Source organism: Wolbachia endosymbiont of Dactylopius coccus, from assembly GCF_977011065.1.
Window position 1 is genome coordinate 922,744 of sequence record NZ_OZ347065.1, and the last position, 57,671, is coordinate 980,414.

51 protein-coding genes, 3 tRNA genes and 2 pseudogenes (2 of these 56 only partly in view) are annotated in these 57,671 nt (G+C 35.6%); 30 read left to right on the forward strand and 26 right to left on the reverse strand.

Going from position 1 to position 57,671, the window contains the following annotated elements:
* The 3 genes from ACWHVF_RS04995 to ACWHVF_RS05005 all read left to right on the forward strand — a co-directional run.
* Positions 1 to 1,040, forward strand: partial view of a hypothetical protein gene (locus ACWHVF_RS04995; protein WP_064125174.1) — the 3' portion only. 724 nt of this gene lie to the left of the window's left edge; the window shows 1,040 of its 1,764 coding nt (coding positions 725-1,764); its start codon lies beyond the left edge, outside the window; the stop codon is at positions 1,038 to 1,040.
* Between the two features lie 240 nt (positions 1,041 to 1,280).
* A complete protein-coding gene (locus ACWHVF_RS05000) occupies positions 1,281 to 1,877 on the forward strand; it encodes a riboflavin synthase (protein WP_064125173.1) in 597 nt (198 codons plus the stop codon).
* A gap of 57 nt (positions 1,878 to 1,934) precedes the next feature.
* The gene (locus ACWHVF_RS05005) at positions 1,935 to 2,555 is read left to right on the forward strand and encodes a CvpA family protein (protein WP_064125172.1); all 621 of its coding nucleotides are present in this window, start codon (positions 1,935 to 1,937) and stop codon (positions 2,553 to 2,555) included.
* A gap of 50 nt (positions 2,556 to 2,605) precedes the next feature.
* On the opposite strand, the gene uvrC is transcribed toward ACWHVF_RS05005, so the two are convergent.
* The 10 genes from uvrC to ACWHVF_RS05055 all read right to left on the reverse strand — a co-directional run bounded on the left by uvrC (position 2,606) and on the right by ACWHVF_RS05055 (position 15,069).
* Positions 2,606 to 4,426, reverse strand: coding sequence for an excinuclease ABC subunit UvrC (gene uvrC / locus ACWHVF_RS05010; RefSeq protein ID WP_064125171.1), 1,821 nt, complete (start codon positions 4,424 to 4,426; stop codon positions 2,606 to 2,608).
* On the reverse strand, positions 4,419 to 6,527 hold the full coding sequence (gene glyS / locus ACWHVF_RS05015; protein WP_447933221.1) for a glycine--tRNA ligase subunit beta: 2,109 nt from the start codon (positions 6,525 to 6,527) through the stop codon (positions 4,419 to 4,421). Before glyS ends, uvrC begins: the two co-directional genes overlap by 8 nt.
* A 3-nt stretch (positions 6,528 to 6,530) precedes the next feature.
* A complete protein-coding gene (locus ACWHVF_RS05020; RefSeq protein WP_082860922.1) occupies positions 6,531 to 7,370 on the reverse strand; it encodes a glycine--tRNA ligase subunit alpha in 840 nt (279 codons plus the stop codon).
* 44 nt (positions 7,371 to 7,414) lie between these two features.
* Positions 7,415 to 8,173: a phosphatidylglycerophosphatase gene (locus ACWHVF_RS05025; protein WP_265035435.1), complete on the reverse strand. Its 759-nt coding sequence runs from the start codon at positions 8,171 to 8,173 to the stop codon at positions 7,415 to 7,417.
* Positions 8,174 to 8,310: 137 nt separating this feature from the next.
* The gene (gene hemB, locus ACWHVF_RS05030; protein ID WP_064125167.1) at positions 8,311 to 9,315 is read right to left on the reverse strand and encodes a porphobilinogen synthase; all 1,005 of its coding nucleotides are present in this window, start codon (positions 9,313 to 9,315) and stop codon (positions 8,311 to 8,313) included.
* Positions 9,308 to 10,333 carry an NADH-quinone oxidoreductase subunit NuoH gene (gene nuoH / locus ACWHVF_RS05035; RefSeq protein ID WP_064125166.1) on the reverse strand — a complete coding sequence of 342 codons (1,026 nt, stop codon included), beginning with the start codon at positions 10,331 to 10,333 and terminating at the stop codon, positions 9,308 to 9,310. Before nuoH ends, hemB begins: the two co-directional genes overlap by 8 nt.
* Entirely contained in the window at positions 10,317 to 12,365 is a 2,049-nt protein-coding gene (gene nuoG / locus ACWHVF_RS05040; protein WP_447933303.1) for an NADH-quinone oxidoreductase subunit NuoG, read from the reverse strand. Before nuoG ends, nuoH begins: the two co-directional genes overlap by 17 nt.
* 5 nt (positions 12,366 to 12,370) lie before the next feature.
* Positions 12,371 to 12,583: a hypothetical protein gene (locus ACWHVF_RS05045; RefSeq protein WP_006279675.1), complete on the reverse strand. Its 213-nt coding sequence runs from the start codon at positions 12,581 to 12,583 to the stop codon at positions 12,371 to 12,373.
* Positions 12,584 to 12,828: 245 nt separating this feature from the next.
* Positions 12,829 to 14,331 carry a leucyl aminopeptidase gene (locus ACWHVF_RS05050; protein WP_179945605.1) on the reverse strand — a complete coding sequence of 501 codons (1,503 nt, stop codon included), beginning with the start codon at positions 14,329 to 14,331 and terminating at the stop codon, positions 12,829 to 12,831.
* A gap of 96 nt (positions 14,332 to 14,427) precedes the next feature.
* The gene (locus tag ACWHVF_RS05055; RefSeq protein ID WP_064125569.1) at positions 14,428 to 15,069 is read right to left on the reverse strand and encodes a protocatechuate 3,4-dioxygenase; all 642 of its coding nucleotides are present in this window, start codon (positions 15,067 to 15,069) and stop codon (positions 14,428 to 14,430) included.
* A 490-nt stretch (positions 15,070 to 15,559) separates the two neighbouring features.
* On the opposite strand from ACWHVF_RS05055, the gene ACWHVF_RS05060 reads away from it, so the two are divergent.
* The gene (locus ACWHVF_RS05060) at positions 15,560 to 15,760 is read left to right on the forward strand and encodes a hypothetical protein (RefSeq protein ID WP_447933192.1); all 201 of its coding nucleotides are present in this window, start codon (positions 15,560 to 15,562) and stop codon (positions 15,758 to 15,760) included.
* A 59-nt stretch (positions 15,761 to 15,819) separates the two neighbouring features.
* Here the strand turns inward: ACWHVF_RS05060 and ACWHVF_RS05065 are convergent, their stop codons facing one another.
* Complete coding sequence (locus ACWHVF_RS05065) at positions 15,820 to 15,966, reverse strand: hypothetical protein (RefSeq protein WP_447933222.1); 147 nt, start codon at positions 15,964 to 15,966, stop codon at positions 15,820 to 15,822.
* Positions 15,967 to 15,996: 30 nt separating this feature from the next.
* On the opposite strand from ACWHVF_RS05065, the gene ACWHVF_RS05070 reads away from it, so the two are divergent.
* A protein-coding gene (locus ACWHVF_RS05070; RefSeq protein ID WP_447933063.1) for an IS630 family transposase occupies positions 15,997 to 17,008 on the forward strand; the annotation gives its coding sequence in 2 pieces (ribosomal slippage) (positions 15,997 to 16,446 and positions 16,448 to 17,008; 1,011 coding nt in all).
* A 118-nt stretch (positions 17,009 to 17,126) separates the two neighbouring features.
* Here the strand turns inward: ACWHVF_RS05070 and putA are convergent.
* From putA to secB, 4 genes are all read right to left on the reverse strand, one after another.
* Positions 17,127 to 20,267: a bifunctional proline dehydrogenase/L-glutamate gamma-semialdehyde dehydrogenase PutA gene (gene putA / locus ACWHVF_RS05075; protein WP_064124806.1), complete on the reverse strand. Its 3,141-nt coding sequence runs from the start codon at positions 20,265 to 20,267 to the stop codon at positions 17,127 to 17,129.
* Between the two features lie 134 nt (positions 20,268 to 20,401).
* On the reverse strand, positions 20,402 to 22,987 hold the full coding sequence (gene acnA / locus ACWHVF_RS05080; protein WP_447933223.1) for an aconitate hydratase AcnA: 2,586 nt from the start codon (positions 22,985 to 22,987) through the stop codon (positions 20,402 to 20,404).
* 27 nt (positions 22,988 to 23,014) lie between these two features.
* Complete coding sequence (locus ACWHVF_RS05085; RefSeq protein ID WP_447933224.1) at positions 23,015 to 23,530, reverse strand: hypothetical protein; 516 nt, start codon at positions 23,528 to 23,530, stop codon at positions 23,015 to 23,017.
* 64 nt (positions 23,531 to 23,594) lie between these two features.
* Positions 23,595 to 24,098, reverse strand: coding sequence for a protein-export chaperone SecB (secB, locus tag ACWHVF_RS05090; RefSeq protein ID WP_064124804.1), 504 nt, complete (start codon positions 24,096 to 24,098; stop codon positions 23,595 to 23,597).
* Between the two features lie 164 nt (positions 24,099 to 24,262).
* Here secB and ACWHVF_RS05095 point away from each other — a divergent pair, with 164 nt between their 5' ends.
* From ACWHVF_RS05095 to lpdA (ACWHVF_RS05115), 5 genes are all read left to right on the forward strand, one after another.
* A complete protein-coding gene (locus tag ACWHVF_RS05095; protein ID WP_064124803.1) occupies positions 24,263 to 24,913 on the forward strand; it encodes a Tim44/TimA family putative adaptor protein in 651 nt (216 codons plus the stop codon).
* A gap of 17 nt (positions 24,914 to 24,930) precedes the next feature.
* A complete protein-coding gene (gene dnaQ, locus ACWHVF_RS05100) occupies positions 24,931 to 25,626 on the forward strand; it encodes a DNA polymerase III subunit epsilon (protein WP_064124802.1) in 696 nt (231 codons plus the stop codon).
* Positions 25,627 to 25,670: 44 nt separating this feature from the next.
* Positions 25,671 to 26,279: an SCO family protein gene (locus ACWHVF_RS05105; protein WP_064124801.1), complete on the forward strand. Its 609-nt coding sequence runs from the start codon at positions 25,671 to 25,673 to the stop codon at positions 26,277 to 26,279.
* A 217-nt stretch (positions 26,280 to 26,496) separates the two neighbouring features.
* Positions 26,497 to 28,884, forward strand: a complete 2,388-nt coding sequence (gyrB, locus tag ACWHVF_RS05110; protein WP_064124800.1) for a DNA topoisomerase (ATP-hydrolyzing) subunit B — start codon at positions 26,497 to 26,499, stop codon at positions 28,882 to 28,884.
* A 703-nt stretch (positions 28,885 to 29,587) separates the two neighbouring features.
* The gene (gene lpdA / locus ACWHVF_RS05115) at positions 29,588 to 30,961 is read left to right on the forward strand and encodes a dihydrolipoyl dehydrogenase (RefSeq protein ID WP_447933225.1); all 1,374 of its coding nucleotides are present in this window, start codon (positions 29,588 to 29,590) and stop codon (positions 30,959 to 30,961) included.
* 5 nt (positions 30,962 to 30,966) lie between these two features.
* Here the strand turns inward: lpdA (ACWHVF_RS05115) and ACWHVF_RS05120 are convergent, their stop codons facing one another.
* A complete protein-coding gene (locus ACWHVF_RS05120; protein ID WP_064124798.1) occupies positions 30,967 to 31,359 on the reverse strand; it encodes a hypothetical protein in 393 nt (130 codons plus the stop codon).
* A gap of 61 nt (positions 31,360 to 31,420) precedes the next feature.
* On the opposite strand from ACWHVF_RS05120, the gene murG reads away from it, so the two are divergent.
* The gene (gene murG / locus ACWHVF_RS05125) at positions 31,421 to 32,452 is read left to right on the forward strand and encodes an undecaprenyldiphospho-muramoylpentapeptide beta-N-acetylglucosaminyltransferase (RefSeq protein ID WP_064124797.1); all 1,032 of its coding nucleotides are present in this window, start codon (positions 31,421 to 31,423) and stop codon (positions 32,450 to 32,452) included.
* On the opposite strand, the gene gshB is transcribed toward murG, so the two are convergent.
* Positions 32,437 to 33,366 carry a glutathione synthase gene (gene gshB, locus ACWHVF_RS05130; RefSeq protein ID WP_064124796.1) on the reverse strand — a complete coding sequence of 310 codons (930 nt, stop codon included), beginning with the start codon at positions 33,364 to 33,366 and terminating at the stop codon, positions 32,437 to 32,439. The two genes, murG and gshB, sit on opposite strands and share 16 nt — an antisense overlap.
* Before the next feature lie 60 nt (positions 33,367 to 33,426).
* Positions 33,427 to 34,023: a BON domain-containing protein gene (locus tag ACWHVF_RS05135; RefSeq protein ID WP_064124795.1), complete on the reverse strand. Its 597-nt coding sequence runs from the start codon at positions 34,021 to 34,023 to the stop codon at positions 33,427 to 33,429.
* Between the two features lie 140 nt (positions 34,024 to 34,163).
* On the opposite strand from ACWHVF_RS05135, the gene ACWHVF_RS05140 reads away from it, so the two are divergent.
* The 5 genes from ACWHVF_RS05140 to lon all read left to right on the forward strand — a co-directional run bounded on the left by ACWHVF_RS05140 (position 34,164) and on the right by lon (position 40,122).
* A tRNA-Leu gene (locus tag ACWHVF_RS05140) sits at positions 34,164 to 34,245 on the forward strand.
* A 158-nt stretch (positions 34,246 to 34,403) separates the two neighbouring features.
* A complete protein-coding gene (tig, locus tag ACWHVF_RS05145; RefSeq protein WP_064124794.1) occupies positions 34,404 to 35,738 on the forward strand; it encodes a trigger factor in 1,335 nt (444 codons plus the stop codon).
* Between the two features lie 11 nt (positions 35,739 to 35,749).
* Positions 35,750 to 36,376 carry an ATP-dependent Clp endopeptidase proteolytic subunit ClpP gene (gene clpP / locus ACWHVF_RS05150; protein ID WP_006280254.1) on the forward strand — a complete coding sequence of 209 codons (627 nt, stop codon included), beginning with the start codon at positions 35,750 to 35,752 and terminating at the stop codon, positions 36,374 to 36,376.
* Positions 36,376 to 37,653 (forward strand): ATP-dependent Clp protease ATP-binding subunit ClpX, encoded by a 1,278-nt coding sequence (gene clpX, locus ACWHVF_RS05155; RefSeq protein WP_064124793.1) that lies wholly within the window; start codon positions 36,376 to 36,378, stop codon positions 37,651 to 37,653. The genes clpP and clpX overlap by 1 nt, the downstream gene beginning before the upstream one ends.
* A gap of 15 nt (positions 37,654 to 37,668) precedes the next feature.
* On the forward strand, positions 37,669 to 40,122 hold the full coding sequence (lon, locus tag ACWHVF_RS05160) for an endopeptidase La (protein ID WP_064124792.1): 2,454 nt from the start codon (positions 37,669 to 37,671) through the stop codon (positions 40,120 to 40,122).
* Here the strand turns inward: lon and ACWHVF_RS05165 are convergent.
* On the reverse strand, positions 40,119 to 41,897 hold the full coding sequence (locus tag ACWHVF_RS05165; protein WP_064124791.1) for an ABC transporter ATP-binding protein: 1,779 nt from the start codon (positions 41,895 to 41,897) through the stop codon (positions 40,119 to 40,121). The two genes, lon and ACWHVF_RS05165, sit on opposite strands and share 4 nt — an antisense overlap.
* 224 nt (positions 41,898 to 42,121) lie before the next feature.
* Here ACWHVF_RS05165 and ACWHVF_RS05170 point away from each other — a divergent pair, with 224 nt between their 5' ends.
* Both ACWHVF_RS05170 and ACWHVF_RS05175 read left to right on the forward strand, forming a co-directional pair.
* Positions 42,122 to 43,414 carry a cbb3-type cytochrome c oxidase subunit I gene (locus ACWHVF_RS05170; protein WP_064124790.1) on the forward strand — a complete coding sequence of 431 codons (1,293 nt, stop codon included), beginning with the start codon at positions 42,122 to 42,124 and terminating at the stop codon, positions 43,412 to 43,414.
* Between the two features lie 440 nt (positions 43,415 to 43,854).
* The gene (locus tag ACWHVF_RS05175) at positions 43,855 to 44,055 is read left to right on the forward strand and encodes a hypothetical protein (protein ID WP_447933192.1); all 201 of its coding nucleotides are present in this window, start codon (positions 43,855 to 43,857) and stop codon (positions 44,053 to 44,055) included.
* A gap of 28 nt (positions 44,056 to 44,083) precedes the next feature.
* Here the strand turns inward: ACWHVF_RS05175 and ACWHVF_RS05180 are convergent, their stop codons facing one another.
* Entirely contained in the window at positions 44,084 to 44,239 is a 156-nt protein-coding gene (locus ACWHVF_RS05180) for a hypothetical protein (RefSeq protein WP_179945540.1), read from the reverse strand.
* 165 nt (positions 44,240 to 44,404) lie between these two features.
* Positions 44,405 to 44,584: a hypothetical protein gene (locus ACWHVF_RS05185; protein ID WP_179945539.1), complete on the reverse strand. Its 180-nt coding sequence runs from the start codon at positions 44,582 to 44,584 to the stop codon at positions 44,405 to 44,407.
* A gap of 174 nt (positions 44,585 to 44,758) precedes the next feature.
* Between ACWHVF_RS05185 and ACWHVF_RS05190 the strand changes: the two genes are divergently transcribed.
* The 3 genes from ACWHVF_RS05190 to ACWHVF_RS05200 are packed head-to-tail and all read left to right on the forward strand — an operon-like array spanning position 44,759 to position 48,325.
* Complete coding sequence (locus tag ACWHVF_RS05190) at positions 44,759 to 45,868, forward strand: outer membrane protein assembly factor BamB family protein (protein ID WP_064124685.1); 1,110 nt, start codon at positions 44,759 to 44,761, stop codon at positions 45,866 to 45,868.
* The gene (gene lpdA, locus ACWHVF_RS05195; protein WP_447933226.1) at positions 45,861 to 47,249 is read left to right on the forward strand and encodes a dihydrolipoyl dehydrogenase; all 1,389 of its coding nucleotides are present in this window, start codon (positions 45,861 to 45,863) and stop codon (positions 47,247 to 47,249) included. The genes ACWHVF_RS05190 and lpdA (ACWHVF_RS05195) overlap by 8 nt, the downstream gene beginning before the upstream one ends.
* A 2-nt stretch (positions 47,250 to 47,251) precedes the next feature.
* Complete coding sequence (locus ACWHVF_RS05200) at positions 47,252 to 48,325, forward strand: tyrosine-type recombinase/integrase (RefSeq protein WP_064124746.1); 1,074 nt, start codon at positions 47,252 to 47,254, stop codon at positions 48,323 to 48,325.
* A 43-nt stretch (positions 48,326 to 48,368) separates the two neighbouring features.
* Here ACWHVF_RS05200 and ACWHVF_RS05205 read toward each other — a convergent pair.
* Positions 48,369 to 48,923: pseudogene (locus ACWHVF_RS05205) on the reverse strand (IS66 family transposase); the annotation flags it as partial.
* 56 nt (positions 48,924 to 48,979) lie between these two features.
* Between ACWHVF_RS05205 and ACWHVF_RS05210 the strand changes: the two are divergent.
* A pseudogene (locus tag ACWHVF_RS05210) lies at positions 48,980 to 49,531 on the forward strand (transposase); the annotation flags it as partial.
* A 221-nt stretch (positions 49,532 to 49,752) separates the two neighbouring features.
* Here the strand turns inward: ACWHVF_RS05210 and ACWHVF_RS05215 are convergent.
* The 3 genes from ACWHVF_RS05215 to ACWHVF_RS05225 form a co-directional block, all read right to left on the reverse strand.
* Positions 49,753 to 50,490, reverse strand: a complete 738-nt coding sequence (locus ACWHVF_RS05215) for a WD_0702 family putative metalloprotease (protein WP_064085726.1) — start codon at positions 50,488 to 50,490, stop codon at positions 49,753 to 49,755.
* Between the two features lie 353 nt (positions 50,491 to 50,843).
* Positions 50,844 to 51,044, reverse strand: coding sequence for a hypothetical protein (locus ACWHVF_RS05220; RefSeq protein ID WP_447933192.1), 201 nt, complete (start codon positions 51,042 to 51,044; stop codon positions 50,844 to 50,846).
* Positions 51,045 to 51,511: 467 nt separating this feature from the next.
* A tRNA-Gly gene (locus tag ACWHVF_RS05225) sits at positions 51,512 to 51,584 on the reverse strand.
* Positions 51,585 to 51,764: 180 nt separating this feature from the next.
* On the opposite strand from ACWHVF_RS05225, the gene ACWHVF_RS05230 reads away from it, so the two are divergent.
* The 8 genes from ACWHVF_RS05230 (at position 51,765) to ACWHVF_RS05265 (ending at position 56,636) form a co-directional block, all read left to right on the forward strand.
* Entirely contained in the window at positions 51,765 to 52,385 is a 621-nt protein-coding gene (locus ACWHVF_RS05230; RefSeq protein ID WP_064125103.1) for a ribonuclease D, read from the forward strand.
* 123 nt (positions 52,386 to 52,508) lie between these two features.
* Positions 52,509 to 52,832 (forward strand): thioredoxin, encoded by a 324-nt coding sequence (trxA, locus tag ACWHVF_RS05235; RefSeq protein WP_064125104.1) that lies wholly within the window; start codon positions 52,509 to 52,511, stop codon positions 52,830 to 52,832.
* Positions 52,833 to 52,874: 42 nt separating this feature from the next.
* Positions 52,875 to 52,951 (forward strand) — tRNA-Ile (locus tag ACWHVF_RS05240).
* 78 nt (positions 52,952 to 53,029) lie between these two features.
* Positions 53,030 to 53,686 carry a CADD family putative folate metabolism protein gene (locus tag ACWHVF_RS05245; RefSeq protein ID WP_064125105.1) on the forward strand — a complete coding sequence of 219 codons (657 nt, stop codon included), beginning with the start codon at positions 53,030 to 53,032 and terminating at the stop codon, positions 53,684 to 53,686.
* A gap of 47 nt (positions 53,687 to 53,733) precedes the next feature.
* The gene (locus ACWHVF_RS05250) at positions 53,734 to 54,132 is read left to right on the forward strand and encodes a dihydroneopterin aldolase (protein WP_064125106.1); all 399 of its coding nucleotides are present in this window, start codon (positions 53,734 to 53,736) and stop codon (positions 54,130 to 54,132) included.
* Positions 54,132 to 55,430, forward strand: coding sequence for a dihydropteroate synthase (gene folP / locus ACWHVF_RS05255; RefSeq protein ID WP_064125107.1), 1,299 nt, complete (start codon positions 54,132 to 54,134; stop codon positions 55,428 to 55,430). Before ACWHVF_RS05250 ends, folP begins: the two co-directional genes overlap by 1 nt.
* The gene (locus ACWHVF_RS05260) at positions 55,427 to 55,906 is read left to right on the forward strand and encodes a dihydrofolate reductase (RefSeq protein ID WP_064125108.1); all 480 of its coding nucleotides are present in this window, start codon (positions 55,427 to 55,429) and stop codon (positions 55,904 to 55,906) included. Before folP ends, ACWHVF_RS05260 begins: the two co-directional genes overlap by 4 nt.
* Before the next feature lies 1 nt (position 55,907).
* Positions 55,908 to 56,636, forward strand: a complete 729-nt coding sequence (locus ACWHVF_RS05265) for a putative folate metabolism gamma-glutamate ligase (protein WP_064125109.1) — start codon at positions 55,908 to 55,910, stop codon at positions 56,634 to 56,636.
* A 418-nt stretch (positions 56,637 to 57,054) separates the two neighbouring features.
* Here the strand turns inward: ACWHVF_RS05265 and trmB are convergent, their stop codons facing one another.
* A protein-coding gene (gene trmB / locus ACWHVF_RS05270; protein WP_064125110.1) for a tRNA (guanosine(46)-N7)-methyltransferase TrmB crosses the window boundary here: on the reverse strand, positions 57,055 to 57,671 show its 3' portion. The gene runs 31 nt beyond the window's last position; only the last 617 of its 648 coding nucleotides appear in the window; the start codon falls outside the window, past its right edge; the stop codon is at positions 57,055 to 57,057.

Below are 57,671 nucleotides of genomic sequence, written 5' to 3' on the forward strand. Positions count from 1 at the left end.
ATTTTTTTGATGATGTAATAAGGTTATCCCTTTTAAGAACACCAAAACCTTCTATACAGAGCAACAATATACCATTTGGTATCATTCCAGCGCTTGACCAGGAAAAAAGAAACATGGATCCAAGTAGTCAAGCTACTCGGATAACAGAGGGTAATATAGGAAATCCAATGCCTCAAGAAGTGGAACGGGATATAGGTCAAACTACTTCGCACACAGATTATTTTAAGGCTAACAGAAAAAAGAAGTCAAAAAAGCAAGCTCAAGAACTATCAGAAGAAGAAAAACAATCTATCATAAAACAAGCTCAAAATGATGCTAGAGTAGCTATGATAGATAACCAGATTGAGCGCAGGGGAAAAAAACTCGATGAAATATTTATTGAAGTGATAAATGGATACAAAAATCAAGATCCAGAAACATTTCGCAATGTTTTTAACTCAATATTCAATATTGTTTATTTTCAAGATAAACAATTACATGAAATATTAGAGTCAGGTGAGATATCAGAAGTATTAGAAATACTAGAAATACCACAACCAGCTGGCAAGTCTTTTTTTCCAAAAGAGTATTTACAAAAGCAAGTATATAGAAAAAAAGAGCAATTAGTTTCAGGTGTTTATATACAACAACCTCCTACGCAACATAAAAATACTTTTCATAAATCTACAAACCCTTTACCAATTAAAGATCCCTCACCAGCAACAAATGAAGCTAAAACTCTACCACCTACTAACATTACACTCAAATCACCGTTAAAAACTGTATTTTCCTCAAAAAAGGCTTATTTTTGTCTATTTATAATAGTAGCATCTGCATCAACACTTTGCTTATGGCATTTTCCATTAGGAAAAGTGTCAATGTTAAAAGGATTAGTGCCACCAGAAAAAAGAGAAAATATTGGGTTAGCATTGAACATAGGGTTACCAACATTGATTACATTATGTGTTTTGAGTTTAGCTTACTTTATATATTCTGAATATTCTATAGAACCTGTTAAGCAAGTAAGTAAAAACGATCCCCTTTCTCACACCTATAGCTAGTGCAGGCTCAGTTTTCCTACATCATATCGCCGCGGATAGATCCCGCTAACAAGCAGCGGGATGACAGCAGTCCTACGTCATACCGTCATGGTATCTCACATAGATCCTACTAATAAGCGGCGGAATGACGAATTTGTCGTTTTTTAAATCGTCGGTAAACCAGAATTACTTTAGCTATAACAAAATAGAAGTAAGTTGTTGTAAAAAATTTTTCATGGTAAAATTATTTATTTTCACCATATGTTTAAAGGAATTATTACGGATATCGGGACTATAACTGATACTACCACTCACTCCAACTCTGATCAAATTTTCCATATCAAGACACAAAATTTATCCTCTATAAATAAAGGAGATTCAATAGCTTGCTCTGGTGTGTGTTTAACTGTTGTTGATATGATGAGCGACATATTTACAGTCCAAACGTCTCAAGAAACTATGAAGATTTCTAACTTAAATACGTGGAGAATAGGAAAAAAAATAAATCTCGAACAAGCAATGAGATTAAGTGATAAGATCGATGGCCACCTAGTTCAGGGTCATGTTGATGGGATAGTAAAAATTTTAACAATCGAACGAAATTTAGATTCTCATGAAATCAAACTATCGTGCCCACAAGAATTAATTAAATTTGTTGCAAAAAAAGGCTCCGTTACACTAAATGGGGTTTCCCTCACAGTGAATTCAGTTATTAATCAGGAATTTATAGTAAATATAATTCCCTATACATGGGAAAATACAACTTTTCAGTACAACAAAATAAATGATTATCTGAATTTAGAAATTGACATGATCGCTAGGTATTTAGATCAATTGATGCAGCATAAATACAATTAATTTTACAACCTTATTATTTACAACTATTATATCTTGAAAACCATATAGATATAAAATATGCTTTTCGATAGCTTAATTATCTTCATTGTTGTTCTATGTGTAATAATCTCGGTAACTAGAGGTTTTATAAAAGAGCTATGCGCACTAATGTTTCTATTTTTATCAATTTTTCTGACAGCTAATCACTATGATTTTTTCACTCCAAATTATAGTAAATATTTTGATTCTAAAGTTATACTAAACATACTTTCTACAATCTCTGTATTTATTATACTTAATCTTATATTCATGATAATAAACAACTGGCTAATGTACATATTATCACCCATAAGGTTGGGGTTTATCGATAGAGTTACTGGAATCTTTCTCGGAGTGCTTAAAGGAATATTGCTCTCTTATGTACTATTTTTTGCTGTGTACTTATATTGTTACACAGTATATGACAAAAAAGAATATGGCAAAAAAGAATATGGCAAAAAAGAGGAACATTCTGAAATAAAAGCAGAAGACATATTGCCTAATTGGATAATAAATTCACACTCTTATCAGGCTTTATTTGTGACAGCAGAAGAAGTAATTGACATGTATGTGCCAGAGTCGTTGATACTAAAAATAAAAGAGATCGGTGGAGAAATGGTTGATCAAGAAAAACCCAAAAACAATAAAAAAGAAGAGTAAATATTTATTTATAAATATGTTCATTGGGAGTATTCAAAAAGCCATATGTGTCAGGTTAAGAGCACTCCTCTATTATAATTCACGTGTTTAAGAATGACTTCTGCTAAACCTTTACTAATTCCATGTACGTTTTGAATTTCAGCCAGAGAAGCTTTGCTTATATTTTTCTCTGAACCAAAATAAGACATCAACGCTTTTTTTCTTTTGTTGCCAATGCCGGGTATTTTGCTTAATTGTGAAACTATAAACTGTTTATCGCGCTTCTTTCTATGTGAAGTTATCGCAAAACGGTGGGCTTCATTACGCAGCAATTGTAAGTAAAGCATGACTTTGCTGTCATTTGCCAGACTGACTTCTTCCCTGCCCAGCATATAAAATGTTTCATTTCCTGCGTTACGATCAGGACCTTTTGCCATACAAGCAAAAGGAACGTTTATATTCAATACTTCCAGTACATTCTGTACTATGGAAACATGTCCTGGTCCGCCATCAATCAGTAAAAAATCAGGTATTATGCCTTTTATATTGCCGGAGAAACGTCTGGTTAGCACTTCCCTCATCATTTTATAGTCATCGCCTGAAAATTTTTCCTTTATAGTAAATTTTCTGTACTCACTTTTTAAAAAACCCTCCTGCCCTGCAACAACCATTACACCAATTTGCTGGCTTCCAGAAATATGGCTATTATCATAAACCTCAATACGCTTTGGAATATTTGGTAACAAGAAGATTTTGCTAAGCTCCTCAAGCTTTTCTAGGTTATTTCTATAATCGATAAGCTTCTGCTCTAAGCTATGCTGAGAGTTATCATAAACAAATTTCAATAAATCACGCTCTTTTTTATTCTTTGCATGCAGAACTTTTACTGGCTTTTGAGCAACCTTATATAGTGCTTGTTCTATAATTTCCTTATCCACAATAGAATCTGGAACGTAAATTTGTATTGGAGGTATGTTAGCTGAATTATAAAAATTGACCAAAAAGGTGGATAAAATTTCATCATTTGAGTGATCACCACAGTTCTCGGCAAAGTAAGGAGTGCTGCCGTAGTTGTCTTTATTTCTGAACGATAACACACTAATACATGCTAGATCCTCTTCACGTACAATACTGAAGAAATCTGCATCTTTTTCAAAAGAAAAATCCGTGTGCTGTATTTGAATTTGCTCAAGAAACTTTACCCGATCTCTATATATAGCAGCAAGCTCATAGTTTTCTTCACTGCTGCACTTTCTCATTGTGAAAAGTAACTGTTCTTTCACTTCCTTATTTCTTCCAAGCAATGTATTTCGTGCCTGTTTTACTGATTGGCAGTAGTCGTCTTTTGTGATTTTGTTTATGCATGGTGCTGAGCAGCGCTTAATTTGATATTCAATACATGGTCTTTTTGTTGAGGAAAAGTATTGATCTGAACATACTCTTAGGAGAAAAGCTTTTTGCAATGACAATATAGTTTGCTTAACAGCAGCGGCAGATGTAAAGGGACCATAATAATGAAACTCATTCTTCTTAAATTTGCCTCTATATTTTGCTATTCTTGGATAATCGTGCTTGGAAATTGTTATATAAGGATAAAATTTTCCATCCTTGAGCACAATATTATAAAGTGGTTTCAATGATTTTATTAACTGTGCTTCAAGAAGCAGTGCTTCGATTTCATTCTCAGTGATGAATATTTCAACCTTAATAACCTGTAAGAGCATAACTCTAATTCGTTCAGAAAGGTTTTCGAATTGAAGGTAGTCGGATAACCTCGACTTCAAGTTTTTTGCTTTTCCAACATATAAAACTTTATTCTTATCTCCAACCATCTTATACACGCCACAGGACTGTGGAGATGATTTGATTTGTTCTTTATATTGCCTAAGCATTTATCCATTGCTTAACCTGTATGAGGTTAAAATCTGCTACTAAATGAAAGATGGAAACTACATTTTCAAGCAAAGATAATCTGTTTCTTCTCAGCTTATCAGAATCACAGTTAATCTTTATACTGTCCATAAACTGATTGATAAACGGAGCAAAACCAGCAAGTTCATCAAGTGCTACATTAAAGTGGTTATTTTTTATCGCTTGTTTTATGTTTTTACAAGCAGTTATAGCACAATTTGATAGCGCAATTTCTTCACTTTCAATCAAAAACCTCTTACCGTAAGATGCACTATAAGTAGTGCCATCACTTTTCCTTGCTTTGCTCATCATGTTACTGACTCTTTTGTAAGTGCTTAGAACTTGTTCACCTTCTGGAGTACTAAGATAACGATCCAATATAACAGTTTGCTTTTCTGCTGTCAGCAGATCATTAATATCGATTTTATATAGTATTGAATCTACAACATCTTGCCTTATATCTCTATTTTTTAAAATAACCTTGAATCTTTCTAAGCAGAATCTAAATACTAGTTCTAAAATTTGTTTTCTATTTGGCTTATCAACTGACGCTGTATTTTTATTAAATAGAAGCCTTGAATATAAAGATACTGACTTGTCTATCATTAGCCTAATTGGAACATGCAAATTATTTTCAAGTATTGTCCTAATTATACCAATTGTCATTCTCCGCAAACCAAATTGATCATACGAACCAGAGATTTTCTCACCTGCTGCAATTAAACCAACTAAGCTATCCACTTTGTCTGCAATTGACACAGCAATTGCAGAAGGAGATTTAGGACACTCCTGCTCTGGCCCGATTGGCTTATAATGCTCAGTTATAGCTTCCACTATTTCTCTATCTTCTTGAAAATAAGAAGCATAATATCCACCCATTACTCCTTGTAATTCTGGAAACTCTCTTACTATCGATGTTGCCAAATCAGCTTTTGCCAAATATGCAGCACGTTCAACTTTTATCAGCGAAGCATGTGGAATAAATATAGCTATATACTTTGACAGAGGCGTAATACGCTTCACCTTTTCCCCCACGCTGCCAAGTGAAGCATGAAATAATATTGAACCTAATCTTTTGACATAATAATCTAGATTTTCCTTTTTATCTTGAGATATTAAAAATTGGGCATCAGCAAGACGTGCTTCTAATATTCTTTCGTGTCCTTTAACAACTTCACCATTGTTGACGTTGACAACAGTGACAAAGTGTGAAATTCTCTTTCCATTACTTAAAGCAAGGTATTTTTGTTGTGTATTAACTATACTAAGTATTACTTCCTTCGGTAATCCAAATGACTTTTCTTGATTCACTTCACCAAACAGTACGATTGGCCACTCTATAAGCCCTGTCAATTCATTTAGTAAATAATCATTTTTCTCAAGTTGTAAATTCTGCTCTTTTGTGAATTTATTAATCTGATCTAGTATAAATTGCTTTCTTTTGTCCATTTGGAGAATTACACTGTTTTTTTCTAGCAATTCAAAATAGTCTTTAGGTGCTTTAACAGTTAACGCTGTACCACTTGAGAGAAATCGATGGCCATATGTTGTGTTAGATGCTGTGATCCCTGCAAAAGACACAGGTATTATTTCGTCATTTAAAATGCATAAAATGTTTTTAATTGGCCTAACCCACCTTTCTTTTCCTTTGCCCCATCTCATACTTTTTGGCCAAGAGAAATTTTTTAATATTTCTCCTAGTTGATTTTTAAGAAACTCTTGAATGTTAAATGAGCAGCTTTCTCTTTTAATGAAGTAAAAATCCTCATTATTTACTTTTCGAACGAGCAAATCTTCTTCATTTTTCTGATGTTTTCTTAAAAAACCTTCGATAGCACTCTTTGGTGCGTTAACGTTTGGTCCCTTAACTTCGTTATTGGAATCCTTTAGCTCCGAAGCACTTATGTTGTCGACAAAAAGAGTGATGCGACGTGCCGTTACAAAAACCTCTATAGATGCAAACCTTAAATTGTTTTTATTAAAAGCACTGGTAATATAACTCTTAACTTGAACTGCAGCTACATTCTGCATCCTTGGTGGTATTTCTTCTGAAAGGCACTCAAATAACAACTGCAACGACATACGCTATTTACTCATGTACAATTCACAACATTTTTTTGTTAGCTCTCTAACTTTACCAATATAAGCTGTACGTTCATTTACACCAAGCACACCTCTTGCATCAAGCAGATTAAGTAGGTGACTAGTTTTAATACATTGGTCATAAGCTGCCATTGGTAGCTCCTTTTCAATAAGGAACTTACATAATTTTTCCGTATCTTCAAATTGCTGCTGTACCACTTTAGTATCATAATAATCTAACGCTAGATAAGAAAATTCATATTCTCTTTGTTTAAAAATATCTCCGTAAGTTACACCGTTATCGTTCCAAGTTATATCGTAAACATTATCTACACCTTGTATGCACATTGCTAAACGTTCCAACCCATATGCCACCTCACCAGGAATCATCTTGCAGTCAATCCCTCCAACTTGCTGTATATAAGTAAGCTGTGTTACTTCCATTCCATTGCATGTAACTTCCCATCCAAGTCCTGATGCGCCGACACTTGGATTTTCCCAATCATCTTCAACAAACTTAATATCATATTTTTCTGTAGATATGCCAAGAGCTTTTAAGCTATCTAAATAGACGTCTTGTAAATTATTACCAGATGGCTTTATTATAACTTGATATTGGTGATGTTGATACAAGCGATTAGGATTATCACTATAGCGTCCATCTGCTGGCCTAATTACTGGTTGTAGATATGCAATTTTTGTCGATTTTGTATCAATTGCAGACATAATTGTTGCAGGATGTAATGTGCCAGCACCAACTTCAGATGTGTATGGGTGAAGTATAACGCACCCTTCACTAGCCCAAAAATCTTGTAACTCTTTTATTATACTTTGTAAGTTCACACAAATTGTACACTTTTTATACTAAATATATAAATAAATAAGTACTATTCAATATTTATTTTTTTTGCAGCACTATGTAAATAATCACCTAAAACTGCTGAACTTTCCCTCACATACTGAATTATGCTTTTATTTAGGACAATTGCATCATGCATAGTTAAATCGCAGAATATAAATGCTGTTAAATACAGTAAAATCACCGCATAAAATGTGTGAAAAATCCCCTCAAATGTAATTGACATTGCATTATTATAGCTGAGCTGTATTGAACTTATTGGCCATGGTTTTATCACTTCTACGACATTAAAAAATACGTAAGGTATCATAAGAAAAAAGAAAAAGTGCATAAAATCATTAAACCAAAATGGGCATTGAAACATCTGCTTACATATACTCCCATAGAGTTTACTTACAGCATAATAAATTGACATTATTGCTGGCATTGAAAGTGCTACAGTCAGTACTTGCCCTGACGCTATTTGTATTACTATGTCTTCACCACTGTTTGCTGAAGGATCCTGAGCATGAAAAATAAATATTCCAATTAATTGCATTACTAACATAACTATTGCCAATTTTGTAAAAATAGCAGCTACAACTATTCCTGAATTTGGCATTTTATATAGTAAATATTCGCCTCCATATGTAAAAATCAATATAACATCGACAATAAATAATATTAAAAAAGAAGACCAATAGTTCTGCCAACCTGGTAAATATCCTATTCCCAAAAAAGAGCTTACTGTTTTGGCAGGAAAAACCTTACCTAGCATCTTTCCCAAAAATTCAAAAAAAATCCCCATGCTCTAAGTAACACTTGGTTTATATTATTTATAATACTGTATTGTAACGGACTTATCAATAACTTAAAACATGTATTGGAAAATTTTAGGTAATATGCAGCAACAGTAGAAGAACATGCGCCAAAAATTTAGTAATTTTATAGGGCTTGTGCACTTAAATTTTTTGCAATATCAAGTGCAGCGTAAGTGAATATTGCACTTGCACCCGCACGTTTAAAACCAATCAAAGATTCATAAATCACCTTGTCATAATCTAGCCAGCCATTATTTGCAGCAGCTTTTATCATTGCGTACTCACCGCTTACTTGGTAAGCAAAAATCGGAAAATTAAACTTATCACTTGTTGTTTTGATAATATCCAAATATGGCATACCTGGTTTAATCATAATAAAATCTGCACCTTCATTTATATCCATTTCAATTTCGCACATTGCTTCGTGCGCATTTTTATAATCCATTTGATAACCACTTTTGTCTATAGAATGTGATAGCCCACATGAACCAACGACTTGCCTGAATGGAGCATAGAAACTAGAGCAATATTTCACCGCATAAGATAATATTAATACGTCTTGAAAGTTATTATCATCTAATGATTTTCTGATTCTTCCTATTCTACCATCCATCATATCAGAAGGAGCAACTATATCACATCCTGCCTTCGCTAAAGCAAGTGCTTGCTTACACAGTACTGATATAGTTTCATCGTTTTCTACATCCATCTGATTATCTTTTAAAATGCCGTCATGGCCATGAATAGTGTATGGATCCAGTGCAACGTCTGCAATAATACCAATTTCAGGTACCTTTAATTTTACAGCACGGATTGCTTTGCAGATTAAGTTGTCAGAATTATATGCTCCCTCAGCGTTTTCAGATTTTAGTTTACTATCAACTACAGGAAAAATTGCAACAGCATTAATTCCTAAATCTTTAGCTTCCTTAACTATAGACACTAATCCATCTATTGAATAACACTTTACGCCTGGTAAGCCAGAAATTGGTTCAGTTGTTTCTTCTCTGTTGTGAACAAACAGAGGAAGAACCAGATCATTTACTGATAAACTATTTTCACTTGTTAAATTGCGAACCCATTTGCTCGAGCGCCTGCGCCTTAATCTTGTATTTGGAAAATTAAACATTGGATCCAGGTAAATTCCCAGTAAAGAGCAACACTCCTGAAATGAGTACCACCCAAAGCACCGATATTGGCAGAAACACTTTCCAACCAAGGCGCATTAGCTGATCATATCGATAACGAGGTATTGTTGCTCTAATCCAAATAAATACGAACAAAAGTATAACTATCTTCAAAACGAACCAAATCAAACCTGGAATTTTGTAAAGTAAACTAAACTCCAGCGGCGGATACCATCCTCCTAGAAAGAATATCGTCATCATAGCACTTGCTAGAATCATATTTGCATATTCTCCAAGAAAAAAGAGGGCAAAAGGCATGGATGAATATTCAACGTTATATCCAGAGACAAGCTCTGCTTCAGCTTCTGGTAAATCAAATGGGTGACGATTAGTTTCTGCAAGCAAAGAAATAAAAAATATTATTCCTATAGGCATTAGTAGCAAATCAACCCAAAATGGCATATTGTGTTTCGCTACCACCATCTCTCCAAGGTTCAACGTACCAGTTGTAACAACAACTGTAGCAACTATTAAACCTATTGAAACTTCATATGAAATCATCTGAGCAGCCGACCGTATAGCGCCAAGAAATGCATAATTAGAATTGCTTGACCAGCCTGCAATAATTACGCCGTATACTCCCAGCGACGATATAGCTAGCACATAAAGCACTCCAACATTAATATTTGCTATAACCTTAGGAATCACTACTTGCTGGCCATTTTTTACAATTACTTCAGCACCAAACGGTATAACTGCCCAGGCAATTAATGCCAAGATAAAGGTAAGCATTGGAGCCATAATGAACAGTATGGTGCTCGCTCTAAATGGTATTATCGGCTCTTTAATCAGTAGCTTAATAGCATCTGCAAATGGCTGCAATAGCCCAAAAGGTCCAACTACACTTGGGCCGTGTCTCAGTTGAATTGCACCAATAACCTTACGCTCAAAGTATACCAAGTACGCAACTGAAAGTAGTAGCGGTACTAAAATAAATAAAATATTAACTAGCGTGTTCATAAAAAGCTTTAGTACAATCTGCCATTATTTTTGAAGCGCGACTTATTGAATCCGTCATATAAAAATTACACTCCTTTAAAGTGAAAGGTGTATTACTTAAGCTTATCCCATCATTGCTAATTGGCACCCATGTGTTTTTTACCACTTGATCGGCATTTCTAAACTGTGGACCGATAGTATCTAATTTTTTTCTCACATCAAATAAACTATCATACGGTAAAGAAAGGTCTAAATATTGTGAAAGATTTTTAATAATCAACCAATCCTCCTTTGCTTCACCTGGAGGAAATACAGCTAAATTTGTTCTTTGCACTCGACCTTCAGTATTTACATAAGTTGCATATTTTTCTGTATATGCAGCACCAGGCAAGATAACATCTGCCACATGTGCACCCTTATCACCGTGATGACCTTGATAAATTACAAATGTATTTTCTAATTTTGACGTATCAATTTCATCTGCACCAAGAAGATAAATGACTTCTATCTTGCTACCTTCTGTATGCTCCAGTATTTGATTAGTGTCTTTTCCACCTTTTTCAGGAACAAACCCAACGTCCAAACCACCAACCCTTGCTGCAGCTTTATGCAGCATATTAAAGCCATTCCAGTCGTCTCTGACCATGTTAAATTTTTCTGCAATTTTGCCAGCTAGAATTAGAATTGATTCAGAATCATCTCTTATTAATGCATCTTGACCAATGATCAGCATAGGGTTTTGGGCGGCTACCAGCAGCTCACAGAACTTATGATTTCCATTTGCTATTTTACTCAAAACATCAGGATTATCGCCCAATTTCTCAACATGATACAAATATTCAATGTTAGGACCAACACTTGCAATAGGGAAGTTGCCCTGTAAATATCTCTTTCTCAATCTTACATTAATGATCGGTGCTTCTATCCTTGGATTTGTATTTATAAGCAGACACAAATCTGCATTCTCTATACCCTGGGTAGTGGTATTGAACACATAAGATCCGCGATTACTTGGTATAAGCTTTGCACCATCTTGTCTGCAGTCTATATTCCCCGAGCCGAGCTTCTGCATCACTTCTTTGAGTAGAAGCATAGACTCACAATCTGCTAAATCACCTGCAATTGCAGCTATTTTATTTGATTTTGTATTCTTTAATTTCTTTGCAGCAACAGTTAATGCTTCATTCCAATCAACTGGGGCTAATTTACCATCTTTTTTTATATAAGGTCGATCAAGACGCTGAACTTTTAGTCCATCATAGGCAAAGCGGGTTTTATCTGATATCCATTCTTCATTTACCTCTTCGCTCAGCCTTGGTAATATCCTCATAACCTCCGGGCCACGATAATCAACTCTAATTGCGCTACCCACAGCATCTAGCACATCTATAGTCTCACAATGTGATAGCTCCCATGGACGCGCTGTAAAGGAGTAAGGCTTTGAAGTTAAAGCCCCTACCGGGCAGAGATCTATGATATTTCCAGATAATTCAGAACTAATATGCCTTTTTATGTAAGTGCTAATCTCTACATTTTCTCCCCTTCCGATTCCTCCAAGTTCATTTGTACCTGCAACATCAGACAAAAACCTAACACACCGAGTGCAATGAATGCATCGATTCATCGCAGTCTCAATCAGTGGTCCGAAGTGTTTTTTTGGCACAACCCTCTTATGCTCATCAAGTCTGCTGGTTCCTTTCCCATAAGCCATCGTGATATCTTGCAAATCGCATTCACCACCTTGATCGCAAATTGGGCAATCAAGCGGGTGGTTAATTAGCAAAAACTCAAGCACACCTTCACGTGCTTTTTTAACCTTAGGGGTATCAGTGTGAATAACCATCCCTTCTGCAACTGGCATTGCACAAGAGGCTACTGGTTTTGGAGGTCCACCCTCCACTTCAACCAAACACATTCTGCAGTTACCAGCAATTGCTAAACGCTCATGATAGCAAAAACGTGGAATTTCAACGCCCACGACTTCACAAGCTTGAATTATAGTGAGCCCATGCTCTACTTCACATTCCTTAGAATTAATAGTAACTTTAACCACAACTATTATACAGCTTCCCACTTTATAGGATTGCCGCTTACCTCATCTTCAACCAGATTGCCGTTGTCATATTGAGCAGACATATAATTCATGCGCGAGTCACGATCTATATATCTAACAGGTTTTACCGGTTTATCTTTATACATTTTTTGCTCAGCTTTCTTACGCTGAGTAGGGTTATTTTTACTAGCTGTCTTTGCTTTCCCACCTGCTGCCATATAAACTCCTAAAAACTTTTCATTCTATTTTAACACTTAAGTATATAGCGTCAATATTTAATAACTTTAAAATTTCAATAGATCTCTTATTATAATCATTGTTTAAATAAAAAGTTACTCCTTGATATCATTCCAGTGCTTGACCAGAAAAAAAGAAATATGCATCAGCTACTTTCATTTGCTGCGCCTCGAAAATAAACGTTCATGTAGCTGTGAGTCAAGCCATAAATCCAGTATAAAGACCTTTAATCATTGGCTTCGTAGTACTTTTTAACCAACTTATTAAGTAACCTTACACCAAAACCTACTGCTCCTCTTGGACAAATGTCAGTACCTTTTTCGTGCCAAGCAGTGCCTGCGATATCTAAATGTGCCCAGCAAGTTTCATTCACAAAACGCTGTAAAAACTGTGCAGCCATTATGCTATCTCCGCCAGAACCTGCAGGAGCGATGTTTTGAACATCAGCAATCGGTGAATCAATAATTTTGTCATAAGTTTCATTCATAGGAAAACGCCATAACTTCTCATTTACTTCATTTCCTGCATCAATCAGACGGCTTGCTAATTCATCATTATTTGAAAAAAGACCAGCATATTCGTTATTTCCAAGTGCAACCACTATAGCACCAGTTAAAGTTGCAAGATCAATCATAAATTTTGGTGAGAATCTGTCTTGCGTATACCATAAAGCATCTGCAAGTATGAGCCTTCCTTCTGCATCGGTGTTCAACACTTCTATTGTCTGTCCAGACATTGAAGTTACTACATCACTTGGTCTTTGAGCATTACCACCCACTGCATTTTCTGCAAGTGCGACCACACCGATCGCATTTACTTTTGCTTTTCGTCCTGCTAAAGCATGCATCACTCCAACCACAGCAGCAGAGCCTGCCATGTCATATTTCATCGACTCCATACCACGTGAAGGTTTGAGCGATACTCCACCAGTGTCAAACGTTATGCCTTTACCAACAAAAGCTATTGGCTTTTGTTCTTTAGCAGCTCCATTCCATTTTATCACTACTAATTTTGGTTCTTTACTACTTCCTTGTGCAACTCCAAGCAAGGCTCCCATTTTTTTCTCTTCCATCTGCTTTTTATCAAGCACTTCGATTTCAAGGCCAAGCTTAGTAAGCTCTTTTTTTATATGATCAGCATAGGATTCTGGATATAGAATGTTAGGAGGCTCTGTTATAAAAGAGCGCGCAAGGAATATACTCTCACCTTCTTGCCTTAAGTGCTCAAATGATCTTTCAGCATTACTTAATTGCTTATCTTTTACTAATACGGTAATTTCCTCTACCTCTGTAATTTTCTCATCCTTTTTAGTTTTATACTTATCAAACTTAAAACTACGCAGAAACGCACCATATGCAACATTTGCTGCACTACCTTCGATTAAAACCGCTGCTTTTTTAATTTTTAATCTGCTTAGCTCACAATATATTTTACCACCAATATTTAATTCTTTATTTTCATTCCATTCATCCTTCTTACCCAGTCCAACAACTATAACATTTTTTTCTTCTGGTAAAGCAGTAGAGAAAAATTCACCAAAACTTCCATTGAAATCGCTAAATTGCTTTATATTATCTATGACCTGTTTTCCTTGCAAAACTCCGCCATCATTTACGTTTTCGTTGTCTTCAAATAAACCCATTACTATTGTTTTAAAATCGGGCGAAATTTTAGAAATTGTTATTTTCATTGCTGGCATCTCCGTTGCAAATAATTGTAAACTGTACATAAAACATAGCAAAAACATCAGTAAGATATTTTTCATATACATCCTAAGTACAATAACACTTAAGTTTACTATGGACTCCCTTACATGCAAGGGTTTTTATCTTTTATTAGAGAACTTATTATATCCACCCAAGGTAATATTAAACGTATAGGTTTTTATAACTTGATCATTATAGGTAAACGGTGCTATTAGAAGGCTTGCAAGCCCGTTACTAACAAAATCTTCAAGAACAGGATCAGCACAATTATCGCAATTATGGTCAACAAAAAACATTTGCGTTGTGAATTCTGGAAAATCTGGATGTTGAACTAGAAAGTTAATATGTGGAGCTCTATCACCAATTTTACCAGGTGCTATCGTAATAAAATTATAATAGCCAAGATTATTCACTACAAACCTTCCTGATCCAGCAAAATTCGGATCATCCTCTATATTCTTATCGTAATGGTTCACGCCGCGTGAATTTGCGTGCCATATAGAAACTACAGCATTTTGTATTGGTAAACAGTTTATATCAGTAATTCTACCCACTATGTGTATTAATTCTCCTGTTGCACTATTTGGAGAACCAGGTTTCCTTCTTAAATTGTTTGAAGAGCTAAAATTTTTTGGCCTTGCATCAAGGTCATATATTTCTGGAGTTTCAATGCAGTTGAGCAAAACAGGATCAGCTGCAAATAGCGGCAAACTGAATACCGTTTGTACTAAAAGCGCTAATAAGATATTTTTCACATTCATTTCATTTATAATAGACTTCTTGCATAACCATATAACAAACTTTTATTGGGAATAGAAACGAAAAAATTACTTTACAAACTCCGCCAGCCCCCTTATCATGAAAGTGAAGCTATTTTATTTAACTTCCCAATCTGTGCAGATTAAAACGACAAGAAGACTTGTATTTGGCGTACTATTGTTTAATTTTTGCACTATGTGCATACTATGTCTTTATAAAAATTTTGGGTTTTTACCTATATAAGCTGAAACGCGCTTATAAGTCGTTTAAGACAGTATAGTACGCCAATTTGCAGGATTAGAGAGTGACAACTAGCTAACACGGGATTTTTTTTGCCTTTTTTTCTGCTTAGTAAATCTCTTAAACATTTATGACTAAAGTTTAGTTGCATTAAAAAGCAGCTGAATCGCGGTTATTAAACGTTTAAAACATAAAAAAACGCCAATACTGAAAATAGACAATGACCAGGGCTTCTTTTGCCTTTTTTTTCATTTGGTAAATTTCTTAATGTTTGTAGCTAACATGAACAAACATTTGAGAGTAACTTCTGCTAGTAGGGTGTCATCCCAGTGCTTGACACTGGGATCCAGCTTTCTTTATAAATTCACCAAAAGTGCTTCATTCTATAACGCAAAACCCATACTCACCAAACCCAATGCATTACTTGCAACTAAGTTTCCTGGATCCAAGTAGTCAGGGGACTGGGATGACAAAGAAATAGGCACTGGAATGACAGGAGAAGGAGGCTACTTTCATGACACCATTCTTTTTTCTGGATCCAAGTAGTCTGGGCACTGGGATGACAAAAATAAGGAGGCTACTCGGATGACACCTTTTTTCTGCTTATACCAATTCCCATTACACGGCAAACAGATAGACAATAATAGAAGACAAGCCATAATGAAATAAGTGAAATAGTCGAGGTATAAATGGCACTAAGATCAAAATTATTGGATGAAGAAGTAGTAAAATCAGCAAAAAAAATGCTGAAGAAAGTAAGGAACAATGCATATGTTGCAAAAAAACTAAATGCTGTAATTGCAGCAAAAAAGCATAGTATAACGGCTGTAGCAAAAATATATTGCATTTCAAGAAGCGCACTAACTTCGTGGATAAAACTCTTGAAATTAGGCAGAGAAGAAAAATTGTTTGCTCCTCCACAACGGCGTAGAAAAACTAAATTAAATCAGGCTCAACTACAGCAAGTTGAAGCATGGGTAGGAGAAAATCCTAATATTACCATTAAAGAAATGAGAATAAGAATCCAGGAAAAGTTCGGCTTAAATATTAGCAAATCTACAGTACACCGCTATATGCAAAAGATGAAATTCTCTTATATTACACCAAGACCAGTACACAATGTACAAGATAAAAGAAAATAAGAGGAATTCAAAAAAAAATCTCAACGAAGTTATTGGCAAGTATCCTGAAAAAGAGCTGTTTTTCTTCGATGAATCGCGGTTTGGCACACATTCAAAGACCGGGCATGGATGGTTTAAAAAAGGCGTCAGAACAAAAGTTAAGGTAAAATTAGGTAGGGAAAATTTTTATCTCTACAGTGCAGTTAATCCTAGAAATGGGGAGAATTCTAGCTTGTTTGCACCGAATGTCAACACTGATTGTATGAATATATTTCTTGAGCAAATGTCTCAATATTTGGGACCACGAGAAGCCTTTCTTGTTATGGATTGTGCTAGTTGGCATAAGTCGAAAAGTTTAAAGGTACCTAAAAATATTGAGATTATATACCTACCACCATACTCACCTGAACTCAATCCAGTTGAGAGGCTTTGGTTGTATGTAAAACAGAACATTTTGCGCAATAAAATATACGATACTATTGCTTTGCTTGAGAGTGCTTTGTGTAAATTTATTACTTCTCTTACCTACTCCACAATTAAACAACTCTGCTATGTATCCTATTTGAATGACCAACAATGAGAATTGGTATTAGTTTAGGTTATGCAAGAAGTCTAGTGCATAAACTGGTCCTTTTCGGATCTTAGCGCTTTCTGCACGAACGTCTAGTTTAGGGGTAAGAAAAATTAGGGCCCGCAAATTAATCCAAACACATAAGTGTAGTGTTACCACCAAATGCTGTAGTGTTAACACTTACAACTTTTTCTGTAGAAAAACGCTGTAAATAATGAGGACCACCAGCTTTTGGCCCAGTGCCAGATAGTCCTCTACCACCAAATGGTTGTATCCCAACTGCTGCACCTATCTGGTTACGGTTGATGTAGACATTTCCAACTGATATTTTTTTACTTATAGTGTCAATTTGGCTTTGTATACGACTCTGCAAAGAAAACGTAAGTCCATATCCAGTACTATTTATATCACTTATAACTTCATTTAATTGTGACTTGTTAAAACGTATGATATGTAAAATAGGACCAAATACTTCTTGCTTTAATTGCGAAATTTTTTGTATCTCATAAATGTATGGAGGAAAGAAATAACCATTATGAGAATTTGTATCCATGGGTACTTTAAATAACAGATTTGAATCTTCGTCCTCTGACATTTTTTGCGTATGTTGAGTTAGCATATCGATAGATGCTTTGTCAATTATTGGACCAATATCAGTACTAAGTTGTATTGGGTCACCAATCTTTAGTTCTTGTGCTGCACCGCATATCATTCTTATCTGTTTTTCTGCTATATCTTCTTGAATAAACAGCACCCTTAGCGCAGAACAGCGTTGACCACTGCTACGAAACGCAGAAAGCAAAGCATCCATAGCCACTTGCTCTAAAAGAGCAGAGCTATCAACTATCATAGCATTGAGCCCTCCTGTTTCAGCAATAAGTGGCACGATAGGCCCATCCCTATTTGCAAGCATTTTATTGATTATTTGAGCAGTTTGTGTTGAGCCAGTAAAAGCTATTCCAGCAATTCTATTGTCTGGAACTAATATTCTGCCTAAATATCCACCATCCCCAGGAATGAGGTGTAACACATTTTTTGGTATCCCAGCTTCATGTAGTATCTTAACAGCTTCATAGGCAATAATCGGCGTTTGCTCTGCCGGTTTTGCCAGCACTGCATTACCTGCTGCAAGTGCAGCTGAAACCTGCCCAATGAAGATAGCAAGTGGAAAATTCCATGGTGATATACACAGGAAAACTCCTCTGCCTTCAAAAAAGATGAAGTTATCTTCACCCGTTGGACCTGGCAATTTTTTCCAGTCGCTCAGTTCATTTTTTGCTATCGTTGCGTAGTAACGTAAGAAATCCACTGCCTCTCTTACTTCCGCTATTGCATCAGATAAAATTTTTCCTGCTTCTACGATCAGAATGTAAATCAACTCTTTCATCCTTTCTTCAAGCAAATCTGCAGCTTTTTCAAGGCATTTAGCGCGCTTTTCTGCTGAAACATTCTGCCACTTAGTAAAAGCACTATGTGCTATTTCAAGAGCGTTTAAAACTTGAGCACTTGTTGTATTTGACACTTCTCCAATTACATTTTCTAAATGTGCAGGATTCACCACTTCAGTAAATTTGGCATCATCAAAAAGTGACTGTCCGTCAATTATCGGCCCAACTTGCCATTTTTTTTCACTAAAGCTCTTTATATCATCTGCAAATTGTGAGACTACCACAGAATCACTAATATCCGTCCCCAAGGAATTTTTTCTTTCTGGTCCCAAAATATCTTGTGGTAACGGAATGCCTGGATGAGGTTCATAATTAAAATTTATAGCTTTTTCCAGTGGATCTGAAATTAACTCATCGATTTTAACGTTAGGATCACTTATTTGATTAACAAACGAACTATTAGCTCCATTTTCAAGAAGGCGTCTTATAAGATAAGGCAACAAGTTACTATGTTTCCCAACGGGTGCGTAGACACGACAGCTAACATTTGTTGCAAGCTCTGACATTGCATAATCATATAAGTCTTTTGCCATTCCATGTAAGCGTTGAAATTCAAATCCAGGGTGGTTTTTATCAGCAAGTTCCATGATAGAAGCAAAAGTATAGGCGTTATGAGTTCCAAAGCATGGGTAAAAGCTGTTTGGTTTACTCAAAAGTTTCTGTGCGCACGCGAGGTAAGATACGTCAGTATAGCTTTTTCTTGTAAATACTGAGTAATCATTTAATCCCAATTCTTGCGTACGCTTGATTTCTGAATCCCAATATGCACCTTTTACAAGTCTGACCATAATTTTATGATTTGATCGAATAGCAACATCCTCTACAAAGTCAAGAACAGACAAAGCACGTTTTTGATATGCTTGTACAGCCAAGCCAAGCCCTTCCCACTCAGAAAGTGATTCATCAAGCCGTAATTGTTCAAACAAGATTAAGGACATTTCAAGCCTTTCTGTTTCTTCTGCATCTATGCATAATGAAATGTTGTATTTTTTTGCTTCATGACAAAGCTCTAGCAGTTTAGCTCTCAACTCTTCAGCTATATTATCGAATTGACCAAATTCATAACGTGGATGTAACGCAGACAATTTGATTGAAACTCCATGCGATTTAAAACAATCATTTATTTCAGTGGATTCACCTATAGCTTTTATTGAGTGCATGTATGAATTAAAATACTCTTCCGCATCCTCAGCTGTGTGAGCAGCTTCGCCAAGCATATCAAAAGAGTATAAAAACTTACTATTGTCATCTAGTTTTGCGTACCTTAAAGCTTCTTCTATGGTTTCTCCAACAACAAAATGATTACCAAGTATAGACATTGCTTGTTTTACTGCTTTGCGAATGATCGGTTCTCCTAAACTCTTAAGTAACTTAGAAATTGCGTAATAGAACTTCGAATCACCTTCGTTATCTCTCAATATACTGCTACCTATCATCAAACTCCATGTGGAAGCATTGACAAACAACGAAGAAGAGTGCCCTAAATGTTTATTCCATTCCTGATTGGCAATTTTATCTTTGATTATTTCGTCTATTGTATAATCATCTGGTATTCTAAGTAGCGACTCAGCAAGGCACATCAATGCTATTCCTTCATCATTGGAAAGCGAGTATTGCTGCATAAAGGAATCTACAATACTTAATTTATTGTGTTTGATTTTTTCAATAACTTGTTTTGCTATATTATAAATTCTATTTTTTGAATCAGCCGAAAGCTCTGCTTTTTCTACAAGATAACGTATATAACTCTTTTCATCAGTACGATAAAATCCTTGTAAACGTTTTCTGAGTTCATTAGGTTCTTGTATAGAGCTTATCATATATAATTATCTCCAAAAAATACTCCGACACCATATGTATGGTGAAATTATATCATAACTTTGCGCAGAGCAAATTGCTATTTACAAAGGGATCAGGGCTGGCTAAAAGAAGTCCATGCAATAACTTCACTAAATCAAAAAGATTGTGCAAGTATGTAGCTCAATACTCCACCACTCATTAAGTATTTAACCTCAGTTGCAGTTTGTACACAGCATTTGAGTTGAATTGATTGTTCAGAACTATCCTGTCTTTTAATGATACATTCTAAATTTCCACTTGGCACTATTTCACCTTTTATGCTTATTACCTCGCTACCATCAAATATCTTTCTGGTTATTCCATTTTGGAATATAAGTGGAAGAACACCCATGCCAACTAAGTTGGATCTATGTATGCGCTCGAAGCTTTCTGCAATGACAACTTTAACCCCCAACAATAAAGTACCCTTTGCTGCCCAATCCCTACTTGAACCTGTGCCATATTCCTTTCCTGCTACAATGATGAGAGTTTCCTTGTAGCGCATTGCTGCATCAAAAATCGACATCGTTTCTTGAGAAGGAATATATTTTGTATATCCACCTTCGGTGCTAACCATTTCATTTTTTATTCTGATATTAGCAAAAGTCCCACGCATCATTACATTGTGGTTACCACGGCGAGATCCATATGAATTAAAGTCCTGTGGTTCAACTCCAAGCCTCTTTAAATATAGACCAGCAGAACTACTTGAAGCAATATTTCCAGCAGGAGAGATGTGGTCAGTGGTTACGCTATCGCCAAACATTGCCAATATTTGTGCACCTTTTATATCGATTTTATTATTTTTAGGTGATAAATTATCAAAATAAGGCGGATTTTGTATGTAAGTGCTGTTTGCATCCCAATTATAGATTTCACTTTTTTCACACTTTATCTTTCGCCAATGTTCATCACCAGAAAAAACATCCTTATACTTTTGTATAAACATCTCACGTGTTACCACATTTTTAACACAATCTTCGATTTCATTGTTTGTTGGCCATATATCTTTGAGATAGATATCATTTCCATTCTTATCTTTGCATATAGGATCTTTTGTCAGGTCAATTCGTACAGTACCTGCAAGTGCATATGCAACAACAAGTGGCGGAGATGCCAAGTAATTAGCTTTGACTAATGGATGAATTCTTCCTTCAAAGTTACGATTGCCAGATAAAACTGCAGCAACGGTTAAGTTTTTGTTTTTAATGCCATCTTCTATATCTTTATTAAGTGGACCAGAATTCCCAATGCAAGTTGTGCAACCATATCCAACTAGATTAAAACCCAAAGCATTTAGATCTACCTGCAATCCAGACTTTTCTAAATATTCTGTTACAACTTGTGACCCTGGAGCAAGTGAAGTTTTAACCCAAGGCTTTGATTTTAATCCAAGTTTAATTGCATTACGAGCTACAAGACCTGCAGCAATCATCACACTTGGATTAGAAGTATTAGTGCAGCTTGTTATTGCTGCAATAACTACACTTCCATCTTGGAGTTTATCGCTTTCCTTTGACTCATTAACTGAAAATGACGTAGAAAAAGATTCCGCTACTTCTGAAAGGAAAATCTTATCCTGTGGTCTTTTAGGACCAGCCATTACTGGTTCCACACTCGATAAATCAAGCTCTAGTGTGTCAAAAAATGCTAATTCGTCATTGCTGCGCCACAATCCCTGCTCTTTTGAATAGACTTCAACTAATTTGATCAGCTCTTCTGGTCGCCCTGTTAAATGTAAATAATCGAGTGTTTTCTGATCAATTGGAAAAAATCCACAAGTTGCGCCATACTCCGGGGCCATGTTTGCTATAGTGGCTCTATCTGCCAAAGATAAATAATCTAAACCATCACCATAAAATTCTACAAATTTACCAACAACGCCTTTTGTTCTTAGGATATTGGTAACCGTCAGCACTAAATCGGTCGCAGTTACTCCTTCCGACAATCTGCCAATTAATTTAAATCCAACTACTTCTGGAATCACCATACTAATTGGTTGACCAAGCATCACAGACTCAGCTTCTATGCCTCCAACACCCCAACCAAGAACTGATAATCCGTTAACCATTGTAGTATGGCTGTCAGTACCAACTAAAGTGTCAGGATACAAAACCCCATCCTTATTACATACAACTTGCGCTAAATACTCAAGATTCACTTGGTGGCAAATTCCAGTACCTGGCGGTACTACTCTAAAATTTGTGAAGGATGATTCTCCCCACTTTAAGAATTGATATCTTTCCAAATTTCTTTTTACTTCTAGCTCAACATTCTTACTGAATGCGGAAACACTTCCATAATTATCTACTTGAACAGAATGGTCAATCACAAGATCAACCGGTACAGAAGGATTTATGTTGCTCGGGTTTCCTCCATTTTTCTTAACATAGCTCCGCATTGAAGCTAGATCAACAACAGCAGGAACCCCTGTAAAATCTTGCATCAACACCCTTGCTGGTTTATAGCTAATTTCGTGATTAGTGTGTTTATTAACGCAGTCTGCTAGTACTCTTATATCATCCAGCTTTATGTTTACTCCATCTTCATTGCGCAATAAATTCTCAAGCAGAACCTTAAGTGAGCAGGGCAATTTAGTCACATCTATTCCTAAAAATTCACTAGCACTACTTAGGCTAAAATAGTTGTATGATTTCCCGTCAATATTTAAAGTTGTTTTTGCGTTTAAAGAATTATTCATCCTGCATAACCATTTTTAAGTGAAAAATCAACTAATGATGTCATTCCAGTGCATGACACACAACTGTACGAACGTCCCGTGTTGCAGTAGAGTAAGCATAACTACCAATGTCATCCCAGTGCCCAGACACTGGGATCCAGAAAATTTGATTGCAAATAAGCACGCTATACAACACTTTTGATGAAATTGAACAACGAAACTGGATCCACAACTGTACGAACATTGTGATTTGAGAATAATCTCCGCCAGGAAGGGTGTCACCCCAGTGCTTTGGCACTGAGATCCAGAAAACTTAATTTTAAATAAGTACACCAGATAGCTGTATAATAAGAACTGGATTCCAGTGTCACGCACTGGAATGACATCATTTATTATGCAACATCGTGTCACATTGCAACGTTCGTACAGTTGTGAACTAGATCCCAGTGTCACGCACTGGGATGACAAGAATAATTTGCACCTGGATGACAAGGATGAAGTACATTTGGATGACAACTGGATATATAGATCACATTCAAAATCATTACACATATTCTGCTTCATTTCAGATACTTCCTCCTTTGGTACCTCAGTAGCACAGCTATTTTCAGCTATATATTACACTACATTAGTTAAAATTGGAATTACTACCGTTACTTCTTTGTTGTTGACTTTGCTGCTCGTACATAGTTTCAAAATCTATAGGATCTAGCATTAGTGGGGGAAATCCACCACTGCTTGTAACTCTTGCAATTATTTCTCTTGCAAAAGGGAAAAGAAAAGTAGGTCCGCCAATAAACAAAGCTTGTCTTACCTCTTCCTCACTCAACTCTTTTAGATTTTCTATTGAAAAAATGCCACAGTATTTCGTTTCACAAATGAAAGCTACGCCATCTTTTATACCTTCATCTTTCACTGTTGCTTTAACTTCTATATGCAAAGTAATTTCATGGAAAGATTTTTCTTCATTCACTCCTTCTTTGTTTTCCATTCCTTCTAATTTCGCTGAATTGATATTAACCATTACATTAATATCGGGAGCTTTATTTGAAGAAAGGAATGGCGAATTCGGATTCTCAAACGATAGATCTTTAACATATTGACCGTGAATTCTCATTTTTTGTTGTGGCATTTCTTACGTCTCCTTTAATTGAGTTGAGATATTTAATACTTTCTTATATAATATATTCATTTACAAATGAATAGCAAACCTGATTATAAGTTGATATGAAAAACATATTTTCATTAATAATTAATAATGTTCAGATACTTTATATGCCAAGGAGTTGAGTTACTATGATAGAGCTTGTAATATATGCTTTATTAGCGGCATTCATTTTTTCACGTTTGTATAATTCTTTAGGAAGGTCAACCAATCTCAACCTAAAAAAGCTAACTAATGTATTGGATGTAAGTCGAAGTAAAGAAGATGTAGTAGAAAACATTGAGAGTTATATTGATAGCAATGATGAAAATTCAATAAAAGTTACTTATGAACAAATATTAAAAAAAAACAAAGATTTTTCTATTTCCCACTTTATAGAAGGTTCAAGCATAGCTTTTGAATTAATAATAAAGTATTTCAATCAAGGAAATTTGTCTCAGTTAAAACCACTTCTCGATAAAGACTTATATGATAATTTTGCAGAGAAGATTAAACATCGTAAAGAGGTGCACGAGTCTATAATTGTTTCTATCGTTTCACAAAAGATTTTAGAAATAAAGCTAGTAAAAAACACAGTGTTTATTGCAGTATATTTCCTTTCAGAGCAAATTAACTTCGTTAAGAACAATGAAGGAGATATCATATCAGGTAGCACATCCACCATTAATAAAGTTGAGGATGTATGGCAATTTAAAAAAAATGTTAATTCATCAGACCCAAGCTGGTTGCTTGTTTCTATTAACTATAAAAAGACAAGTAACGATAAGACAAATGATAAGTAAGATGAGTTTTATTTGAAATGGAAAGCAAGCTACGCGAAATAGTACTTGACACTGAAACGACAGGTCTTGACACTGAATCTGGTCATCGAATTATTGAAATAGGGTGTGTGGAATTAATTAACCGCATTCCAACAGGTAAAGTATTCCATCGGTACCTTAACCCAGAAAGAGATATACCTTATCACTCGTTTAAGATTCACGGTATTAGTGAAGAATTTTTAGAAGATAAACCATTATTTTCAGATGTTGCACTTGAATTTCTTGACTTTATATCTAATGATATTTTGGTAATTCACAACGCTGAATTCGATGTTAAGTTCCTTAACATGGAGTTAAGCAAGCTGAATGCTGGGTTAATTTCCTCAGACAGAGTGCTAGATACATTACCTCTTGCGAGGAAAAAATTCGCAGGATCACCTGCTTCTTTGAATGCATTATGTAAGCGTTTTGATATATCGCTAGAGAATAGAGAATTGCACGGAGCACTAGTTGATGCTCAATTGCTTGCAAAGGTATATGTTGAACTTACAGGAGGGTTACAAACCTTTCTGTTTGATAATGAATGCAATCAGGACAGTAACTCCACATTCGTTCAGCATAAAGTACGTAATCTAACTCCCAGAGAACATTCACCAAATAGTGAAGAAATTGATGAACATAAGAAACTGTTAGACAAAATTAACAATACACTTTGGAATAAATATATTGAATAGGTTAACCAATAAAGATACAATTTGATTTTACTGAGAGCATTCTAATGGTAAGGTTTATAAGATTGTTATCTAATGTGCTAGCAGCATTAGCAGTTGTTTTTTTAGGTTATTGTTATTTCACTAAAAAAGGCATATTTGCCCCAGCAGAGATTCACAACGCGGAAGTTAAGATAGGCGGAGATTTTTCTTTAATTAATCAGGACGGACAGATTCTGCGCAGTAGTGATTTTAAAGATAAATACATGATGATTTTCTTTGGATTTTCATCATGTAAAAGAATTTGTCCTATGAACCTTGGGATAATTTCAGAAACACTTGCAAAGTTAGATGAGAAAACTAACAACAAGCTACAAACATTCTTCATCACAGTTGATCCTGAGCGCGATAGCACGGAAAGACTTAAAGAATTTCAGCAACAATTTGACCATAGAATACAAATGTTAACTGGTGAAAGAGAAAAAATAGACGAAGTAGTTGCGAAATATAAAGTATATGCAAGCAAAGTAGACGGAGAAGAAGAAATCAACCATTCTTCGATAATATATCTTATTGGCCCTGGAGGAAAATATGTCACACACTTTGCAGCTGATTTAAATTCAGACGAAAGTCAATCTGATAAGATTTTGGCTGAGATAAGAAAATACGTAAACTGAAATTATAGATTTTTCTGTTAATTAGTCAAGCACGCAACTGCATGAGCATTATAATTTAATCTCCACCGGGAAGACGCATTGGAATGACACTATTTGCTGTCTTCAAAAATAAGCATTCGTAAAGTTGTGCTTTTAACATGGGTTATCAGTTTAAAAATGTTGCTAACTAGTATATCTGAATGTAACATCAATTAACGTGTATAAATAAAGCAATCTAATGGAAAATAGTTATAATGCCGATGCAATAAAAATCTTAAGGGGTCTTGATGCTGTAAGGAAACGTCCAGGTATGTACATTGGTGACACTGACGATGGATCTGGCTTGCACCACATGGTATATGAGGTTGTTGATAACGCAATAGATGAATCTTTAGCTGGATATTGTGATAAAATTGAAGTTAGCATAAATAAAGATGGTTCAGTATCTGTAACTGATAATGGTCGTGGCATTCCAACTGACCTTCATGAAGAAGAAGGAATATCAGCAGCAGAGGTAATAATGACTCAACTCCATGCTGGTGGTAAATTTGACAGTAATACCTATAAAGTTTCTGGGGGATTACATGGTGTTGGAATCTCAGTTGTGAATGCATTATCAAGCTGGTTGGAATTAACTATTTGGCGCAATAAGAAAGAACACTTTATGCGCTTTGAAGATGGTGAGTCTATTGAACCTTTAAAGGTAGTCAACGAAAATACAAACAAAAGAGGAACTAAAGTCACGTTCATGCCATCAACAGAGACTTTTAATGGCATTAATTTCAGTTACTCAACGCTTGAAAGTCGTATAAGAGAATTAGCATTTTTAAATTCAAATATCGACATTACTTTACGTGATCTGCGCAATGAACCATATACAGAATCTCATTTCAATCAGAGCAATCAATCTAAAGACAATTTTGGTACAGCGAATTTTGTGCGGTACTTAGATAAGAATAAGACACATGTAACTAAAATTGCCAGTATGAAAGGAGATGCAGAAGATCTTGGCATCAGCTTGGAAATATCGATGGAATGGAATGATTCCTACTATGAACATATGTTATGCTTCACGAATAATATAAGGCAACGAGATGGTGGTACGCATTTGGCAGGATTTAGATCTGCACTAACTAGATGTATCAATAACTATGCAACTAATGAAGGGTTTTTAAAGAAAGCAAAAGTAAATTTAACTGGAGAGGATGTTAGAGAAGGTTTAACTTGTGTTTTATCTCTCAAGATGCCTGATCCTAAGTTTTCTTCACAAACAAAAGATAAACTAGTTAGTTCTGAAGCGCGTACAGTTGTGGAGAGCATAGTTTCTGATAAATTGAGCACAATCCTTGAAACTGATCCCAAATTGGCAACAAGTATAGTAGAAAGAGCTATCAGATCAGCAAAAGGAAGAGAAGCCGCAAGAAAAGCACGAGAGTTAGTTAAAAGCAAAAACAATATTGATATTGCAACTCTGCCAGGAAAGCTTGCTGATTGCCAGGAAAAAGCCCCTGAGTTATCGGAATTATTTATAGTAGAGGGTAATTCAGCAGGTGGTACTGCAAAGCAGGGGCGTAATCGTAAAACACAAGCAGTGCTTGCCTTAAGAGGAAAAATTCTAAACGTAGAACGTGTAAGTTTAGATCGTATTTTTTCATCTGCAGAAATAGGCTCTTTAATTACTGCAATTGGTGCTGGAATAGGGAGTGAACACTTCGATATTGAAAAAGCTAGATATCATAAAATTATCATCATGACAGATGCAGATGTTGATGGTTCACATATCAGAACTTTGATTCTAACTTTCTTTTTTAGACACATGCGTGAAGTTATTGAAAAAGGCTACTTATACATAGCACAGCCACCCCTCTATAAAGTTACAAAGAATGCTAAAGACACTTATATTAAAGATGACGAAACTTTTGAAGAGTATATAATAAACTCAGCAGTTAAAAGATTAACACTAAGTGGTACAGCTACAGAATTTAACGACTTGCGCCTTATTTTGAATAAATGCGTTAGCATTTCTAATATTAGCAAAAATTATGATAGAGAAATACCACAAAATCTCTTAGAGTCATTGCTAATTTTAAGCAAAAAGAATGCTCTATCATCGGCTGATGAGATATTAAAGTATTTAAAATTAATGTACAGTGAATATACTTGGGAAGTAGAAATAAAAGATGAAGAAAAAGAAATTCACATCTCTAAATTATTTCAAGGATTGGCAGACAAATATATATTTGCACTTAGTATGCTTGAAGGCAAAGATATGCAAAACATATTAAGTTTGCTTGATGGTATAAGTAATTTATTTAATGGTGATTCATTTTTAAAGTCACAAGAAACTGAAATAAAAATCACTTCTCCAAGTGCACTTGCAAAAATAATAATGGACTATGGTAAAAAAGGTTTAACTCTGCAGAGATTTAAAGGTCTTGGTGAAATGAATGCTGATCAGCTATGGAATACTACGTTAAATCCTGAGGCTAGAACTTTATTGAAGGTTGAAATAAAAGATTGTGAAGAAGCTGATTCCATATTTTCAATATTAATGGGTGATATAGTTGAACCACGCCGTGACTTTATTAATAGCAATGCACTCAACGTGCATGATGTTGATATTTGAACTTTTAGCAAAATGTACGAACGTTACGGGTTTAAGCAAAAACTGTGTCATTCAAGTAGCTGATACTGGAACCTTATCGTCATGCCACCGCAAACCGTCATACCGCCGCAGCGCTAGCACGTAGCGGGATGAAGGTTTTCAGGGTAGCTGTCATCCGAGTAGCTTGACTACTTGGATCCAGAAAACTTAACTCTACACCAAGTAAATGTACAATAAGAACTAGATTCCAGACTGGGATGACATCATAGGGGCACTGGGATGACAAAAAAAGGAGCGCTGACCATTTTCGGTCTCTTAAATTGCTTTAGCTACAAACATTAAGAAATTTACCAAGCGAAAAAAAAGGCAAAAGAAGCCCCGTGGTGCGAGTTTTGACTCTATATTACTGTAAGTGGCGCTGTAATAATGTGCTAACGCTTAAAATAAGCGCGATTTGGCTGAATGTAGAAAAAATAAAAAAGACATGCAGCCGCTATAATTTTATGTAATCCGCCAATAAATACCTGAGTTTTTTACTGAATTTTGTCATTGAGCCTGCAGGTCAAAAACAAGTTTTGAGTCATAAATACCCTTATTGTCATAATAAGGGGGCTGGCGGAGTTTGTCAAGCAAGTTTTTTCGTTTCTATGTTGTCAGCTACCTGAATATTGATCATACGGTTTCCATCTGTTATATATAATCTTTTTGAATACGAAGAAAACTGATGAATGAGTATGATATTACGGTTATAGGTAGCGGTCCTGGTGGTTATATAGCAGCAATTAGAGCGGCACAGCTTGGATTTAAAACTGCAATTGTGGAAAAAGAAAAAAATTTAGGCGGTATATGCTTAAATTGGGGATGTATACCAACAAAATCACTGCTTAGAGCATCTGAGGTTTATAGGCTAATAAAAAGATCAAAAGAGTTTGGTATAGAAGTAAAAGGAGCAAGTTTTGATATACAATCAATAGTGAAATATTCAAGAAGCGTTGTTGATAAATTATCAAGTGGCGTTGCATATTTGATGAAAAAAAATAACATCAAAGTTCATCAAGGCTTTGGTAAACTTGCAGGCAATAGTACTATAAAAGTTGTTAGCGATAAGGAAGAACAAGAAATTGTTTCCAAGCATATCATTTTAGCAACAGGCGTGAGGGCACGGAATCTGCCTGAAATAGAGGCAGATGGAGATTTAATATGGAATGCGCAGCATGCCATGATGCCGGGCAAATTACCAAAATCACTACTAATTATAGGGTCTGGCGCAATTGGAATAGAATTTGCAAGTTTTTATAGTACTTTGGGGGTTGATGTAACAATCATAGAGATAAAGAGCACTATTTTGCCGCTGGAGGATAAAGACATTTCAGATTTAGCACAAGAAATATTCACAAAACAGGGGATAAAAATATATACAAGCAATAGCGTAAAAGCTCTTACTAAAAGTAAAGACTCTGCTCAAGTGCTACTAAGTAGTGGTGAGAGCAAAGAATTTGAGAGGGTGATTGTTGCGGTTGGAATTCAAGCAAATATTGAAAATATAGGTTTAGAAAATACAAAAATTAAATTAAGCCCTTCTGGCTTTATTGAAACGAATGAATGGTATGAAACTAGTGAATCAAATGTGTATGCAATAGGTGATGTAGCTGGCCCACCATGTTTAGCACATAAAGCGAGCCATGAAGCCGTGATCTGCATTGAAAAGATTGCTGGTAAAAATGCTCATGCGTTAAAAAAAGAATGCATACCAAATTGCACTTATTCTCATCCACAAATAGCGAGCATCGGCCTTACTGAGGAACAGGCAATAAAAGGTGGGTATGATATAAAAATAGGAAAATTTCACTCTAACTTTAATGGTAAGTCTGTTGCACTCAGTGAAACTGAAGGGTTAGTGAAAACGATTATAGATAAAAAAACCGGAGAAATTCTGGGTAGCCACATGATAGGTGCAGAAGTAACGGAGTTAATTAGCAATTTTGCCCTTGCAAAGCAACTAGAAGGAACAGACTTCGACATAAAATCTACGATTTTTCCTCATCCAACCATTTCAGAGATGATACACGAATCAGTGCTTGCTGCAGATGTTAAATAGTTGAACTAACGTTCCATTGTTTTAGAGTTGTCAATGTCTTGAGTAGTAGTTTGATTAGGCACTTTAGTTTCAATAGATTGATTACCACCAGCATCAGAATTCTGTAACTCTTCTTTCAATCCCTTAGCTGCTTTTTTGACTTCAAGCTTTGCCTTTGGATGAAGATCTTCCGGGCCTTTTCCTTTAGTATCCAAATCTTGTTGTAGATTAGTGCTTTTCATTTTATTATGCTGCTCGTGCTCAGGTAGGTCAACAACCGAATTGAAAAGAATTTTTATTATATTTTTTAGCAGTTCTAAAAAACCTCCGCTTCTTCCTTTTCTTTGTTCTTGAGATTTATTTTTCTCATTAGGTTCTTTTTTACTATTACTTTTAGGCATTTTTAACTCAACTATCATAAAGCTTAATAAAATTCTACGTGCAAATTATTAAATAACAGTTAACAATCTAGATTTACAGATGGATATTATTTTAGCAACAGGTGGCACAGGTGGGCATATCTTTCCGGCCATAGCCTTAGCAAAAGCACTAAAGACACAAGGATACAATTGCATATTATTCACTGATAAAAAAACAAATAAAAATACCGACATAGAAAGCTACACCTTACCATTACGTAGACCAAGCAGCAACAAATTTAAGTTTTTCCTTTTCTTGATATACAGCTCTATGTTAGCACTGTATCAAGTAAGAAAATTAAAACCAAAATCGGTCATTGGTTTTGGTAGCTATGCTTCTTTTCCAACTCTTCTTGCAGCAAGAGTTCTTTCTATACCTATAATTTTACATGAACAAAATACAGTTTTAGGGAGAGTAAATAGATTCTTTTTCAAGAGTGCAAAATTAATTGCAACCAGCTTTCCGGAGACTAAATATGCAGAGGGCAATAAATGTATTTTTACAGGAAATTTTGTTGATATAAAAGCACAGAGCCATTCTAGCACTGAGAAAATCCTAAATATATTGGTCATAGCAGGTAGCCAAGGTGCAAATTTTTTTGATGATGTAGTAAGCAGCGTAATTTGTAATTTGCCTATTAAAATGAAAAAGAAAATTAGAGTGACGCAGCAATGTACGAAGAAAAATGTAAACAAGGTCAAGAGTCTATACAAAAGTGAAAAGATCGATTGTGAATTGAGTGAATTTTTTGATGATATGGAAAATAGATTGGCCAATGCTCACTTGGTAATTAGCAGAGCAGGAGCAACTTCAATAGCAGAGATCACTCTTGCTAGGCGCGCTGCTATATACATTCCCTACCCTGACTCAAAAGATAATCACCAATTTTATAACGCAAAATATATTGAAGATTCGGGAGCAGCTGTAATAGTTGAGCAGAATAGTGAAGCAAAAAAAAATCTAACAGAGGTACTATTTGATCTATTAAATAATTCTCAAAAATTGCGTGATATGACCAATAATACAAAAAAAACAGGGATAAAGAATGGGACTACTGAGTTTGTTAAGGTAATTGTTCACAGGTTTAGTTGATGGCTGCTTGCTTTTTCTTCAAACACATCCCAAAGGTCTTTTTCTAGTGATATATTATATAATTTATTGATATAAACTACTCCCGTTGGTGAAGTTGTGTTAATTTCGAGCAGGAAGTCATCTATAATATCAATACCAACAAATATTAGCCCCCTTTTCTTTAATTCAGGACCAATTTTGTTACATATTTCATTGTCTCTATCGTTCATTTGAGCGGGCTCAAAACTTGCTCCAAGTCGCATGTTTGTTCTGATCTCTCCACTGATTTTTGGAACTCTTTTCATTACTCCAATTGGTTGACCATAAAGTAGCAACATTCTTTTATCTTTATATATGTTTTTACAAAATGATTGTGCAATCACAGGGCATTCGTATTTTGCTGTCATGAGATCCACTACTACTTGAATACTATTCTCATCTCGTATTCTTATTACATCATTTCCGCCATAGCTATACAATGGCTTCAGAATAATATCTTGATAGTTGTAGTAGAAATCTCTAATCATCGATATATTTTCAGTGATCAAAGTCGGCGGAATTAGCTCTGGAAATAATGAAGTTATCAATTTTTCAGGACAATTTCTTATTTCTGTTGGATTGTTAATTACCAATGCGCTGGTTTTTTCTAAGATATAGGTTGTTGTAATGTAGCGCATATCAAAGGGCGGATCCTGTCTGATAAATATGATGTCCATTTCATTCAAGTTGATCGCTACATCCTCTTTAGAGATAAAACTAAAATCATCAATGCTGACTTTCTGAGCAAGAGCAATTGGATGGTTTAGCTTTAGTGCTAAATTGTTAGGAGCATAGACAAAAACTTCATGCCCCCTCCTTTGTGCTTCCTTTATTAGCACGAATGTAGTGTCAGTTTCAAAATTTATATTTTCATCCATCTGAAAGGCAACTTTCATTTATGTTCTCCACCTATTGTCACAACTGTACAAATGTTATAATTTGAAGGCGATTTTTGCCTAATGGCGTAATTTACTGTACTTATATCGTACATAACTTACAACTTGTTTTACTCCCTTTACTTTTCTTGCAATTGATATTACAGCTTTTAATTCCGCTTTATTTTGGGCTATACCCATCAAATAAACAACTCTATCAACCGTATTAACGCTATAATTAATTGATTTAATATTTCTTTTCCCCAGAAGTCTTGTTCTTATTTCCGCTGTTATCATGCCATCTACAGTAGTGTCTAGCATGGAAGCCATTTGAATTGGTATTACTCTTATTTCATTTATCACTTCTTTAATTTCTTTTTGCTGCCAAGCTATTTTTTCTGCTGTAAGTTGTTTTTCAGGAGTGTCAACACTTCCAATGAGCAATACTCTTCCTTCACTTACTTTAACTTTTATGGATGAAAATAGCCCATGTTTTAAGAGCCCCTTATTAATTCTGATGACCATAGTCGTATCATCAATGATATTTCCCAAGGATTTGTCCTGCATTGTTATTGCTGTTGCTGTCGCTGTAGCCACCACACCACCTATTATAAGGGTTGTGCAACCACTTTGTGTAATCAAAAAAATTGCGAGTAAGAAGCTTGTTATTAATCTCATTATTGATTTTCAGGGTTTAGAGCTTTCATTAAGAAATGTTAATAAGCTTTTTTGATTGTGTAAATACCATAAATTAAGTAAGACTTTAAACCTTGAATATTTTTAATGGAATACCTATAATAGGGTACTAAAAATTTCTTGCGGATATGGCGGAATTGGTAGACGTGCCAGGTTTAGGTCCTGGTGAGCTTGCTCGTGGGGGTTCAAGTCCCTCTATCCGCACTTTAAAGTCATGTAACTTAGGTTTTAAGGGAAAATTTATAATCACTAAATACACTTTTGTTTGTATAAAAATCTGTTCTTAAGGATTGTGTTTAACTTAAATTCTGGTAAAATAGCTCTATTAAGATATGAATTAAAATATTAATAAATGAATTATGATGTCTAATAATATACCTCAAAATACAGTCGAAGTAAGTAGCGTATATACCTACAAAGAGCTTAGTATAGATAAACTAAAGTATGAGTATGAAATCACAGTTAGTAGTGATTATATAAAACAAAAGGTAAATTCCAGGTTGCAAGAGATAGCAGAAAATGCAAAATCACCTGGATTTAGGGCTGGAAAGATGCCCTATGACCTTGTTGTTGCAAATTATAAAAACGAAGCTTTGGAATATGTGATAAATAATACAATTGATTATTGCTCAAGTGATTTGATGAAAAAAATTGAAGTCAAGTCTCACATTTATCCTAAGGTTGATGTTATATCATTACCAGATCTGGGCAAAGAAAATGAGGAGGGCAATTTTGTATACAAGCTATCTTTTGAGTCGATGCCTGAAGTACCAGTGATAGATCTCGACAAAATAAACTTAAAGAAAATTGAAGCAAAGATTGAAGAGGAAGATATAAAAGAATTTATTGATTCTATTAAAACAAAATTCCCCAATTTCGCCTCTGTTGATGATGCTTCTTATCAAGCGAAAGATGGGGATAAATTGATAATTGATTTTGAAGGGCGGATTAGGAATAAGCTCTTTCAAGGTGGAAGTAGCAAAAATTTTGCCGTTAATTTAGGGTCTGGCACATTTATTAATGGTTTTGAAGATCAATTAACTGGTATGAAAAAGGGAGAAACAAAGAACTTTAAGTTGAAATTTCCTGAAAATTACCAAGCCATTTCCCTTGCAGGACAGGAAGCTGATTTTTCTGTGCGAGTTAATGAGATTCAAATTGCCAAAGATTTTGAAAATGATGATGAAATAGCTAAGAGTATTGGGTTTAAAGATTATTCTTTGCTAATAAATCATGCAAAAAAAATGATTGGTGATCAGTGCACCGAAATGAGAAATCTCTTAATTAAAAAGGAGCTGTTTGATTATTTGGATGCTAATTATAGTTTTGATTTACCCACAGACATAGTAAAACAGGAGCAACAAAGAATGGAAGGAGAATTGGGTGCTCAAAATGACTCTCGTAAAGAAGCTGAAAAACGTGTAAAGCTTGCTATGTTATTTATGAAATTTAGTGCAGAACATAAAATATCATTAACTCAAAATGATGTTTTGAGTGTTATTGTAAATCAATATGTCAGTAAAGATGTGCAATTTGACAGAGTACTTAAGCATTTTGAATCAAATAAACAATTTCAAGAATTAGTTAGAGGGCAAGCGCTTGAGTATAAAGTGACAGATTATATAATAGAAAAAGTTAGTAAAGAAGAGCAGATTGTTTCTGTGAAAGAATTAAAGGAATTATTTGATAATATTTAATAGGAAAAGGTATGACTCTTATACCAATTGTAGTTGAACAAACTAGTCGCGGTGAGCGCGCTTATGACATATATTCAAGACTAGTGAAAGAAAGAATAATTTTTGTAACAGGTCCTATTGAAGACAATATGGCCAGTGTAATAGTAGCACAGCTTTTATTTTTAGAATCGGAAAATCCCGATAAAGACATTTGTATGTACATCAACTCACCAGGTGGTGTTGTAACTGCTGGTTTGTCGATTTACGATACAATGCAATATATAAACCCAGACGTTTCAACTTTATGTATAGGTCAAGCTGCGTCTATGGGTTCTTTATTGCTTGCAGCTGGTACAAAAGGTAAGCGCTACTCTCTACCTCATTCAAGAATTATGATACATCAGCCATCAGGTGGTTATCATGGTCAAGCAACTGATATAGAAATACATGCTAATGAAATTTTGCGAGTTAAGAAAAAACTAAATCAAATTTATGAAAAACATACTGGAAATTCACTGAAGAAAATTGAAGGAATGATGGAAAGAGATAAATTCATGGATCCTGAAGAAGCAAGGAAAATTGGCTTAATTGACAGGGTGATAGCTGAGCGTACAGATATTGAAATTGAAAATATTAAAGTTAAACAAAAGGTGGGTTAATGGATAACAATAATGATTTACACTACTGTTCTTTTTGCAACAAGGCGCAAGATGAAGTAGATAAATTGATTACTAACTCTTCGGATGGTTTAAAGGTGTTTATTTGTAATGAGTGCATAGAATTATCCCATAAAGCAATAAGTCAAAAGAAAGATAGATCTTTTAATTCAGATCGTATATCTGATATGAAGCTATTACTAAAGAAACCTGAGGATATAAAAAACTTTCTCAGCAAGCATGTTGTAGGTCAAGAACACGTGCAACACGTTTTATCTGTAGCTATGTATAACCATTGTCAATCCATGGTACAATTTCATGCTATAAGTGATATTGAAATCGAGAAGTCAAATATAATGCTTATTGGTCCCACTGGTTCTGGTAAGACTTTGCTAGCCAAAACACTTGCTAAAGTTTCAGATGTGCCATTTGCTATGGCTGATGCGACAACTTTAACTGAGGCAGGTTATGTGGGTGATGATGTAGAAAGCGTGTTGTCGCGTTTATTACAAGCTGCAAATTATGACGTTGCAAAAGCACAGCGTGGTATAGTGTTTATAGATGAAATAGACAAGATTACAAGAAAATCTGAAAGCACTTCAATAACCCGTGACGTTTCAGGTGAAGGGGTCCAGCAAGCTCTGCTTAAGATTATGGAGGGTACAGTTGCTTATGTTCCGCCACAAGGAGGGCGAAAACACCCACAACAAGAGTTTATACAAGTGGATACTAGTAACATACTATTTATTTGTGGAGGAGCTTTTGAAGGCCTCGATAAGATTATTGAAGCGAGAAAAAAGGGAACGTCAGTTGGCTTTGGAGCAGATATAAGTCAGTCTAAAGAGCAAAAGAAAAAGAATGCTTTACATGATGTTCAACCTGAAGATTTAATCAAATTCGGTTTAATACCCGAATTTGTAGGGCGGGTTCCAATAACTGCTGTTTTAGATGAGTTGGATCATGAAGATTTAATACATGTGTTGACAGAGCCAAGGAATGCACTAATAAAACAGTACAAAGCATTGCTTGCATTTAGCAAAGTAAACCTTGAGTTTTCAGATGAAGCAATATCAGCTATTGCTAAAAAGGCTATAAGCTATAAAACAGGTGCAAGAATGTTACGTGCTATCTTGGAGTCACTTTTGCTTGACGTTATGTATACAGCTGGAAACGGAGATTTTGAAGGTAGCACTATAGTAATCACTAAGAAAATGGTAGAATTAGGAAAAGCAACGGTTAATCATAATAATAATGGCAATGTTATAACGGTTAATGATTAATTTGAGGCATATATTATGAACATTGAACGTGCTGTGAGCTCTAGTTTTACTGCATTGCCAGTATTACCTTTAAGAGATGTAGTAATTTTTCCAAATATAATGGTGCCTTTATTCATAGGTAGAGAAAAATCTGTTAATGCACTAGAATATGCAACAAGTAGTAGTAGTCACCAAAATGAGATTTTTCTTGTAGCACAGAAAGATGGCTCTGTTGATAATCCGGAGCCAGAAGATCTTTATGAAGTAGGTGTGTTAGCAAACATTATACAACCATTAATAAAATTGCCTGACAATGCAGTAAAAGTTATAATCCGGGGGATAAGAAGGGGAAAAGTTGTAGAATATATTAGCTCTCATGCTTTATTACAAGCCAGGGTAGAGTTAGACAATCATCATAAGGAAGATGAAGACAATATTGATTTAGAAGCTTTAAGGCGATCTGTTATAGACGCGTTCGATAGCTGGTGTAAGCTAAACAAGAAAAATCAGCCTGAAGTTGCCATTAACCCCATTGATCAAATCAAAGAAGTTGATCAACTTGTAGATACGGTAGCTTCACATTTAAATATAAAAGTATCGGATAAACAAAGCATACTTGAGGCTTATGACCCAAAAGAGCGTTTAAAAAAAGCTTTTGCTTTTATTGAGAAAGAAATAAGTATTTTGAACGCACAAAACTGTTTATATAAGACAATTAAATCGCAAGTTGAAAGCACTCAGAAAGTTTACTACCTTAACGAGCAATTGAAAGCTATACAGAAAGAATTAGGCGAATTTGAGAATGGTGATGAAGGGAATATACTCAATGAATTTGAAAAAAAGATAAATGAAACAAAGCTTTCTCAGGAAGCAAGAGAGAAAGCTATAACTGATTTGAAGAGATACAAGAAAATGAATCCCATTTCTCCTGAAGCTACAGTTATATCTAGTTACTTGCATTGGTTACTTGATTTGCCGTGGGGAAAGTACAAAGATGCAAAAATTAACTTAAATGCAGCTAAAAAAATCTTAGATGAAAATCATTATGGCATAGAGAAAGTAAAAGATAGAATAATAGAATTTTTAGCAGTATTAAAAAGAGTAAAAGAGATAAAAGGTCCTATACTTTGCTTGGTTGGACCGCCAGGTGTTGGTAAAACTTCTTTAGCTAAGTCTATGGCAGGAGCAGTAGGAAGAGATTTTGTTCGCATAGCTCTTGGTGGTGTGCGTGATGAGTCTGAGATACGAGGGCATAGGAAAACTTATATTGGCTCAATGCCTGGTAAAATCATTCAACACATGAAAAAAGCTAATTCATGCAACCCGCTTTTTCTGCTTGATGAAATAGATAAGATGGGTTCTGATTCGCGTGGCGATCCTGCATCTGCATTACTTGAGGTTTTAGATACTGAGCACAATAAGCACTTTACGGATCATTACTTGGAAGTTGAGTTTGATCTTTCAAGCGTAATGTTTGTAGCTACGGCAAACAGCTTAAATTTGCCACATCCTTTGCGTGATAGGATGGAAATTATACAATTGTCCGGGTATACTGAAGATGAAAAAATCAGTATTGCTACACACCACCTTATTCCGAAGTTAAAGAAGGAGCATGGTTTGCATCAGAAGGAGTGGAGCATAACTAATGAGGCGCTATATGAATTGATACGTTTATATACACGTGAAAGTGGTGTGCGGAGTATGGAAAGGGAGCTTGCAAAGCTCATGAGAAAGGCAGTTAAAGAAATATTGACTGATAAAAATAAGAAAATATCCGTAGGGGTTGACAATTTACAAGATTATTTAGGGGTACGTAAATATACCTTTGGCATTGCGGAAAATGAGAGTTTAGTAGGAATAGTAACTGGGCTCGCCTATACTGAAACAGGTGGTGATATTTTGATGATAGAATCAGTCTTAATTCCGGGCAAGGGAGAAATAAAATACACAGGAAAGCTTGGAGAGGTTATGCAAGAATCTATAAAAGCTGCGTATAGTTATATTCGATCAAATTGCTTATTTTTTGGTATAAAGCCCGAAAAATTCCAAAATAATGATATACATTTGCATGTACCTGAGGGTGCAGTACCAAAAGATGGCCCTTCTGCTGGCGGCGCGGTATGTACGTCTATTGTTTCTCTTATGACAAATATACCAGTTAACAAAAATGTTGCTATGACAGGCGAAGTGACATTGCGTGGTAGAGTTTTAGCTATTGGGGGCTTGAGAGAAAAATTGCTTGCAGCACTCAGAGGATCAATCAAAACTGTAATTATACCAAGTGAAAATGAGAAAGATATGCAAGAGATTCCGGCAAGCATCAAAGAGGGAATCAACGTAGTTTTTGCTAAGAATATTGATGAAGTTATGAAAGTTGCTTTAATGCACCCTACTACTCCAATTGATGGTGATGATAATCAAAATAGTGTGCCTTCCTCTATAGAAAATAAAGATGATACTTTTCCTATGTCGGAAACATTGAAGCATTAGATTAAAAAAATATTATCAATCTCCATTTCTCTTTTATCCGGCAAAAATCCACCAACTTGTGCATCCCACAGAGTTTTATACATTCCATTTTTATCAAGAAGTTCCTGATGCGTGCCATCTTCTACAATCTTGCCTTGATCAAGAACCAAAATACGATCCATATGTAGAAGTGTAGATAAACGATGGGCAATAACGATAGTTGTAGCATTGCTTGTTTCAAGTACTTCGTTTAGTGACTCTTGTATTAACTGTTCTGTTGGAGTGTCAAGTGCAGAAGTTGCTTCATCCAGAATTAATATAGGAGCATCTTTTAAAATAGCTCTTGCGATTGCGATACGTTGCCTCTGTCCACCACTTACTTTAACACCCCTCTCGCCTACAATAGAATGATACCCGTTGGTCATTTGCATAATATCATCATGAACCTTTGCTTTTTTACACGCTTCAACAATTTCATCAAAACTTGCATCATGTTTAGCAAGCTGTAAATTTTCTAAGATAGTTCTGTGAAACATAGTAATATCTTGCGGAATTACTGATATATTTGCCCGTAAAGATTCTTGTGTAACATTGATGATATTTTGGTCATCGATAAGGATTTGTCCACTTCGCACATCAAAGTATCTGAGCAAACACTTAATGATAGTTGTTTTTCCTGTACCAGAAATGCCTACAATGCCGATTCTCTGACCGGATTGAATATGTAAATTGAAGTTATGGAGCACATCAGTTTTACTCCCACTATACGCAAAGCATACGCTCTCAAATTTAATTTCGCCACGCACATTTGTAAGAAGCTCTGCATTTGGCATATCCTCGATGTCATGATCACGATTAATAAATGAAAATGACGCTTTCATTGATGCGATTCCTGGGTTTATACTAAATAACAGATTTTTTAAAAAATCATCCAGCTCTCCATGCACATTAAGTGTAATCATCGAAATAAAAGCAAAACCACCTGCGGTGATGTGTCCGTTTTGATACAAATAGGCAAGTAAATAAATTTGCACAGCACACATAATAGTCACCATGATTGTATCGGCATTATCTACCCAATAAGCATCAAATTTACGGACTCTTTTATCTGAATCTTGCCAGCGTAACAATGCCGGAGTGATCTTTAGCTTAAACTCCGTCCACACATTACCAATAATTTTTATGCCAAATATGTTTGCTATAGAATCATTTATAATCCCCAGAGTTTCTTGTCTTGCCGCAACATATTGTTCCTGAAGTTCCATTTGCTTTTTTAATAAAAAAGCTATAACTGGTGTGTAAATTGTTACAAATGCAAGTATTACAGTTGCCGATGTTACATTAATGCTAAAAAGAAATAATATACTTATAACAACGGTTGCTACGCTGTTCAAAGCCTGAAAACAGGAGCCTATTAAAGTGGTTAAACTATTTTGAAAATCTGTAATCTTACTTGAGATTTCACCTGATAAATGAGAATCAAACCAATGTAATGAATGCCCAAGTGTTTTTGTATACATGTTAGTTATAGTTTCAGCTAGTATTATAGGTTTGTACTTTATATCTAATAGCCGAGTGATAAAAAACATTCCATGATGCATAAGTGTGTAAAAAACAAATAGCATTAATAATGTTGTAACACTGGTGTTTGATTGGATTGCATCGATGATTTCTTTTATATTATAACTTTTAATTGTTTTAGACACAGACGCAGTGACTGCTATTACACACAATGAGCAAAGATATGTTTTGTATCTTGCAAAAATAGACCTAAGATAGGTTGAAAGTTTAGTCATTCTGTTTACTCAAAGTTTCCAGATAATCGCAACAAGTATACGGTGAAAATTAGTTCCGGCATTCAATTTCTTCATTTTCCTTTTTATCTAGCAAAAACCCACCAACTTGTGCATCCCATAAGGATATGACTTGCTTTGTTGTTATGTCATTCATTTGAACTACGTATATCAATTTGAAAAATGTACACTGTCTTGTATTATAGTACCTAAAAGTAAGAAAGACCATGCTCAACATACAAAATAACGCTCCACTCTGTAGAAAATGGATATTCTTAGCAGTATGTGCCCTTGCTTGCTCTGGATTGTTGTCAATAATTGTTATTTTTTTACGATTGCCTTTTATCTCCTCTCTTGTTCCTTCTGCACAATATATCTTTGATAATGCGCTGGTGATACACGTGAACTTGTCAATTTTGGTGTGGATGTGCTCTATAATATCTCTGCTCTTTATCATAAACCTACAAAATACCAATAGTTGGTTTAACTTTTCATGGGTTCTATCAACCCTTTCGATGCTGCTGATGTTTATATCCGCATTTGTTCCAAACACTGAAGTTATCAAAAGTAACTATATACCTGTATTACAAAACAAATTATTTTTGCTAGGGCTCAGTTTGTTTATTGCCAGTATATTAGTAAATGCAATGCTAGCATACACATCAAAAAAAGAGGTTTCATTTCTCTCTGTTGGGCAAATTGGGCTGGTTATTATACTTGTTTCATCATTTCTTTGCTTTATTTTAGCATATCAAAATATGCCTCCAGGTCTATATCATTCAGATAAGAATTTGTTTTACGAATATCTCTTTTGGGGAGGCGGACATTTGCTGCAATTTGCTTTTGCTCAAGCAATGTTTTTAGTTTATTTGATAATACTGAATGCTAGTGATATTAGTCTAAATAAAATTACCATTTTACCACTATTTATAAACACGATTTTAGCTGTAGGCGCACCGTTTGTATATTTTGTTTATCCAGTTGATAGTACCAAGTTAATACAGTTTTTTACTTGGCATATGAGGATTGCTGGAGCAGTTTTGCCGTGCTTTTTGATAATATTAGTGTGCTGCAACATCAGAACTTTTATTAATAATAAAAGCAACTATTTATTACATTCATTTTTGTTGTTCACTTATGGAGATGTGCTCGGAGTGTTGACTATTGAAGGAAATGTCACCATTCCCGCTCATTATCACGGTTCTGTAGTTGGGATCACTATAGCTTTTATGAATTTTGTCTACTGGCTGTTACCAAAATTGGACTGTAAAGAAATAAAAAGCTCTATAGTAAAATTACAGATTTATGCGTACAGTGTGGGGCATTTTCTCCATATCACTGGCCTTGTGTGGCTTGGTGGGTATGGTGCTTTAAGGAAGGTTGCAGATCTGCCAAGTATTTCATCAATGTTAGCACGCACGTGCTTCATTATAGGTGGCGCTATATCAGTTGTTGGTGGAATGTTGTTCGTAATAATTGTGCTTTTACATCTGTTAAAAGGCAAAGCGCGTACCAACTAACCCATAGAAACGAAAAAACTTACTTGACAAACTCCACCAGCCCCCTTATCATGAAAGTGAAGCTATTTATTTATCTTCGCAATCTCTGCAGTGGATTAATGACAAAAAACTTAATGTATTTGGCGTAAATCATGCTTAATTTTTGCACTATGTGCACCTCATGTCTTTATAAAACTTCTAGGTTTCTACCTATATAAGCTGAAACGCGCTTATAAAGCGTTTAAGACAGTAAAAGACGTGACAAGGGAGAATTTGAATACTAGCCACCCTGGGGTTTCTTTGCCTTTTTTTCCGCTCAGTAAATTTCTTAACGTTTATAATTTAGGTTAGTTGCATTTAAAAGCGGCTGAATCGTAGCGTTTAGAATAAAAAACGCCAATATTTTGAAGTACATATAAATAACTAGTCACCAACGGGGCTTCTTTTGCCTTTTTTTTTATTTGGTAAATTTCTTAATGTTTGTAGCTAACATGAACAAACATTTGAGAGTAACTTCTGCTAGTAGGGTGTCATCCCAGTGCTTGACACTGGGATCCAGCTTTCTTTATAAATTCACCAAAAGTGCTTCATTCTATAACGCAAAACCCATACTCACCAAACCCAATGCATTACTTGCAACTAAGTTTCCTGGATCCAAGTAGTCAGGGCACTGGGATGACAAAAAAGGGGCTACTCGGATGACACCATTCTTTTTTCTAGATCCAAGTAGTCTGGGCACTGGGATGACAAAGAAATAGACACTGGGATGACATCATAGGGGCTACTAGGATGACAAAAAAAGGAGCACTGGAATGACAGGAGAAGGAGGCATTGGGATGACATCATAGAGGCGCTGGGATGACACCATGACAATCGTCATACCGCTACTTGTTAGCGGGATCTAGAGATACCGCGGTGGTATGATGTAGGGGTTGCCGAGATTCCAGTGCTTGACACTGGAATCGAGTTTTCCATATAATCTCATCGAAAATGTTGTAACCACTTTCTATGCTAGTTTGCTTGTGAGCAACCTGGATCCAAGTAGTCAGGGCACTGGGATGACAAAAAAGGGGCTACTCGGATGACACCATTCTTTTTTCTAGATCCAAGTAGTCTGGGCACTGGGATGACAAGAAAGAGGCTACTTAGATGACATCTTTCTTCTTGGTATAAATTACTTTTATATCTCAATGTTCATACAGCTATGCACGTTGCCGCGCAGTGGATGAGCTCTAAGAGCATAGTTTTTACATAATAATATAACATTCTGTTCATAAATCAATGTTTCAACGTACAACAAGAACATTTTCATTGTGATTAAGATTTCTAGTATGTATATTAATAAATCTTGTTCTCAACTAAGTAATGAAAGTAATAATTGTTATAATAATGTTATTGTGTAGCAGTTACACAATGGCAAGCGAGCGAATAAGTCTAGTGGGTAAAAAACTATCTCAAGGATATGTAGCTCCAGTGCTTACAGAAGATAGCGTTATTTTATCAGACAAGCACGGCGCTTTATATTCCTTTGATATTGATAACTCAAAGGCTATGAATTGGAAATTACACCTCTCACATAGGAAAAAAATTGGTAACATGAGCCTATCGCATTATGAAAAAAATGTTTTCTTTATAGTGGATAACACTTTACACGCAATAGATGCAAAAACCGGCAAGATTGAGTGGGAAAAAGAATTGAGAGCTCCAGTAAGAGGGAAAGCAGCAGTAATAAATAATAAATTGGTAGTATTGACTATTGATAATTATCTGTACGTGTTTGATATAAAAGATGGCAGCTCCGTTTGGGCTTATCAAAACGGTATCAATGAGGTTCGAGGTTTGTATTCCATATCGCCAACAACTTCTAACGATAAAATAATAGCACCATTTTCAAATGGTGAGTTAATAGCTTTTAATGAAGACGGTAAAAAATTGTGGAGCCAAAAATTGGCTACAAACCTTTTGGATACACAGCTCACAGATGTAACTACTACACCGAGAGTGCTTGGCGATACTTTAATAGCTACAAACAATTCTTATATTTATGGTATTGACGTAAAATCAGGGAATATTTTATGGTCAAAGTCACTGCAAGTAAAAAGTGTATCAGACATTGAATCATATTATAGTCCTCTTATTCCTGCAGAGAAACAAAAAGAAGGCGGAAGAATTTTTATAGTAACTGAAGATAATAAAATAATCGGCCTGGATATAAAAAATGGAGAAACAGTCTGGGCATCTGATTTAATAGAAAATACGCAATTGTTTGCTCCAATTGTGCATGCCCATACACTGTGGGTGACAAGCAATAAAGGTTCAATGCTTGCTTTTCCTGGATCTGAAAGTGCAGGAAAGGTAGTCAAAGTACCTGGTAATGTGTTTCACACTCCAGTGTTTACTCACGATAAAATATATGTAACAACTGAGGGAAATGGTGTTTATTCTTTAGAAAATAGGTTTGTTCTTTATGATTGATTATGATCTGATTGTTATAGGTGGTGGTCCAGGCGGTTATAAGTGTGCTATCGCTGCTGCAAAACTTGGATTGAAAGTTGCCTGCATAGATAAAAATAGCATTTTTGGTGGTACATGCTTGCGAGTTGGATGCATACCTTCCAAAGCACTACTTCATTCTTCCTATCAGTATGCTCACACGAAAAATGATCTGTCGAAGCTTGGCATAAAAATTAAGGATGCAAGTTTCGATTTAAAAGAAATGCTAGGCTATAAGGACGCCAGAGTTCAGGAGCTTGGAAAAGGTATAGAATATCTGTTTAACCTTCACAAAATCACTAAAATTAATGGACTTGGGAAAATTACTTCTTTTGACCAAGGTAATCTTGAAGTTTCAGTTGAAGATAAGGTGCTGAAGACAAAAAATATAGTAATTGCAACCGGTTCTGACGTTATTTCTTTGCCAGGAATTAATATCGATGAGAAAAGTATTATTTCATCAACTAGTGCATTGTCTTTAACTGAAGTACCAAAAAAACTTGTCGTAATCGGAGCCGGGGCAATAGGGCTTGAAATGTCTTCTGTATGGAGGAGGCTAGGGTCTGAAGTCACTGTAGTAGAATTTTTTGACAGAATCGCTGCAGCAATGGATGGAGAATTAAGTAAGTCTCTACTTTCTAGTCTACAAAAACAAGGAATAAAATTTTTACTTAGCACTAAAGTTGAGGGAATAAAACAAAGTAGTAACTCTTTGAGTGTGAAAGTTTGCTCTGTAAAAGATAATCAAACAAACACTATAGAGGCGGATAAGGTATTGGTGGCAGCAGGACGCAAACCATGTACTGATGGTCTTGGTATTGATGAAAAAATAGAAAAAGATAATCGCGGTTTCGTTCAAGTTAACAACAGATATGAAACTAATGTGAAAGGAATATTTGCTATTGGTGATGTGATTGGTGGAGCAATGCTTGCTCATAAAGCAGAGGAAGAAGGAGTGGCAGTTGCAGAGATAATAGCAGGACAGTCACCTCACGTTGATTATGAAATTATACCATCTGTCATTTACACTCACCCTGCGGTTTCTTCGATCGGTAAAGCCGAAGAGGAACTCAAAAATGCTGGCTATAAGTACAAAGTTGGTAAATGTCAATTTGCTGCAAACGGCAGAGCAAAAATCACTGATGATGCTGAAGGATTCGTGAAAGTGCTGACTTGTAGCAGAGCAGATACAATACTAGGTGTGCATATCATAGGAGCATACGCTGATACGCTAATCAACGAAGCAGCGGTTGCAATGGCATATGGCGCAGCAGCAGAGGATATATACAGAATTTGTCACTCTCATCCTGATATAAATGAAGCCTTTCGAGATGCGTGCATCGATGCTTTCTTTAAAAAATAATTGTGGACCTCGGTTCAATCATTGAAAAATGGTATGAGTGGCTGAGGTGCAACAGATCTTATTCACCAAACACTTTAGAGTCATACATGAGGGACTTGAAGGATCTTATAAGTTTCCTAAATACTCACATTGGTGGAGAAGTAAATGTCGGCACTTTGGAAAAATTGAGCGTACCTGAGTTAAGAAGTTGGCTTACCTCTCGTTACGCAAGAGGTGTGAATGCAAGATCTAACACTCGAGCACTCTCAGTAATCAGAAATTTCTTCAAGTACATAAAAAATAACCACAATATAGACAATGAAGCTGTATTTTCCTTATCAAGGCCAATTCAGAGAAGAACTCTGCCCAAAGCATTATCAATACCTGATATAAAAACTTTAGTAGACTTTTTCTTACATAACCACTATTTACACGGGGCTCACTCTTCTTTGTCATTCCAGTGCTTGACACTGGAATCCAGAAAAAAAGAAGAATGGATCCCAGTGTCAAGCACTGGGATGACAGGAGGCAACGCAAAAACTTTAGTGAAAGAAACGGAATTATCTGACCTGGGTGAACCTTGGGTGGTCAAAAGAGAGATTGCAATTATTGTCCTGCTGTATGGCACAGGTTTAAGGATTAGTGAGGCGCTAAGTCTTAAGGTTAGTGATGTCAGCAGCGAAAACCTAATAATTACAGGTAAGGGAGGTAAACAAAGGCAGGTATTTATTCTTCCGGTAGTAAAAAAGTGCATACAAGAATATATAAAAGCTTGTCCTTACCTTGGCATTGACGATGAAGCACAATATCTCTTTGTGGGAGTAAGAGGAAAAAAGTTGGGAAGAACTTACGTCGCTAATCGCTTGCAGAAAATAAGGAGAACGTTAAACTTGCCAGAAATTTTATCTCCACACGCATTCCGTCACAGTTTCGCCACTCATTTGCTTCAAGAAAATGTTGACATAAGGTCTATACAACAACTGCTTGGTCATTCGAGTCTTGAGACCACTCAAGTTTACACTCACCTCAATTATCAAGATGTTTTTAACATGTACAAAAATTTTCAGCAGAGTTTGGAGAAGAAGCCAAAACCTTAACTTCATTCTAAACTGATAACATGTATCCGTTCAGGGGTGTGGCTTAAGAGACAATAGATAGGAGATTTTGAGAAGGGTTGAGCTTCTTTTGCCTCCAGGTTAGGTACAATGAGATCACCCGTTCAAGAAACATGTTTCCTCGTACCGACTGTGTAAAATACGAATTCTTACGATAGACTACATAATGCCGTATCTGTCGCTCAACATGGTTATTCGTTAATGCCTGGGTCATCCAAAAATGTCCACATCATTGGCTCGGATTTTATAATACCCTTTACCGTTCGTGAAGCTCCTTTTGCTTCAAGTATATAAGATATTTTTATCATGCAGTACTGTTCGTAATTCTTTGGCTTAACTTTGAAATACTAATTTCATTTTCTGATAAAGCGTTTTTTAATGCAAACAATCCATTAGCTGCATCTTTTAAACAATGGCCAAGTCTCATTACTTCACTATTCCAACTATGAGATAACCTCTCGAAATTTCTCAATAAGTGAGCCCAACAAATTTGTCGTTTTTCATCACTGAAGTGGTTGTAAACTGCATATCTGTCGGTAATTACCAGGTTTTTGTAATCACAAAAGGGAGTGTTAAATAAACTGTGTCAAACCGAAAAAAAAGCAATAAATTGATATAAAAAAATGGAGGTTTGACATGAGTCAAAAAATAGCAAACAGAACTACCGGATTGGTAGATTATAAAGAATTAGAAACAAATATCTTATCGTCTATACGAGAAGGAAGACCGTTGACAGGAAGATTAACACCATTTATAAAAAAGCTGCTGGAGGCAAGTCTAGAAGGTGAAATAGAAAACCACTTGTTGGCTGAAAGCGAAGAGAGTAACCGAAGAAATGGGAGGAATGGAAAGACTTTGCGGACAAGTGCTGGTTCATTTGAGCTCAAGAGATAGGGAGGGAAGCTTTGAACCACAAATAGTCAAAAAAAGGCAAACAACAGAGCTTGCAACGAAGATTTTGAGCACATTTGCCAGTGGTATGGGCTATAGAGATATAGCGTTACATGTTGAGGAAATTTATGATCACAAAATATCGGCAGCAGAGATATCAAGTATCACTGACAAATTACTACCAGTAATCAACGAATGGCGTAGTCGCCCGCTGCAGTCCGTGTATCCAATAGTGTTTATGGTTTTTTAAAGTCAAAGAGTTGTGTAAGTAAATGTATGTATAATATATTAGGTATAGGTATATTGTGCTATAAAAAAGGTAGAGCAAAAATGGACTATCCTAATTGGGCTTTAACTATGTCTCAATTTGATGTCTTCTTTCCCGGCAGATTGAAAATTGAGTTGAACTAAAAATGCGGTTTGACACAGTTTATTTAACACTCCCTTTGTATCATTGTACTGAGCGTGTTAGCGCCGCGGCGGTATGACGTAGGAAAACCTGCACTAGCTATACTAAGCTAATCATCATCTCCAAATATGGAGCTAATTTTTTTGCCCCCAGGAGAAAATTTATTAGTCCAACTGCTTTGCACTTTGGTTACGTCTTTAGTGGCGGTTTTATTGCTGTATTCCTTGATTTCCTTATCTATTCTATCCATCATTTGTGGATCTAGGCAGCTATTTTTCCATTGATCAGTAGCAAGGAACACTTTGTTTAAATCTTGAGTGCGAATTAAGTATTCTTTATCCTTAGGATAAACCTCTTGTGCCCAAGCAAATAGCTCAAAATAGCGTGCAAACAATTCAGATGCGCGTGACTTTGCAGTTTGATAAGCTTGTATCTCCTTAAATATAACTTGGCTAATAATTTTCTGCACAAGAATATTTGCTTGCTTTAGGTTCTGCTCAACATCTTGATAAACTTTATGGAGAAATTCCTGCTCCAGGCTCAAGTGAAGCTCATTTTCAACCATATGTGAAAGTTCATGCACTATAATGTATGGATTTGACCTTCTCAGCACAATAACATATCTGTTTGCACTGCAAGACTGAATTGTCTTACACACCCCTTCTTCCATATCCATTAATCCCTCTTGATATATCTCAAACAAGAGCCTATTTTGCTTTATTAGTGATAAAGTGAGATTTAATGTGTTTCTAAATTTCTCGAATTGATAGAGATATTCTATATAACGTATAGTATTCTCACTGTTTCCAACTCGAGTTGCTTGCTTTATTAAATTCCCAATTAGCATGCTCTATTATTAAAGGAATATTTTTTATATTCAAGAGCTACAAAGTGTTTTTAGGGAGCCTGATTGCATGGCTAAAGTATTCATGTTTACTGATAACCGTCATCCCGCCACGGTATCTCTTAGCCGCTAACACGTAGCGGGATGACGAGATTATCGTCATTCCGCCGCAGACCGTCATTCCGCCGCGGTATCTCTTAGCCGCTAACACATAGCGGATTACGATTGTCAGGCCAGCGCCCCTATGATGTCATCCCAGTGCCCCTATGATGTCATTCAAGTAGCTGACTACTTGGATCCAGGAAAAAGAATGGTGTCATCCGAGTAGCCCCTTTTTTGTCATCCCAGTGCCCAGACTACTTGGATCCAGGAAACTTAGTTGCAAGTAATGCATTGGGTTTGGTGAGTATGGGTTTTGCGTTATAGAATGAAGCACTTTTGGTGAATTTATAAAGAAAGCTGGATCCCAGTGTCAAGCACTGGGATGACACCCTACTAGCAGAAGTTACTCTCAAATGTTTGTTCATGTTAGCTACAAACATTAAGAAATTTACCAAACGAAAAAAAAGGCAAAAGAAGCCCCATGGTTAACTAGTTATTTATATGTACTTCAAAATATTGGCGTTTTTTTATTCTAAACGCTTAATAACCGCGATTCAGCCGCTTTTAAATGCGACTAACCTAAATTATAAACATTAAGAAATTTACTAAGTGGAAAAAAAGGCAAAGAAACCCTAGGGTAGCTAGTATTCAAATTCTCCCTTGTCTATTTGACGTCTTTTGCTGTCTTAAACGCTTTATAAGCGCGTTTCGGCTTGTATAGGTAGAAACCTAAAAGTTTTATAAAGACATGAGGTGCACATAGTGGGAAAAATTAAGCATGATTTACGCCAAATACATTAAGTTTTTTTGTCATTAATCCACTGCAGAGATTGCGAAGATAAATAAATAGCTTCACTTTCATGATAAGGGGGCTGGTGGAGTTTGTCAAGTGATTTTTGACGAAATGATTTTGAAAGTAAAGAGCGGGAGAAGGGGGTCGAACCCTCGACCTCAACCTTGGCAAGGTTGCGCTCTACCAACTGAGCTACTCCCGCAATTAAATCAACCTAAATTTACTTAATTATAGGCATATACAGCGATTTGTAAACCCCGTGTACACGAAAAATGTGAGAGCCCATAAATTTGCGTGGTTCCTTCTATGATCTTTTCGTATACTTAAGGCTCATTTTTGATTATCATAGGTTTTCAATTGTGCCAAAAAATGTATTAATTTTATGGGAATATTTTTATATAAAGACGACTTGCCAGCTAGTTCAATACCAGATGATATAAGGTCTATAGCTGTTGATACCGAGGCAATGGGGCTACTTCATAGCAGAGATAGATTATGCCTTGTGCAGCTCTCTTTTAATGATGGCAACGTTCACTTAGTTCAACTCAAGAACGATTATACAGCGCCAAATTTGAGAAAAATATTAGAGGATAAAAATATAACTAAAATATTTCACTTCGCGCGATTTGATGTAAGCATAATACGTCATTACTTGGAAACTTGGGCACTTCCGTGCTATTGCACAAAAATAGCTTCACGTTTAGTTCGCACCTACACAGATAATCATAGCTTAAAAGAGTTATGTTTAGAGCTGCTTGATACCAAACTAAATAAGCAGCAGCAATCTTCTGATTGGGGAAATGAAAATTTAACAGACAAACAAAAAAGTTATGCTGCATCTGATGTTTTGTATCTCCATAAGATAAAGGAAAAGCTAGACTTAATGCTGGAACGTGAAAATAGAAAAGAATTGGCCCAAAAGTGTTTTGAATTTCTTCCTACTCGTATTGAGTTAGACTTAATGGGTTGGGAAAACGTGGATATCTTTAACCACCAGATGTAATCATTTGTGAGAAGTTTTTTGTTTGTGCAAAACACTTTAGGGCAATTTTTCAAGCTCTGCGGTAAGAATTTAGTTGATTAGTTGCTAATTGATGCGCTATATTTACAAAAATTTAGGTATTTTATGAGTGATGATATTATATCAGTAAATGATCAAAATTTCAAATCTGAAGTCACTGACTATAAAGGGTTTGTTCTGATAGACTTTTGGGCAGAATGGTGCGGGCCATGTAAAAGTCTAATGCCACGTATCGAACAATTGGCTAAGGATAGGAAAGGCAAGATCAAGATCTGCAAGTTCGACATAGATGAAGGGACTGAAGTGCCAAGTAAGTATGGAGTGCAATCTATACCTACTTTAATCATATTTCAAGATGGTAAGGAAATTGCACGCAAAATTGGTGCAACAAATGATTTGCCAAGTTGGGTTGATAGTGAAATAAGCTAATAGACAAATTTGCTTTTGTGTGTATTATAAATATTGATAAAAGGGATTGTAGCTCAGTCGGTTAGAGCAGTTCGCTCATAACGAATTGGTCGTAGGTTCGAGTCCTACCAATCCCACCATTGTATTGATCTTAGCATGATCGTAACAATGAGAAAACTATAGTATATGAACTATATATTAATGTAATGGGGGAAATGATGGAATTTACTAAGTCTCTAAATAACAAGTTAGATGAATTGCACTTACTAAATCATCCATTCTACCAATCATGGAATACAGGAAGCTTAAGCTTGCAAGCTTTACAAACCTATGCTAAAGAATATTATCACCATGTTGCTGCGTTCCCTCGTTATATCAGTGGTATACATTTTTTGTGCCCAGATCTAAAAATGCGGCAGGTTTTGCTTGGTAATTTGATAGAAGAAGAACAAGGTGATGAAAATCACCCAGAGTTATGGAAACGTTTTGCTGAAGGGCTTGGTGTAACACGGTCTGATCTCCATAAGGATACACAGATTAAAGAGACACAGGAGCTAGTTGATGGTTACTTTGATATTGTACGATCAGACTTTGCTTCCGGTTTGGGTGCACTTTATGCTTATGAACGTCAAACTCCAGAGGTTTCTAAGTCTAAAATTGAAGGTTTAAAAAAACACTATTCAATAAGTGATGAGCGTTCTCTTCAATTTTTTACGGTTCATATGCATGCTGATGAGTGGCATTCTGAGGAGTGTGCAAATCTTATTGAAGATCTAGATGAAAAAGAGCAAGATAAAGTTATGCAGGGTGCTCAAAAGGGAGCAAAGCTCTTGTGGGGTTTTCTTGATGGAATGATGAATGCTAGCGTGTGTTAGTAGTTGTAAGTAGCTTAAGAATTAAAACTCAGTGATGTTGGAATGCAATGTCTGCATGTAATCTTCTTATATCTGACTTACGGCTTTGGGTTCATTTAGGCTATAGTGCAGAAGAGAAGTATCATTCCCAATTAGTTAGTATTGATGTTGATTTTATTTTTAAATCTCCTCCTTTAGGGCTTATGACTGACCGGCTTGAAGATACCGTCTGCTATCTAGAGATAGTACAAAATATTCAATCTCTTGTTCAGAGCAAGCAATTCAATTTAATCGAGCACTTAACCCATGATATATACAGAGCCATTAATAATCTTTTGGTGCAGAAAAAACATACTATTTCTTCCATAAGAGTGACTACTCACAAAGTTGCACCACCCGTTCCTAATGCGCATGGAGGCGTCTTTTTTACCTATTGTAATGCACTGCAAGAACAGGAAGATAACTAATGATCTATATTTCTATTGGCTCAAATATAGGAAATCGCTTTTCCCATTTACAAAGGGCTGCTCAGTTACTAAAGGAACGCTATTTTAAAGATTTAAAGTCTTCGATCATTCTAGAAACTAAGGCCATTTTACCAAACGGTGCTCCACCTGAGTGGGATAAGCCATTTCTCAACATGATTGTCTATGGAAGTTGTTCTTCTTCTCCCGAAGAGCTATTAAAAGGTCTAAAACAAATTGAGTGTGATATTGGCCGCCTGCAGGTCTATGAAAAGTGGGCACCTCGCGTTATTGATTTGGATATTTTGTTATGGGATGATCTAACGCTCGATACACCCTACCTTAGAATTCCTCACCCAGAATTGATAAACAGACCATTTTTGCTTCACTTGATGGCAATGCTGAACCCTATGGATAATACTCCAATAATCAACAAGACGTTCGGTACTGTTGCTTATGATATCCCTAACATTCAAGATTGTTTTTTAAAGAGTTTTACGCTTTCGCCAGAGCTTGTGGGTATTGTCAATATTACTCTTGATTCATTTTCAGATGGTGGTCTTTATTATGATGCAGATCAAGCAACCAAGCAAGCACTGCAACTGGTATCAGACGGTGCAAGTATAGTTGATCTTGGTGCTCAATCAACAAGACCTGGATCTTTAATGCAGATCCCAGAGGAAGAGTATGCACGTCTAAAGCCAGTACTTGATAATCTTAGCGATTATATGAAAGCTGGCGATATTAAAGTTAGCATTGATAGTTTCTGGCCAGATGTTATTTTGAATGTTTTAAAACACTACAAAATTACCTGGGTAAACGATCAGAAGGAAGCTCTAGATAATAATACCTTAAAAGCAATTGCTAGTAATGGTTGCAGCATCGTTATTATGCATTCACTTTCAATACCACCACATAGAGACAACATTATTCCAGGCGACACTGACCCAATTGATATCATAAATAATTGGGCAGAGAAGAGCATTAGCAGGTTACTTACCCTAGGTTTTGATCAAAGCTCGATAATTATTGATCCTGGTATTTGTTTTGGAAAATCTCTATATCAGAATATCTGGCTTTTACGCAATATAGAAGCATTGCGAAGTTTTGGCTGCAAAGTTCTGGTTGGTCATTCTAGAAAGTCATTTATTTCTTCTTTTTCTACAGAACCTGTCTTTAACCGAGATTTAGAAACAATTGCTTTATCATCTGCATTGCACAACAAGGTTGATTTCCTTCGAGTGCATAATGTGCGTGATCACATGCGATTTTTTGTAGCTCAAGCTGCTTTACAGGAATGAAGATTATCGGAATTATGGCTGTTGATCCCAAGGGGGTGATTGGAATAAATAATGGATTGCCCTGGCATTATCCAAGTGAGTTAGATCATCTTCGTCAAGTGACTGACAAACAAGTTATTGTGATGGGAAGAAAAACATTTGAAACAATACCACAAAACATATTAAAGCCTATTGTTTTTTCTCGTAACAAATTAAGTCCTTGTTTTAATAAAGGCATAGAATGCACTATTGTTTCTTCTATGCAAGAGTTCTTGTCAATCCAAGGTAATTGGAGTTACCCTCAAATCTTCATGATTGGTGGAGCACAAATAGCGCACCTTTTTTTGGAGTATGATCTAATTTCAGAGTTTATCATAACAGAAATTCACAGACCTTATGAAGGTGATGTATATTTCAACTTAACACTTCTTGATAGATGGAATAAAACTATTCTTACCAAAACAAAAGACTATACTATATGCAAGCTAACACGTTAATATGCATATTGAAGCAATTTATACCCACCGCATTGAATGTGGAGAAGTATTAGAGCAGGTTCTTGATCGCTATGTTTCAGAGTTGCTAAAAGAGGAAGTTGTTCTTGCTATCACATCGAAAATCATTTCCATTTGTCAAAAACAAGTGGTTTGCAAAACTGCTTGTTCTAAAGAAGAGCTAATCAAAAGAGAAGCTGATGCAATTGTTGATATGGCTCACAGTATCTGTTTAACGATTAAAGATAATATCTTAATTCCATCTGCTGGTATTGATGAATCAAATGGTAATGAGGTGTATATTCTATATCCAAAAGATGTTCAGAAAACAGCTCTATCAATATGGGACTATCTCAAGACAAAACACTGCATAAAACATCTTGGTATTTTGATTACAGATAGTAATGTAACACCTATGCGTCGTGGGGTTACGGGCGTTGCTCTTGGTTGGTGTGGATTTGAACCACTTTATTCCTATATAGGCAAGCCAGATCTTTATAATCAATCACTGCAAGTAACACAAGTCAATCTTCTTGATGCACTGGCAACATCTGCTGTTTTAGTTATGGGAGAAGGGGCAGAGCAAACACCAATGGCAATAATTAGTGGTGCACCAAAGGTTCACTTTCTTACTCGTCCGCCAACTACAAAAGAAGAAAAAAGTGTTAAGATATCTATGAAAAAAGATCTTTACTCTCCTCTCCTCATGGGAGCCCGTTGGTTGAAGAGTTAAAGAGGAACTTAAAAATTTGCTATTCCTTCATAAGGAGAATATCTGTTCAGACAATGGCGTCAACTTAAGGACACATTTTAGACTTCTTTGTTGAAATAAAACAGCAACAAAAGTGCTATTTATTGCAGCTAGGTAATTTAATGGTAAAAATTTTAGAGAGAAATTTTATACACTATCACCGATATTTTTCCTTAAGTTGACGCCATTGTCTGTTCAGATGCATGGCTAATGCTGAAACAAAAATTCCAGTACTCCCTTTCTTGTCATCCGAGTAGCTGACACTGGGATCCAGGATTTTGATTAGCACTAAGTTGGTGAGCATATAAGTGTTATGTTAAAATATAACGTTTTTACGGAAAGTCTGGATCCCAGTGTCAAGCACTGGGATGACACCATTCTTTTTTCTACTTAGTTTGGGTTATTCAAGAAGTCTACTTACTTTAAAGAACCTCACTTTACGCTGATCTTTGAGCGCTCTTCTGTGGTATTTTGTAAGAGTATAACTTGTGAAATCGTCTTCCCTATAGATTAAAGAGTTACACTGCTTTATATGTGATGCTATCCACTCTGCATAGTCCTGATGATCGGTTGCAATGAATATTTCCCCTGTTATAAGTATTTTTTTTGCTAATAAATTTAAAAATTCCGTATTAATTAATCGTCTTTTATTGTGACTTCTTTTTGGCCATGGATCTGGAAAGAGAATAAAGAATCTTTCAACACTGTTATCAGGAAAATTTGCAATCAATTCTCTTGCATCTTCTGTCCACATTAAAATATTTTTTATGTTCTGTATTTCTATGTTTGTTAGCAAGCGAGAAACCCCCTTTAAGTAGGGCTCACATCCTATAAATAATAGATCAGGTTCATTGAGCACCTGGTAAAGCATATTTTCACCGTTGCCAAAGCCTATTTCTACCCATATTCTTTTTTGTGAATTTACAATTTTCTCTATAGATTCCTTGCTGTTTTGAATAGAATATTTTTCCAATATTTCATCAACATCAGGTTTTAGCCTGGACCTTCTAGAGAACG

Bases quoted from the DNA above. Each gene is read 5' to 3' on its own strand.
- putA (WP_064124806.1), bottom strand. From the start codon at position 20,267: ATGATAAGCTCTATACAAGAACCTAATGAACTCAGAAAACGTTTACAA.
- folP (WP_064125107.1), top strand. From the start codon at position 54,132: ATGATCTATATTTCTATTGGCTCAAATATAGGAAATCGCTTTTCCCAT.
- ACWHVF_RS05000 (WP_064125173.1), top strand. From the start codon at position 1,281: ATGTTTAAAGGAATTATTACGGATATCGGGACTATAACTGATACTACC.
- ACWHVF_RS05190 (WP_064124685.1), top strand. From the start codon at position 44,759: ATGAAAGTAATAATTGTTATAATAATGTTATTGTGTAGCAGTTACACA.
- tig (WP_064124794.1), top strand. From the start codon at position 34,404: ATGTCTAATAATATACCTCAAAATACAGTCGAAGTAAGTAGCGTATAT.
- uvrC (WP_064125171.1), bottom strand. From the start codon at position 4,426: ATGCTTAGGCAATATAAAGAACAAATCAAATCATCTCCACAGTCCTGT.
- hemB (WP_064125167.1), bottom strand. From the start codon at position 9,315: ATGTTTAATTTTCCAAATACAAGATTAAGGCGCAGGCGCTCGAGCAAA.
- lpdA (WP_447933226.1), top strand. From the start codon at position 45,861: ATGATTGATTATGATCTGATTGTTATAGGTGGTGGTCCAGGCGGTTAT.
- ACWHVF_RS05265 (WP_064125109.1), top strand. From the start codon at position 55,908: ATGCATATTGAAGCAATTTATACCCACCGCATTGAATGTGGAGAAGTA.
- trxA (WP_064125104.1), top strand. From the start codon at position 52,509: ATGAGTGATGATATTATATCAGTAAATGATCAAAATTTCAAATCTGAA.
- clpX (WP_064124793.1), top strand. From the start codon at position 36,376: ATGGATAACAATAATGATTTACACTACTGTTCTTTTTGCAACAAGGCG.
- ACWHVF_RS05245 (WP_064125105.1), top strand. From the start codon at position 53,030: ATGGAATTTACTAAGTCTCTAAATAACAAGTTAGATGAATTGCACTTA.
- ACWHVF_RS05105 (WP_064124801.1), top strand. From the start codon at position 25,671: ATGGTAAGGTTTATAAGATTGTTATCTAATGTGCTAGCAGCATTAGCA.
- lon (WP_064124792.1), top strand. From the start codon at position 37,669: ATGAACATTGAACGTGCTGTGAGCTCTAGTTTTACTGCATTGCCAGTA.
- acnA (WP_447933223.1), bottom strand. From the start codon at position 22,987: ATGAATAATTCTTTAAACGCAAAAACAACTTTAAATATTGACGGGAAA.
- ACWHVF_RS05025 (WP_265035435.1), bottom strand. From the start codon at position 8,173: ATGGGGATTTTTTTTGAATTTTTGGGAAAGATGCTAGGTAAGGTTTTT.
- ACWHVF_RS05230 (WP_064125103.1), top strand. From the start codon at position 51,765: ATGGGAATATTTTTATATAAAGACGACTTGCCAGCTAGTTCAATACCA.
- ACWHVF_RS05095 (WP_064124803.1), top strand. From the start codon at position 24,263: ATGATAGAGCTTGTAATATATGCTTTATTAGCGGCATTCATTTTTTCA.
- dnaQ (WP_064124802.1), top strand. From the start codon at position 24,931: ATGGAAAGCAAGCTACGCGAAATAGTACTTGACACTGAAACGACAGGT.
- ACWHVF_RS05170 (WP_064124790.1), top strand. From the start codon at position 42,122: ATGCTCAACATACAAAATAACGCTCCACTCTGTAGAAAATGGATATTC.
- gshB (WP_064124796.1), bottom strand. From the start codon at position 33,366: ATGAAAGTTGCCTTTCAGATGGATGAAAATATAAATTTTGAAACTGAC.
- lpdA (WP_447933225.1), top strand. From the start codon at position 29,588: ATGAATGAGTATGATATTACGGTTATAGGTAGCGGTCCTGGTGGTTAT.
- ACWHVF_RS05050 (WP_179945605.1), bottom strand. From the start codon at position 14,331: ATGTACAGTTTACAATTATTTGCAACGGAGATGCCAGCAATGAAAATA.
- glyS (WP_447933221.1), bottom strand. From the start codon at position 6,527: ATGTCGTTGCAGTTGTTATTTGAGTGCCTTTCAGAAGAAATACCACCA.
- ACWHVF_RS05165 (WP_064124791.1), bottom strand. From the start codon at position 41,897: ATGACTAAACTTTCAACCTATCTTAGGTCTATTTTTGCAAGATACAAA.
- ACWHVF_RS05045 (WP_006279675.1), bottom strand. From the start codon at position 12,583: ATGGCAGCAGGTGGGAAAGCAAAGACAGCTAGTAAAAATAACCCTACT.
- clpP (WP_006280254.1), top strand. From the start codon at position 35,750: ATGACTCTTATACCAATTGTAGTTGAACAAACTAGTCGCGGTGAGCGC.
- ACWHVF_RS05065 (WP_447933222.1), bottom strand. From the start codon at position 15,966: ATGGCTTGTCTTCTATTATTGTCTATCTGTTTGCCGTGTAATGGGAAT.
- ACWHVF_RS05260 (WP_064125108.1), top strand. From the start codon at position 55,427: ATGAAGATTATCGGAATTATGGCTGTTGATCCCAAGGGGGTGATTGGA.
- ACWHVF_RS05085 (WP_447933224.1), bottom strand. From the start codon at position 23,530: ATGAAGCAGAATATGTGTAATGATTTTGAATGTGATCTATATATCCAG.
- ACWHVF_RS05005 (WP_064125172.1), top strand. From the start codon at position 1,935: ATGCTTTTCGATAGCTTAATTATCTTCATTGTTGTTCTATGTGTAATA.
- murG (WP_064124797.1), top strand. From the start codon at position 31,421: ATGGATATTATTTTAGCAACAGGTGGCACAGGTGGGCATATCTTTCCG.
- gyrB (WP_064124800.1), top strand. From the start codon at position 26,497: ATGGAAAATAGTTATAATGCCGATGCAATAAAAATCTTAAGGGGTCTT.
- secB (WP_064124804.1), bottom strand. From the start codon at position 24,098: ATGCCACAACAAAAAATGAGAATTCACGGTCAATATGTTAAAGATCTA.
- ACWHVF_RS05135 (WP_064124795.1), bottom strand. From the start codon at position 34,023: ATGAGATTAATAACAAGCTTCTTACTCGCAATTTTTTTGATTACACAA.
- ACWHVF_RS05250 (WP_064125106.1), top strand. From the start codon at position 53,734: ATGTCTGCATGTAATCTTCTTATATCTGACTTACGGCTTTGGGTTCAT.
- ACWHVF_RS05120 (WP_064124798.1), bottom strand. From the start codon at position 31,359: ATGATAGTTGAGTTAAAAATGCCTAAAAGTAATAGTAAAAAAGAACCT.
- ACWHVF_RS05215 (WP_064085726.1), bottom strand. From the start codon at position 50,490: ATGCTAATTGGGAATTTAATAAAGCAAGCAACTCGAGTTGGAAACAGT.
- ACWHVF_RS05055 (WP_064125569.1), bottom strand. From the start codon at position 15,069: ATGAATGTGAAAAATATCTTATTAGCGCTTTTAGTACAAACGGTATTC.
- nuoH (WP_064125166.1), bottom strand. From the start codon at position 10,333: ATGAACACGCTAGTTAATATTTTATTTATTTTAGTACCGCTACTACTT.
- ACWHVF_RS05180 (WP_179945540.1), bottom strand. From the start codon at position 44,239: ATGATGTCATCCCAATGCCTCCTTCTCCTGTCATTCCAGTGCTCCTTT.